The following is a 56,612-nucleotide window of genomic DNA, read 5'->3' as shown; positions in this document are numbered from 1 at the left end:
CTGCAGACCGCGTACTACCGCCTGGTGTGGCGCAAGAAGCCGATCGGCCGGTTGGTCTGACCCCAACTTCGGCGGGGTTCACTCCCCGTCGAAGGCCTTCTTCACCGTGGCGATGTCGAGCTTGATCATCTTCATCATGGCCGCCATCGCACGGGCCGCCTTGGCCGCGTCCTTGTCCTGGAACATGCGAATGAGCGGCATCGGCGTGACCTGCCACGATACGCCGAAGCGGTCGGTGAGCCAGCCGCACTGCACAGGCTGGCCGCCGCCCTCGAGCAGCTTGTCCCAGTAGTAGTCGACCTCCTCCTGCGTCTCGCAGGTCACGATGAGCGAGATGGCCGGCGTGATCTTGTACTCGGGCCCGCCGTTGAGCACCATGAACGACTGCCCGTCGAGCTCGAAGGTCGCCGTGAGCAGCTTGCCCTTCTTGGCTGGATTCACATCGCCCCAGAGCAGCGTGTCGGTGAGGCGCGACTTCGGAAAGATGGCGGTGTAGAAGTTGACCGCCTCCTCGCCGTTGCCGTCGAACCAGAGGCAGGGAATGATCTTCTGCATGGAATCTCCTTGGGTTGAATGATGAACTGAAGGGTTCAGTATCAAAGCCGAAGCGGCGCCCTGTCAACCTGCGCCGCGGCTGTCAGTGAGAAGTTCGCAGGCCGGGCCGCGGGCCACAATGGGCCGGTCCTTCGCTTCGGAACTGCCATGTTCGCCCCTTCCAGAACCCGCCTTGGCGCCCCCGCTTTGCTGAGCGCCGCACTCGCCGCCCTGGCGGTGTCGGCCGGCGCAGCCGATGCCACCTACCCCGACGCGGCCGCCAGCGACCCCGCCCGGCTCGGCTGGATGACCGGCTCGCCGCCGCCGCCCGAGCGCACGCTGCGCTTCGAGGACGGCAGCTATTTCCAGTTTCCGGCGATGCGCTGGAGCGTGTCGAATTTCCGCCAGCTGATGCCGACCGTGAACGTGTCGCGCGGGCTCGGTGCGCCCACCGCCCTGCCCCAGGCCTTGCGCAAGGACATCGACACGCTCAGCTTCACGCCGCTCGGCGCGAAGACGCCCATGACCTGGGACGCATCGCTGGCCGCCACCTACACCGACGGCATCCTCGTGCTGCACCGCGGGCGCGTGGTCTACGAGCGCTACTTCGGCGTGCTGAAGGACGACGGCCAGCACGGCGCCATGTCGGTCACCAAGTCGGTGGTCGGCACGCTGGGCGCGATGCTGGTGGCCGAAGGCACGCTCGATGCCGGCAAGCCGGTGGCCCACTACGTGCCCGAGCTGGCGACATCGGCCTTCGGCAACGCCACCGTGCGCCAGGTGCTCGACATGACCACGGGCCTGAAGTTCAGCGAGGACTACGCCGACCCGAAGGCCGAGGTCTGGGCCCATGCGCAGGCCGGCAACCCGCTGCCCAAGCCGAAGGACTACACCGGCCCGCGCAGCTACTACGAGTTCCTGCAGACCGTGCAGCCCGAAGGCAAGCACGGCGAAGGCTTCGGCTACAAGACCGTCAACTCCGACGTGCTGGGCTGGGTGATCGCGCGCGCCACCGGACGCACCGTGGCGCAGCTGCTGTCGGAACGCATCTGGCGCCACCTGGGCGCCGAGCAGGACGCCTACTTCACCGTCGACTCCATCGGCACGCCCTTCGCGGGCGGCGGCCTGAACACCGGCCTGCGCGACCTCGCGCGCTTCGGCGAGATGCTGCGCAACGACGGCCGCGTGAAAGGCCGGCAGATCGTGCCCAAGGCGGCCGTCGAAGACATCCGCCGCGGCGGCGACAAGGCCGCCTTCGTCAAGGGCGGCTACCCGCTGCTGCAGGGCTGGAGCTACCGCAACATGTGGTGGGTGACGCACAACGACCACGGCGCCTACATGGCGCGCGGCGTGCACGGCCAGCGCATCTACATCGACCCGAAGGCCGAGATGGTGATCGTGCGCTACGCCTCGCACCCGATCGCGGGCAACGCCGCGAACGACCCGGTGACGCTGCCGGCCTTCGAGGCGCTGGGGCGGCACCTGTTGGCACAGCGTCGCTGACCTACCAGCGGTAGGTCGCCGTGGCCGTCGCCGTGCGCGGGTAGCCGTAGTAGCAGTTGCGATAACCGCAGTTCGCGAAGTACGTCTTGTTGGTCAGGTTGCGCAGGTTCAGCGCCAGGCTCCAGCGGTCGATGTCGTAGCCGAGCATGGCGTCGAACACCGTCGACGCAGGCACCTTGCTCGGCCACGCGGCTTCGCCGTCGCCATAGTTCGAGCCCGTGTAGCGCGCGCCCAGGCCCACCTTCACGCCGCCGGCGAAGCGGTAGTCCGCCCACACCGACAGCCGGTGGCGCGGCACGGCCGTGGCCTGCTTGCCGATCTCTTTCGTGTTGGCGCTTGCCGTGACGATGGCCCGCGGCGTGTAGCTGTACGACGCCGTGAGGTTCAGGCGCGAGGCGATCTCGGCCGTGGCCTCGAGCTCAAGCCCGCGCACCGAGATCTCGCCCGTCTGCTTGGGCATGAACTCGCCGTCGTAGCTGATGTAGTTCTTGCGCCGCAGGTCGAAGATGGCGGCGCTGTACATCGCCTTGCTGCCCGTGGGCTGGTAGCGCACGCCGGCCTCGTACTGCTTGCCGCTTTCGGGCTTGAACGGGTCGCCCGACGCCGGGTCGATGGTGGCCGTGGGCGCGAACGACTCCGAGTAGCTCAGGTACGGCGCCCAACCGCTCGGGTGCAAGTAGACCAGGCCGGCCCGGCTGGTGAACTTGTGGTCGCGCATGCGCTGGCGCGAGCCGTCGAGGCGGCTGTCCACGGTGCTGTCGGCGGTGTCGTAGCGACCGCCCAGCGTCAGCGTCCAGCGCTCGCCCCACTTGATCTGGTCCTGCAGGTAGACGCCGGTCTGCGCGAGCCGGGTGATGCCGTCGAAATACGGCGCGGGCCGCTCGATCGGCCCGCCGTACACCGGTGCGTAGATGTTCAGCGGCGAGGCGCTGCCGCCGCTGAAGGTGACCTGGTCGATGCGCGTGCGCTGGTAGTCCAGCCCGACCAGCACCTTGTGCTGCGTCTCGCCCAGGCGGAAGTCGGCCTGCAGCTGGTTGTCGAGTGCCAGGGCGCCGATGTTCTCGCGGCTGCCGAACACGCTGCGCGACATCTGCTGGAAGTTGAGCGGGTCGTTCGGCACCTCGGGGTTCAGCGCCATGAAGCCCTTCAGCTGCGTGCCCGTGTAGTCGAGCTTCTGGTGCGCATAGCGCGCGTTCTGCCGCACCGTGAAAGTGTCGTTGATGCGGTGCTCGAACTGGTAGCCGACCATCTGCTGGTCCTGGTCGAAGCGGTCGAAGCCGGGCTCGCCGACGAAGAGTTTCGAGGGAATGGTGGTGCCGATGGCGGTCGGATCGAGCGAGCCGACCTGCGGCCGCGCGCGCGTGTAGACCCCGCCGCGCGTGCGCGAGAACTGCGACAGCAAGGTCAGCGTGGTGTCGCCCGACGGCTTCCAGGTGAGCGCGGGCGCGATGTACATGCGGTCGTCGGCCTCCTTGCCGGCCGGCAGTTGCGCGTCGCGCACGAGGCCGGTGATGCGGTACAGCAGCTTGCCGTCGGCGTCGAGTGCGCCCGAGAAATCGCCCGCCACCTGCTTGCGGGCGTGGTCGCCCACCTGCAGCTGCAGCTCGCGCACGGGCTCCGCCGTGGGGCGCTTGCTGACCACGTTCACCACCCCGCCGGGGCCGCTCATGCCGTACAGCACCGACGATGGGCCGCGCAGCAGCTCGATGCGCTCGGCGCCGTAGTTCTCGGTGCGCCACACGCCCCAGGTGCTGTTGTTGCGCAGCGGCAGGCCGTCCAGGTAGAAGCCCGGCGAATAGGCGTCGAAGCCGCGCAGCGAAATCCAGTCGTAGCGCGAATCGGCGCCGTAGGTGGTGGTCGACACGCCCGGCGTATAGCCCAGCGCGTCCTTGAGGTTGGTGGCGCCGATGGCCTCGATGCGGTCGGCGGTGATCACCGAGATCGACTGCGGCGTCTCGATGATCGGCGTGTCGGTCTTGGTGGCGGTGGCGCTGCGTTTGGCGACGTAGCCCTGCACCCGGCCCGTGGCGCTTTCCTCGCCGTCGGCCACGACGGTCACGGCCGGCAGCATGGAGGTGCCGCCCGTGGCGGGCGCGGTCTTGATGACCGCCGCATTGCCTTCCATCGTGGCCGCCAGGCCGCTGCCGGCCAGCAAACGGTCGAGCGCCTGCCGGGCCGTCAGGCTGCCCGAGATGGCGGGCGCGGTCTTGCCCGCCACCAGGCTCTGCTGCACGACCAGCTGGATGCGGGTCTGCCGCGCCCAGTCGTTCAGCGCCTCGGCCAGCGGCTGGGCCGCGATGCGGATCGGCTGGGGCGCGCCCTGCGCCCGGGCCATCAGGGGCGCGTTCGCCAGGGCCAATGCAACGGCCAGGGCCAGCGGCGCGGGTGTCATCTTTGTTCTCAAGCGCTTCGTCATCGAACGTCTTCCAGGTAGTGAATGCAAATGGTTCCTATCTGGGTTGACGCACGAGCCGGCGGAATCCCCGTAGTGCCGGCGAGAAATTCTTGATTCTTTTGTTTCAGGGGGCCGGCAGGATTTCCGCGATCGGGCCGGTTTCCTTCAGCCGCACCGGCAAGGCGCTGGCCAGGGCGCGCCGCAGCGTGCGCGCGTCCCGCGGGTCGAAGGTGCCGCTCAGGCGCAGGGCCGCCACGGCCGGGTCGTTCACCACCAGGCCGGTGCTGCCGTAGCGCTCCAGCTCGGCCAGCGCGCGGGCCAGCGGCGTGTCGACGAAGCTCAGGCGGTGCTCGCGCCAGGGCGCAATGCCGTCGCGCGGCACGGCCGAGACGGCGGAGAACCGGCCCTGCGCATCGCTTTCCACCTGGCGGCCGGCGGCGAGGAAGACTTCGCTCGTCGCATCCGACGCCCGGTGCAGCACGCGCACCTTGCCCTCTTCCACCGACACCCGCGTGCCGTCGGCGCCCGGCATGCCGGGGGTGTGGCGCACGGCAAAGCGCGTGCCGACCACCCGCACGCGCAGCGGACCGGCCAGCACGTCGAAGGGGCGTTTCGCATCGGACTGCACCGCGAACACCGCCTGCCCGTCGATCAGCGTCACCTCGCGGCGGTCGCGGAACAGGCGCACTTCGAGGCGGGTGGCGGTGTCCAGCCGCAGCCGGGAGCCGTCGGGCAGCGGCGCTTCGAGCTGCTGCCCGCGCCGGGTGGCGAAGGCCTGCTCGAACACGGGCTGGGCCTGCACATGGCGCCAGCCGAGGTAGCCGGCGCCGACCGCCATGCCGGAAACGCCCAGCACGACCGCCGGTTTCAGGAAGCCGCGGCGCGTGGGTGCGGCGGGCGCGCGGCCTTCGAAGCCGCTGCGCCAGCCCGCGACCGTCTCGGGCGCGATCGCGTCGAAGGCGCGCCAGCGCGACTCCCATTCGCGAAACGCCTCGCCATGGCGCGCATCGGCGCCGAGCCAGGCCTGGAACGCGCGCTCGTCGGACGCGCTCCAGTGCGCGCGCTGGCGGCGGACGAACCAGTCCAGCACGTCCTGTCGCAGGCGCAGGGCTTCTTCGGACGGTGGCGACGTGAGGGTCATGACGTGGGGATCGTTCTTATGGGGGTAGACGCACGAGCGTGGTCAAACCCTGTAATGGGGCGTCTCATCTCACTCTGAACCACGGGTCCGCTCCAGGCACGCCCAGCATGCCTCCATCGCAATGCGCAACTGCATCTCGACCGTCCGCACCGAAATGCCCATGCGCGCAGCCACCTCGGCGTACGAGAGCCCATCGAACTTGTAGAGCACGAAGGCTTCGCGGCAGCGCGGAGGCAGCCGGTCGATGGTCTCGACCATGGCCGCCATGCCCTGGCTGGACGACAGGATGGCGTCGGGCTCGAAGGTGGGCGGGCCGATGCAGTCGTCGGCGTCGGGCGGCGCGTCATCGGGCGCTGCCGTGTCGCCGCCCGCGCGCACGCTGGTGCGGCGGTGGTGGTCGGTGACGAGGTTGCGGGCCGTGCGATACAGCAGCGCACGCGGGTCGCGCACCACGCTGCCCGTGCGCTGCGCCTCGTACACCCGCACGTAGCTCTCCTGCGCCAGGTCGGCCGCGGTGGCGCGGTCGGGGACCTTGCGGGACAGAAAGCTCAGCAGCTCGCGGTAATAGCGTTCGAACACGGGCGCACCACAGCCGGAAAGGGTTGGTCGAAGTCCAGGGGCAGGTTGGCTTCGACACGGCGTGGCTACCTGAGAGATTCAGAACAAAAGAAAACGCGAGATTATGTGCGGGTTCAACCCGCCGATCGCCGAAGGGTAGGCATTTCGCCTGCCGCGCACGGCATGCGCGCGGGCTACCCTCCCCTTCGGCCCCGTCCGGACTCGCTCGCGTCTACCCTCAGTTCCCGCACGCGGGGTGCTTCTGCCCTTCGGTGGTGTTCGGTAGGCCCAGGAAGTCGAGGATGTGCGGCGTCGTGCCGTCCACCTGCGTCAATGCGGTACCCCCGAGGTTGCCCACGCAGTAGCTGGGCTTGAGCGGGTTCTGGTGGTTGTTGTTCAGGATCAGCAGCGTGCTGCGTTCGGCCGCCGTCTGTCCGCCGTGGCTGCTGCCGGTGCCGCCGTGATCGGAGGTGACGACGATCAGCCATTCTTCATTCGCGTAGTTCGGCCGCGACGTGAGCGCCGTGAGCACCTGCTGGATCTGCTGGTCTTCGCCGGCGATCTTGCCCTGGTAGTAGGCATTGAGCGGGTCGTAGCTCGGCGCGTGGACGTCGACGTTGTGCAGGTAGTAGAAGATCGCCGTCGGCGGGTGCTTCCAGCTCAGCCAGCCCTTCACGGCATCGGTGGCCTGCTGCGAATTCTTGGCCGCGTTGGCGACCACGAAGTCGGCCAGCGCCGGGCGCAGGTTGTGGGTGATGTTGAACCAGTCGCCCACCACCGCGGTCGTGGCCGTCGGCCAGGCCGCCTTGATCTGGTCGAACACATGCGTCTTCTTCAGCGGCAAGGTGGTGGTGTTCGAGGTCACGCCGTGCTTGTCGGCCCAGAAGCCGGTGAACACCGACGACCAGCCGGGTCCGCTCACGGTCGCCTGCTTGGTCCCGCCCGCCAGCACGTTGCCGTGGAAGGCGCCGCCGGCGATCAGCGCCGACATCGCGGGCGTCTGCACGCAGCCCGCGCACTGGATGGCGTCGCCCCGCAAGCCGTCGATGCCGATCAGCAGGATGTGCTTGTTGCCGGGCACGGGGTTGGGAACGCCCTCGCCCGCGATCAGCGAATAGTGGTCGTAGGGATTGCCGACGTAGTCGGTCTTCAGGCCTCCGATGTCGCTGGCGCGCTTGTCGCTCAGGTCGCAGCGCTGGTTGGTCTTGTGGTAGTCGAAGGACTTGCACCACGACGAGCGGCTCGCGTCGGTGCAGGCGTTGGCGCAGTCGGCGGGCGTCACGCCCTGCAGGGCCTCGGTGTTGTAGCCGCTGATGGCCGCATTGGGCGTGCGCGCGAAAGGCTTCAGCGGATCGGGCTTGAGGCTGTAGTGGTCGTAGGGGTTACCGGGGTAGTCGGTCTTCAGCCCGCCCACGTCGGCGGCGCGCTTGTCGCTCAGGTCGCAGCTCTGGCCAGCCTTGTTGTAGTCGAACGAGACGCACCAGGCGCCGCGTGGCGCGCCCAGGCAGGCCGACGCGCACATCTCGGGTGTCGACTGCGTCAGGTTCTCGATGTTGTTGCCGGAGATGGCTGCGTTCGGCGTGGCCGCGAAAGCGTCCAGCGAGGCAGCGCTTGCATGTCCTGCCAGCGCTGCGAACAGCAGGCCCGCCAGGGATGCACGGATCGATGACTTCATGAGGTCTCCTCATCACAGGGTCGTGGGGTGATTCCCGGGCACCGCCTCGCCGTTTTTTCAGTGCGAGTGCAACGCCGGGCGGAGTAAATCACCGCCGCCTGCCATCGATCCAATTCAAAAATCTTCGATGTTGTATTGAGCAGAGCTATACATCGACGTGTCACGCAACGCGGTCAGGCCGGGATCAAACCGCGCGGTTCGAGAACGCCATCACCCCGTCGTCCACGCGCCCGAGGCGCAGCAGGAGGATGTCGCGCAGGTAGTTCTGGTGCAGCTTCCACGGCGTGTGCGCGCCCTGCTTGGGAAACTTGTCGAGCGAGCGCTGCACGTAGCCCGAGCTGAAATCGATCCACGGTTCGGGCGACAGGTCGGGGCCCGCGTTGTGCGGCGTGCATTGCCGCCAGCCGTGCTTGTGCATGTGGTTCAGCAGCCGGCAGACGTAGGCGCAGGTCAGGTCGCACTTGAGCGTCCACGAGGCGTTGGTGTAGCCGAAGGACGAGGCCAGGTTGGGCACGTCGCTGTACATCATGCCCTTGTAGTTGAAGGTCACTGCGGGGTCGACGCGGCGGCCGTCCACGCTCAGTTCGATGCCGCCGAGCACCTGCAATTCAAGGCCGGTGGCGGTGACGATGATGTCGGCCTCGAGCACGCGGCCCGACTTCAGCCGCAGGCCTTCGGGCGTGAAGGTGTCGATGTGGTCCGTGACCATCGAGGCGCGCCCCGCGTTCAGCGCCGCGAACAGGTCGCCGTCGGGCACGAGGCACAGGCGCTGGTCCCACGGGTTGTAGCGCGGCGTGAAGTGCGTGGCGACGTCGTAGCCGGGCCCGAGCGCGTGGCGCACGCCGCCCAGCAGCATGCGCCTGACGCGCGCCGGCTTGCGCCGCGCGAGCCGGAAGAACAGCATGCCGAGCGTCACGTTCTTCCAGCGCGTGAGGCGGTACGCGGCCATCGCCGGCAGCAGGTGCCGCAGGCGGTTGGCAATGGGGTCTTCGGCCGGGCGCGCCACCACGTAGGTCGGCGAGCGCTGCAGCAGCGTGACGTGCGCGGCGGTCTGGGCCATCGCGGGCACCAGCGTCATCGCGGTGGCGCCACTGCCGATCACGACCACGCGCTGGCCGCTGTGGTCCAGGTCGGCGGGCCAGTGCTGCGGATGGACGATGCGGCCTTGGAAGTCGGCCATGCCGGCGAAGTCGGGCGTGTAGCCCGCCTCGTAGCGGTAGTAGCCGCTGCACAGGAAGAGGAAGTTGCAGCGCCACTGCACGAGCCGCTTGTCGGCCCCCTGCTCCACATCAACCGTCCAGCAGGCCTGTGCGCTCGACCAGGCGGCGCGCACCACGCGGTGCTGGTAGTGGATCTTGTCGTCGATGCCGTGCTGGCGCGCGGTGTCGCGCACGTACTGCAGGATCGACGGACCGTCGGCGATCGCCTTGGCCTGCGTCCACGGGCGGAACACGTAGCCCAGCGTGTACATGTCGGAGTCGGAGCGCACGCCCGGGTAGCGGAACAGGTCCCAGGTGCCGCCGCTGCGTTCGCGCCCTTCGAGGATCGCGTAACTGCGGCCCGGGCACTGCGCCTGCAGGTGGCAGGCGGCGCCGATGCCGGACAGGCCGGCACCGACGATCAGGACATCGACGTGCGGCGGCGCGTCGGCCGGTTGTGCTGCTTCCATCGGTGGTTTGTCTCCTGTCTCATGGCTTGTCGTTGTCTGGCTTTTCCACGGGCGTGCGCCGGATCATCAGCCAGGCGCTGACCGCACTCAGCACGGCCAGGCCGGCGCTCAGCAGCATCACCCAGCGAAAGCCCGCGACGAAGGATTCCGCCACCGCGCGCTTCACGGCGGCGACGGTGGCCGCATCGGCGCCCGGCGGTGCGCCGGCCGCGGCCAATCGGTCGCGCTCGGCCGCAAGAAAAGCCCGCACCTCGTCCGACGCGCCCATCGCCTGCAGCCGCTCGGCCAGCGCCGCGTCGAAGGCCCAGGCCATGATGGCGCCGAACACCGCGATCGCCAGCACCGCCGCCGCGCGCGATACCGCGTTGTTCACGCCCGAGGCCACGCCCGCGAGGTCGGGGCCCACGGCGTTCATGACCGTGGTGGTGAGCGGCGCCACCGTCACCGTCATGCCGAAGCCCAGCACCACCACGGCGGGCAGAAAGCCGCTCCAGTAGCTCGCGCCCACGCCCGGCAGCGCGAACAGCGCAAAGCCCACGGCCGCGATGGCCGGCCCGATGACCAGCGGCACGCGCGGCCCGAAGCGGTCGACCAACTGTCCGGCCCAGCCCGAGAGCGCGAACATCAGGAAGATGAACGGCAGCAGCGCCGCGCCCGCCACCGTGGCCGAGTAGCCCTGAACCTGGATCAGGTTGAGTGGAAAGAAATACAGCCCGCCGCCCAGCGCCGCGTACAGCAGCAGCGTCAACAGGTTGGCACCGCTGAAGTTGCCGATGCGCAGCAGCGACAGCGGCAGCATCGGCGTGCGCGCCCGGCGTTCGGCGATGACGAAGCCGACGCTGCCCGCGACGCCGATCGCCAACGCCGCGAGCACGGCCGGCGAACGCCAGCTTTGCGTGGGCGCCTCGATGAAGGCGTAGACGATGCCGCCCAGCCCGGCGGTCGCCAGCAGCGCGCCCCACAGGTCGAGCCCGCCGCGCGCCGCGGCGCCTTTGCTCTCGGGCACGTGGCGGTGCACGATCCACAGCACCAGCAGCGCCATCGGCACGTTGATGAGGAAAGCCCAGATCCACGAGAAGTGATCGACCAGGAAGCCGCCCAGCACCGGCCCCACCGCCGCCGTGATGCCACTGAAGCCCGACCAGGTGCCGATGGCCTTGCCGCGTTCCTTCTCGGGAAACGATGCGCTGATGAGCGCCAGGCTGCCCGGCACCAGCAGTGCGCCGCCGATGCCCTGCACCGCGCGCGCCGCGATGAGCTGCTGCACGTCGGCCGCGAGCGCACAGCCCACCGACGACAAAGCGAACACGACGACGCCGATGGCAAAGATGCGCCGCCGCCCGTAGTGGTCGCCGAGCGCGCCGCCTACCAGCAGCAGCGCCGCGAGCAACAAGGCGTACGACTCGACCACCCATTGCGCCTGGAAGGCCGTGGCGTGCAGATCGGCCTGGATCGCCGGCAAGGCAACGTTGACCACGGTGCCGTCGATGAAGGCCATGCTCGAGCCGACGATGGCCGCGGCGAGCACCCAGGGCTTGGAGGCTTCAGGGCAGGCGCCCTCTTCCGTGGGAGATGGAGACCCATGCAGGATCAGCGTGTCGTCGCAGGGCGCCTTGCCGATCTGTGCCATGGGGCCTCCGATCTATCGGATGACGGCGTGGTGCCTTCCCCCGTCGGGGAAAGGTGGAAGCCTCAGGTCGCGCACGCCGTCGCGCCCGGGTTCGTCCGCGCTGCGTTCACGCTGCGCGCCATGGCCGCCGCCGCAGCAGCCGTCACGCGCTGCGCGCCCTGCGCCAACGCATCCATGCCGCCGCCGGTGGCTTCGCCCGCGTCGAGGCGGCACACCAGCGTGCGCGCCTCGTCGGAGCGGCGCAAGGTCCAGGTGAAGCCGGCGTCCACGCGCCCGCCGTCCACCATCTCGAACTGGCGCACCTGCACCGCCACGCGCCACACGGGCTGCGAGGCCTGGCGGCCGCCCTGCGTGACGTCGAGCGCGCCGAGCCGGCTGGCGATGCCGCTGCCGAGCGCGTCGCGCAGCTCGTTCTCGAAGGACGAGGCCCAGCGGTGCTGCTCGAGCACGTCGACCTGCACGCCGCCGGTCGGGCGGCGCACCACCATCTGCGGGCGCGCCAGCCGCTCGGGCACGGCCACGGGCGCGAGCTCGATGTACAGCGGCGCGGCGGCGTCGGGAATGCGCGGCGCGGCGTCGTTGAGCGCGGGCGGGCTGGCCAGCGTGTAGTAGCTGTCGGGCTTGCTCGCGCAGCCTGCCAGCACCAGCAATGCGGCGGCGCCCGCGAGCGCGAAGGTCGTCGTCGTCTTCATTTCTTGTCGTCCGGTTTGCCGCGCAGCAGCGATTCGGGATGGCGTTCGAGGTAGTCGGTCAGCACGCGCACCGAACCGGCGGCGCGCGTCAGCTCGCGCAGAGTCTGGCGCATGTCCTGCTGCAGCGGAGAGTCGTCGGCCAGCGTGCGTTCGGCCGAGTTGACGGTCTTGCGCACGTCCTTCATGGCGGCGGCCAGCTCGGGCGTCACGTCGCTGTTGATGCGGCTGACGGTCTGCTCGGTGCTGGTGAGCGTCTTGTTGAGCGTGGCCAGCGTGGTGCGCAGGTCGGTGGCGATCTGCTCGTAGGGCACCTTGTTGAGCTTGGTGGCGATTTCCTGCACCTGCGACTGGATTTCGTCCAGACCGTTGGCAATGGTGGGCAGCTCGATCGGGCTCTTCGACAGGTCGATCTTCGCGGGCGGCGCCTTCGGGAAGAAGTCGAGCGCCACGTAGACCTGGCCGGTCAGCAGGTTGCCGTTGCGCAGCTGGGCGCGCAGGCCCTTCTCGGCCAGGAAGCGCAGCCGTTCCTGCTGCGTCGCGCGCGACTCCGTGGCCTGCGCACCGGCACCACTTTCGCGGCGGCGCAGGCGGTCGGGGTAGATCTGCACCAGCACCGGCATGCGGAACTCGCGCTCGGCGCGGTCGAACTCGACGCCGATGGATTTCACCTCGCCCAGCACCACGCCGCGGAAATCGACCGGCGCGCCCGGCGTGAGGCCGCGCAGCGACTGGTTGAAGTACATCAGCAGCGTCTGCGAGGGGCCGTCGGGCTCCTTCATGGCGGCGCTTTCGTCCTGCGCCAGCACGAAGGCCGTGTTCTCCTTGGCCAGCGGGCCCATGGCGTCGTCGGGCGCCTGGAAGGCGATGCCGCCGAGCAGGATGGTGGCCAGCGACTGCGTGCGCAGCGTGAAGCCGCTGGCGCTGAGCTGCGCGTCGATGCCGCTGGCCTGCCAGAAGCGCGTGTTCATGCCGACGAACTTGTCGTACGGCGCGTTCACGAACACCCGCAGCGTGACGCCGCGGCCGTCGCCGTCGAGCTCGTAGGCTGCGACCTGCCCGACCTTGATGCGCCGGAAGTACACGGGCGAGCCGACATCGAGCGAGCCCACGTCGCGCGCGCGCAGCAGGAACTGCTGGCCCGAGTCGCCGCGCGTGACGATGGGCGGGGCTTCGAGGCCGGTGAACTCGCCCGCGGTTTCCTTCTCGACACCCGCGTCGGCGCCGATGTAGGCGCCCGACAGCAGCGTGCCCAGGCCCGAGATGCCCGAGGTATCGAGCCGCGGCCGCACCACCCAGAAGCGCGAGTCGGCCGAAGTGAAGCCCTCGGCGTCCTTGTTGAGCTGCACCAGCACGCGCACGTGCGAGCGGTCGCGCGCCAGCCGCAGGCTCTGCACCAAGCCGATCTGCACGTCCTTGTATTTCACGGCGGTCTTGCCGGCTTCGAGGCCTTCGGCCGTCTTGAAGGTCAGCACGATCTCGGGGCCGCGCTCCATGAGGATGCGGGCCACCAGCGTCACGCCGACCAGCGCGGCGACGATGGGAATCAGCCAGATCAGCGAGGGCAGCCATTCGCGGCGGCGCGCCACTTTCGGCTTCGGCAGCGCGGGCGGGGCCGACGCTGCCGGACGGTCTTGCGGTTGCGTGTCTTCTTCACTCATGCGATTTTCTCTTCCCTGCTTTCAATCTGTCGTTCGTCCGTGTCTGCTTGCGGCACCGGGCCGTCCCACGTCAGGCGCGGGTCGAAGCTCAGCGAGGCCAGCATGGTCAGCACCACCACCGCGCCGAAGGCCGCAATGCCCACGCCCGCGGTGATGACCGCGAAGCCCTGGATCTGCACCAGCCCCGTCAGCAGCGACACCACGAACACGTCGAGCATCGACCAGCGTCCGATGATCTCGATGATGTGATACAGCTTGGCCCGCTCGCGCCGGCGCCAGTTGCTGCGCCGCTGCGCCAGCACCACAAGCAAGAGCAGTACCGCCAGCTTGAACAGCGGCACCAGGAAGCTCGCGATGAACACGATGGCCGCCAGCCCCCAGGCGCCCGACACCCAGAAGTAGATGACGCCGCTGAGGATGGTGTCGTACTGCGCGCCGAACAGCGTGCGCGTGATCATCACCGGCAGCAGGTTGGCCGGGATGTACATGATGCAGGCCGCGATCAGGAAGGCCCAGGTGCGGTTCAGGCTCTGCGGCTTGCGCGTGTGCAGGTGCGTGCCGCAGCGGGCGCAGGCGTCGCCATCTTCGGCATCGCGCCAGACGGCGGTGCAGTGCGTGCAGACGTGCAGGCCGAGCGCGGCGGCCGTCGGCACCGGGTTCTCGTGGTCGTGCTCGTCGTCGGCCTGCGCCTCCCAGGGGCGTGCCGAGGCCAGGCGGGCGGGCAGCCCGCGCACGTTCATGCGCGCACCTCCGGCGCGGCTGCATCCTCTTCATCGGCTTTGCGGAAGGTCATCTCCCAGAACGCACCGGGGTTGAACGACAGCACGGCCGTGAGCGTCACGGTGAGCGCCACGAAGGCCCACAGCGCGGGCCCCGGCACCACCGTCGCCATGCTCGACAGCTTGACGATCGCCACCAGCACGCCGAGCAGGAAGACCTCGATCATTCCCCAGGGCCGCAGCGACTGCATCATGCGCACCAGCACCGCGAAGCCCCAGGGCCGGTGCGCGCGGGCCAGCGGCACCAGCAGATAGGCCAGGATGCACAGCTGCAGCAGCGGAAACAGGATGGTCGTGGCCAGCACCAGCAGCGCCACCGGCGACATGCCCTCGGCGCTCAGCACCACCACCGCGCCGGCCAGCGTGGTCTGGCTGCGCAGGCCCTGCAGTTCGATCTCGACGATGGGAAACAGGTTGGCGATGGCGAACATGATCAAGCTCGCGACCGTCAGCGGCAGGATGCGCCGCTGCTGCGCGCCCGGGTGCCGGTCGAGCTCGGTGCCGCAGCGCGGGCACTCGGCCACGTCGCGCGGCGCCAGCGGCGTGCGGGCGTAGACCGCGTCGCAGCCCGGACAGACCACGGTGTCAGGTACTTCCTTCATGAGGCCGTACCCTACCTTATTCAGGCATGCGGACTTGTCGTCTTCAGCCGCAGACTGCTGAAAACCGCCGCCACCGCCGCGCAGCCCGCCGCCAGCACCAGCGCCACCACCGGGCCACGCCCGCCGTGCGGGCTCCAGACGCTGAACACCGCCGCCAGCACCACGGCCCCCAGCGTCTGCCCCGTGAGCCGCGCCGTGCCCAGCATGCCGCTGGCCGCACCACTTCGGTGCGCGGGTGGCGAACTCACGATGGTGTGGTTGTTGGGCGACTGGAACAGACCGAAGCCCAGTCCGCACAGCGCCATGCGCCAGGCGATGTCGGCATTGCCCGGGTGCGCCGGCAGCGCCGCCAGCAGCGCCAGGCCCGTGGCCAGCAGGCCCAGTCCGATGCCGCCCAGCAGCCCGTCGGGGTAGCGGCCGATGAGCCGCCCGGCGACGGGCGCCATCACCACGATGGCCAGCGGCCACGCCGTGATCAGCAGGCCGGCCTCGATGTGGCTGCGGCCGTACACGTCCAGCAGCAGGAACGGCAGCGCGATGTAGGCCAGCATCTGCGCGCAGAACGCCGCCACCGAGGTGCCCATCGACAGCGCGAACACCGGAATGCGCAGCAGGTCGATCGGAAAGAGCGGCACCGCCTGCGTGCGCTGGCGCCGCAGGTAGACGAAGCCCACCGCCAGCCCGGCCGCCAGCGTGGCCCAGGCCGACCACGGCGTGCCCGTAGCCTGCACCCCGCCCTCGCGCACGCCCAGGTGGTCCACGCCAAGGAAGACCAGCGAGAACATCAGCACGTTGAGCGTCACGTCGACCAGCGAGAAGCGCGCGCCCGCGGCCGGTGCCGAGCGGTTGAACGGCAGCGCCCGCATGCCCAGTGCAAAGGTGACGATGCCCAGCGGCACGTTGATGGCGAAGAGCCACGGCCACGACGCCACCGACAAGATCGCCGCCGCCACCGAAGGCCCGGCCACCGACGAGGTGGCGACCACCAGCGAATTGATGGCCATGCCCCGCCCCAGCTGCGCCGAGGGGAACGTGAGCCGCACCAGCGCCGCGTTGACGCTCATGATCCCCGCCGCGCCCAGCCCCTGCAGCGCGCGCGACGCGATCAGCGTGGCGAGCGAATTGGCGAAGGTCGCGGCCAGCGACGACACGGTGAACACCGCCATGCCCACCAGGTACACGCGCCGGTAGCCCACGAGGTCGCCCAGCGAGGCCAGCGGCAGCAGCATCACGAGCGTGGCGATCTGGTAGGCGTTGACCACCCAGATGGCCTGCGCCGGCGTGGCCTGCAGCTCGCGCGCGATGCCGGGCAGCGCCAGGTTGACGATGGTGCCGTCGAGCACCGACACCGTGAGCCCGAGGATGATGACCAGCATCGCCCAGCCGCGCGCGGGCGCGGCCAGGCCGTCGAGCTGGGCCTGCGGGCCGCTGCCTGTCATGGCGACTGTCATGTCAGGCCTCCTGCGCCCTGCCCCCGGTCGGCTCCGAACGCACACCGCCCAGCGTGAGCCAGGTCAGCACCAGCGCGATGAGCGCACCGCCGGCCATGCCCGCAACCATCGGCAGCGGCCGGCCGTTGGAGAACAGGCCCACCACCGCCATCGCGAGCGCGCCGGTCAGCATCTGCAGCGTGCCCAGCAGCGCCGAGGCCGTGCCGGCGATGGCGCCGTGCATCTCGAGTGCGAGCACGCCGGTGGTCGGGATGACGAGGCCCATGAAGCCCGAGGCGATGAAGTACAGGACGATCAGCACCCACAGGTTGTCGCCGCCCATCGCGAAGTACACGAACATGGCGACCATCGCCACGCCGCAACAGGCCACGCCGAACTTGACGAGGTTGACCAGCCCGTAGCGCTCGCCCAGCGAGCCCGTGAACTGCGAGGCCGCGATGAAGGCCGCCGCATTCACGCCGAAGGCCACGCTGTACATCGCGGGCGACAGGCCGTAGTGGTCGATCATCACGAACGACGAATTGGCCAGGTAGGTGAAGAAGCCCGCCATCGCGAAGCTGCCGATGAACACCAGGCCGAGGTAGTGCCAGTCGCGCAGCAGCAGCCAGTAGGCCGACAGCGCGCTGCCCAGGCTGCTTTCGACACGCTCCGAGGCCGGGCGCGTTTCGTCGAGCAGCTTGACCATCATGGCCAGGCCCGCCACCGCGGCGATGGTGACGGCCCAGAACACGCCGCGCCAGCCGGTGAAGGCGATGACCAGGCTGCCCGCGAGCGGCGCCAGGATCGGCGACACGCTGAACACCAGCATCAGCAGCGACATCAGCCGCGCGGCGTCGGTGCCGGTGTGCAGGTCGCGCACCACGGCGCGCGGAATCGCCATGCCGGCGGCCGCACCCAGGCCCTGCACGAAGCGCAGCGCGATCAGGGTCTGGATGTCGGTCGCCAACGCGCAGCCCACGCTGGCCAGCGCGAACAGCACCAGCCCGGCATACAGCGGCGGCTTGCGCCCGACCATGTCGGAGATCGGGCCGTAGAGCAGCTGGCCCGCGCCGAGCGACAGGAAGAAGGCGGTGAGGCTCATCTGCACCGCGCCGATGTCCGCATGCAGGCTTTGCCCGATGGCGGGCAAGGCCGGGAGGTACATGTCGATCGCGAAAGGCCCGATGGCGGAGAGCAGGCCCAACAACAGGGCCATTTTGAAGAACGGAGAAGAACGCATTGGGTCGATTGTGGCGAAGGCTCGCAATCGGTGCAGGCGTGGGGTCGGCGGCTTTCGCCGCTAGTGCATTCGTTCTACCGGGCGGTACGCAGCGCCCCTTCAGTACAGCGTGGCCCGCTGGCGCGCGGGCAGTTCGCGGTCGTAGGTGACGCCGTCGAAGGCCGCATCGGTCAGCGCCGAAAGGATGGCACCTGGCGTCGGCACGGTGCGCGGCGCGTCCTGCGGCACCGGCGCCCAGAGCTTCGAACGCTGGATCGCGCGGGCGCACTGGAAGAACACGGTCTCGACGGCGATCTCGATCACGCACTGCGGCGCGCGCCCTTCCACCGCGAAGCGCGCCAGCAGCTCGGGTGCCGCGCTGATGCGTGCGCGCCCGTTCACGCGCAACGTTTCGCCCACGCCCGGAATCAGGAACAGCAAGGCCACGCGCGGGTCGGCCACGATGTTGCGCAGGCTGTCGATGCGGTTGTTGCCGCGCCGCTCGGGCAGCAGCAAGGTCCTCTCGTCCTGCACCGCGACGAAGCCCGGGGCGTCGCCGCGTGGCGAGGCGTCGAGCCCGCCGGGGCCGGTGGTCGCGAGCACCGCGAACGGCGATGCGGCGATCAGCGCCTGGTAGCTCGGGTGCAAGTACGGCACCTCTTTCTTGAGCGAGGCCTCGCCCGGCTGGCCGAACAGGGCTTCGAGTTGCGCGACGGTGTCGATGGTGGTCATGGGGCGATGTTCTCCTGGATCGGGGTGGGTGGCGATGCGCGCCGGACGCAGGCCAGCGCCGCGATCGCCAGCAACAGCGCGGCACTGCCGTAGATCCACGGCGGCGAGGCAATGGGCAGCAGCACGCCGGCCAGCAAGGGCCCGGCGCCCGCGCCGATGTCGCGCCAGACCGCGCGGGCCGCGAGCGCCCGCACGCGCTCCGGTCCGGGCGTGCGCCGCGCCACGATGGGCGGCAGGAGCGGCAGCTGCAGCGCGCGCAGCACCACGATCAGCGCCGCGCAGCTCCACAGCCAGCCCAGGCCAAAGCCCACGAGCGCGAGCGACGTCACCAGCGACAGGCTCACGAGCAGGCGCTCGGCGCCGAAGTGCTCCGCCATGCGCCCGCCCACCGGTCCGAGAAAGATTTCCGCGAGGTAGCGCAGCGCCATCAGCACGCCCGCCACGATCACCGCACCGCCGGGCAGCAGGTCCTTGCCGAGGTACGACAGGCCCACGATGAACAGACCGTCGAGCGCCAGCCCTTCCATGAAGGACCAGCCGTCGAGCGCGTTCGGCCGCTGGAAGCGCCGTGTCGGCGCGGCGCTGTGGTGCGGCTTCGACGGCAGCCGCCGGGTGACGAACAGCGCGAGCAACGACACCACCGCCAGCACGCCGAAGATCGCGCGCGGCCCGACCGTGTACGCCAGCAGCGCACCGAGCGGCAGCGCGAGCACCGGCCCGGTCGCGATGAAGGCGCGCGAACGCCCGCTGCGCCGCGCGGCACCGATCGGGTCGGCCGTGGCCAGGGCCTGCGTCGACAGGTTGAGCGCCGCGAAGCACAGGCCCCAGGTCAGCCGCAGCGGCAACAGCGCCCAGAACCCCGAGAGCGTGGCGTAGCCCAGCCCGCAGCATGCGGCGGCCACCACGGCCAGCGTGCAACTGGCCCGGTCGCCGTGGCGCGCATAGAAACGCGCCACCCAGCCGTAGCCTGCGATGCGCACCAGCCGGTTGGCCGCCAGCAGCAGGCCGACCTCGGCCAGCGAGACGCCGAACTGCGACGCATACATGGGCAGCAGCAGGTACAGCACCACGTCGGCCGGCAGCGAGAGGCCGAGCGCCATGGCGGCGTGGCGGGAATCCAGGTCGCTGGAACGGGCGGGAGCGGCGGGAGAAAGCGGTGGTGCAGCGGACATCGAGCCCGTATCGTGCCCGCTCGCAACGCCCGCCGACAAACGACATTCCCGCGCGGCATGCGTGAGAAAATCGCACGCATGCCGCTTCGCGAACCGCCCCTCCATGCCGTGCGCGCCTTCGTGGCGGCGGCCCGCCACCTGAGCTTCACGCGTGCCGCGGTCGAACTGCACGTGACGCACAGCGCGGTGAGCCGGCAGATCAAGAGCCTCGAGGCCTGCCTGGGCGTGGCGCTGTTCGAACGCCGCATCCGGCAGGTCACGCTGACGCCCGAGGGCCAGCAGTTCTTCGCGGAGACCGAACCCGCGCTCGCGCAGATCCACGCGGCGGCCCGCGCGCTGCAGCTGCAGGGACCGGCGCGCGCGGTGCGCATCAACGTGCGGCCCTCGTTCGCCGTGCGCTGGCTGATTCCCCGGTTGCCGTCGTTCGTGGAACGTCATCCCGATATCGAGCCGCAGGTCGCCACCAGCACCGTCATGCCCGAGCAGGCGACGGACAGCTTCGACATCGCCGTGCGCCGCGGCCTCGAAGGCTGGCCGTCGTCGATCCAGGTGCGGCCTTTCCTCGAAGACGAAGTGCTGGTGGTCGGCGCGCCCGCGCTGTTCAAGACGCAGCTGCTGCCCGACCTGCGCGCCCTCGCCTCGCACGTGCTGCTGTCGGCGCGCACGCGCAAGGACGACTGGGACGACTGGAAGAAGCAGGTCGGCGCACCGCGCGCGCGACCGGCCGGTCGGCTGCAGTTCGATCACCTGCACTTCGTGCTGCAGGCCGCGGTCGACGGGCTGGGCATCGCGCTGGCGCCGACCTCGCTGGTGGCGCACGACCTGGCCTCGGGGCGGCTGCAATCGCCGCTGCCTGAATTGCGGATGACGCTGGAGCGCTACTACTACGGCCTCGCGCCTGATGCGGCGCCCGAGGCAGTGTGTGTGGCCGAGTGGTTCGAGCAGATGAACGCGGGCTGAGGCTTCCACGTCCGTAAACGGCGAGCGGCAGACGGGCGCGGCCCCGAGGATGCGGTCTTTCTCTTCGTGTGCCGCCCCATGCCCTCACCGCTTCCCCGTTCTTTCTCCCATCTCGCCTGGGCCAATCTCGCAGCCCAATCCGCCGAACAACTGAGCCTCGCGGCCGTGCCGCTCGTCGCTGTGCTCGCGCTCGGCGCCGGGCCGGGTGAGATCGGTTTCCTGGCCGCGGTGCAGACGCTGCCCTTCCTGCTGATCTCGCTGCCGATGGGCCTGCTCGCGGACCGCATGTCGCGCCGTCGCCTGATGGTGTGGGCCGAGGGCCTGCGCGCGGTGTCGCTGCTGGCCTTGCTCGGCATGGTGCTGTCGTCGACGCTGGGCATCGGCGGGCTGGCCGTGCTCGGGTTCCTTGGCGCGGTCGGCACCGTGGGCTTCAGCGTCGCGGCGCCCGCACTGGTGCCTGCCCTCGTGCCGCGTGACGCGCTGGCGCGCGCCAACGGGCGGCTGGAGCTGGCGCGCAGTGCCGCCTTCACGGCCGGGCCTGCGCTCGCGGGCGCGCTGGTCGCGTGGGCCGGTGCGTCGTCGGCTTTCGTGCTGGCGTCGGTGCTGTCGGTGGCGGCAGTGGGCCTGTTGCTGCGCCTGAGCGAGGCGCCCCGCCCCGCGGCGCCGTCGCGCCATCCACTGCGCGAGGTGCACGACGGCGCGCGCTTCGTCTGGCAACACGCGTTCCTGCGGCCGATGCTGATGACCGGTGCGGTCTTCAACATCTCGTGGTTCGTGCTGCAGGCGGGCTATGTGCCTTATGCCGTGCGCGTGCTGGGCCTCGGCGCGCAGGCCGTGGGTTTCACGCTCGCGATGTACGGTGCGGGCATGGTGGTCGGTGCGCTGCTGACCTCGCGCGTGACGGCGCGGCTGCCGTTCGGGCGCGCGATCCAGGTCGGGCCGGCCGTGGCGGTGGCTGCCGCCGCAACGATGGCGGCCACCCTCGTCGTGCCGACCGCCTCGCTGGCCGCGCTCTCGTTCTTCCTGTTCGGCGCGGGGCCGATGGTCTGGGTCATCACCTCGACCACGCTGCGCCAGAGCGTGACAGCCTCGGCGATGCTGGGCCGCGTGTCGGCCGTGTTCCTCACGGTGAATGCGGGTGCGCGCCCCGTGGGCGCGGCGCTCGGCGGCGTGGTCGGCGCCTTGTGGGGCGAGCCGGCCTGCCTGCTGCTGGCGCTCGCGGGCTTCGTGCTGCAGGCCGCGATCATCTTCGGTTCGCGCATCGCAGGACTGCAACAACTGCCCGTGCCGGCGGCCTGACCGTTCAAGCTCAGAACAGCGAGCGCGTCCCGTTCGGCGTGGCGCCTTCGATGTCGAGCATGCGCAGCTTGGTCAACGCACCGCCGCCCGCCGAGAAGCCGCCCGGCTTGTTGCCCGCAGCCAGCACGCGGTGGCAGGGCACAACCGGCGCGAAGGGGTTGTGGCCCATGGCCTGGCCGACCGCGCGCGAGAGGCCCTTGTCGCCCAGCTCTTCGGCCACCTCGCCGTAGGTGCGCGTCTGCCCCGGCGGAATGCGCCGCGCGATCGCATAGACGCGTTGATGGAACTCGGACACGCCGCGCATGTCGAGGTCGATGTCGCACAAGTCGTCGGTCGCGCCTTCGAGCAGCGCCTGCACGCCCGCGATGGCGTGCTGCGCGCGCGGCGACGGCGAGGCTTCCTCCAGATCAGGAAAGCGCCGATGCATGCGCGCACGCGTCGCGGCTTCGCCCCGCTCTTCAGGCAGTTGCACACCGACCAGCCCCTGCGGCCCCCAGGCCAGCGCGCAGACGCCGATGGCGGTCGGGAACAAGGCAAAGCCGGAATCGGAAGGAGATGCGGCAGTCATCGGAGCATTGTGATTCAAGGTTGAAAAACGACGCGCGGACATGGGCGCGAAGACCTCTTCCGCAGAAGAGCAAAAGTACCAGCCAAACACCCCGAAATATCGAACTTTCATTCGGCGCTTCGAGGCATTTCCGCTCATCCTTTCGAACGCACCGAACGTCGGCAAGCCGTTGTCGGACATGTGCATCGCCCCCTAGTCTCGCGCCCAGAAGTTGTCGGCTGAAATTCCAAAACAACAGGGAGACACATGCACATGAGGCCACGCGATTCTTCGCGGCCGGCGCGGCTGCGCGCCCAGCGCGGACTGACCGCCATCGAGCTGATGGTCACGCTGGCGATCCTTGCGATCCTCATCGGCATCGCGGCGCCTTCGATGACGCGCTTCATCGTGCAATGGCGGCTGTCCAACGCCATCAACGCCGTGACCGGCTCGCTGCGCACCGCACGCACCGAAGCCATCGCCCGCGCAAGACCCGTCGTCGTCTGCCAATTGCGCGCAGGCACCGCGGTCGAGTGCGAAACCGGCTCGGGCGGCAACGATTTCGCGGCCGGCTGGATCGTCTTCGCCAAGAACGACCGCGACGGCGACTTCGCCTATTCCGAGTCGACAGACGAAGTGCTGTTGCGACAAGACGCGCTGCCTGGCATCGCGAAGATTGCCCTGGGCAAAGCCGGCCGTTTTGTCTTCCTGCCCAGTGGTCTGGTGAGCTCGGGGAGCAACAGCATCACGGTCGATGCCCCCGGTTTCGAAACGGCCAGCACCACCCCATGGGCACGCAAGACGCTGTGCATCAGCAAGCCCGGGCGCATCCGCTACGCCGCGGAGGGCGAAGACTGTTCGGGCAACGACGAATGAAGCGCCCCACACAACGCGGCGCCACCCTCATCGAGGTGCTGGTCTCCATCGTCATCCTGGCCATCGGCCTGTTCGGCATGGCGGGGCTCACCTCGGCGGCCCTCAAGTACAACCAGTTCTCGCGCATGCGCGCCACCGGCCTGAGCCTGGTGAACGACTACGCGGAACGTGCCCGCGCCAACCTCGCGGGATTTGCCGGCTACACCCACGCCAAGGCCTACAACGCCAGCGCGCGCGAGGCGGCCCCCACGGACCCCACGCCGCCGCCCGCCGCCTGCGAGGTCGACACCTCCGTTCCCGACAAGCCGGTCAACACCTGCGGCGCGGCCATTGCCGCCTACGACCTCGCGCAGTGGCTCACGAATGTCGGGAACCGGCTGCCCGGCGGCACGGCCTACGTCACGACGGAACTGGCCGACGCGGCCTCCGGCGTGAACGGCCTGCCGGCCACGCGCGTGCTGAACATCTGGCTGATCTGGCGTGCCATCGCGGAGGACACGGGCTTCGCGCTGCGCCAGGCCTGCCCCATCGCCGGCGCCAACATCGCGGCCCCGGCAGAGGTGAACTGCATGTACTTCCGGATCACGCTGTGAGCACCGTCTTCACTGCACTCCCACGCACGCGCAACGCGGCCCGCGGCTTCACGCTGATCGAACTGATGATCTCGCTGACGATCGGGCTGGTGATCCTGGTGGCCGCCTTGTCCACGTTCTCGACGTCCAGCCGCAGCAGCCAGCTGTCGCAGGCCGAGACGCAGTTGAACGAGGACGGCATCCTCGCGCTCAACCTGATCCAGCAGCAGCTCAAGCAGGCCGGCTATTCGCAGCAGCTCATCCCGAGCAACGGCGCCACGGTGATGGGCAACTACGCCGGCCCCGCCGTGCGCGGATGCACCGGCGGATTCACCGACGCCGCAGCCGCCTTCGACAAGCTGTCGTGCACGGGCAAAGGCAGCGACGCCATCGCCATCCGCTACGAAGCCACCACCGACAACACCATGCCCACGGGCACCGACGCCAAGCTGGCGACGAACTGCCTGGGCAACGGCATCAACGCGCTCACGCCGTCGCAGGTGAACCCGCCGCCCACGCCGGCACCCGGCGCGCCCCCACCCGGCAACTACTCCCTGGCCGACAACCGCTATCTGGTGACAGACGCGAGCACGGCGCCGATGCTGTCCTGCCGCGGCATGGAAAAGCGCGACGCCGTCAACGCCATCGGCGCCTCGCAACCGCTGCTGGCCAACGTCGAGAGCATGCGCATTCTGTACGGCGTGGCCAGCCGTCCCAGCATCGAGCTGGCGGCCACTTACGACCCGCTGCGGCACCAGATCGTCAAGTACCTGGATGCCGCGGGTGTCGATGCCCTGCCCGGCAGCGGCGTCCTGGCCGATCTTGCCGAAGACCGCTGGAGCCGCGTGCTGAGCGTGCGCGTGTGCCTGCAGATGCGCAGCGACCGGCCGGTGCGCGACGTGCCCGACGGCGGCCTTGCCTACAAGCGATGCGACAACACCGACCGCACCGGCACCGACGGCTACCTGCGCAGGACCTTCACCACCACGGTGCTGCTGCGCAACCGCTTGATCACCCCATGAACACGAAGCCATCCCCTCCTGTGCACCGTATCGCCGGCACGCGCGAACGGGGCGTGGTCCTGATCGTCACGCTGATCCTGGTCGTGATCCTGTCGCTGGTCGGCACCTTCGCGATCCGCAATGCCACGCAGAGCGAGCGCAGCGTGAACGGCATCCGTTCAACCGAGGTCGCGCGCGAGGCCGCCGAGACCGCGCTGCGTTTTTGCGAACAGGTGGCCATCTTCGACGGTGACGACAAGGACTACACCGAGTACGCCTCCGTCGGCATGCGCGCCCGGATCATCACGACCCCCATCGGCTCGGAGTTCGATGAAACCGCGGCATGGCGCAAAAAGGCCAGCTGGGCGGGCAACAGCGCGATCGTCGTTCCGAAGGCCTACGCCAACAAGAAGCCCACTGGCACCACGGTCGATGCGACGCCCCTGGAGATCGAACCGCGCTGCCTCATCCAGAAGATCGCCACCACCTCGACGCCCAGTCTGACCGGCTACCTGATCACCGCCCGGGGCTTTGCCAACAACGCCAGGTTCGAGACGTCGACCGGCGTCGCCACCCAGGGCGCGGAAGCATGGCTGCAGTCTGTGCTGACGCGCGACAAATGACTCCATGACCTTCATCGCCATGACACACCTGTCCCCCGGTTCCTTGCACTCCCGCCGCGGCTTCACTCTGATCGAAGTCATGGTCGTCGTCGCGATCATCGCCATCCTGGCCGCCATCGCGCTGCCGAACTACCAGGAGCACGTGCGACGCTCCAAGCGCGCCGAAGCCCAGGGCCTCCTGATGGAGGCCGCGCAGTTCATGCAGCGCTACTACTCGGCGAACGATCGCTACACCGCAGCCGCGGGTGATGCCGGCGAGGAGACCGAGCAGAAGAAAGGCGCAGAGAGCCTGTTGCCTAAGGCCTTGCAGCAGTCACCGAAATCCGGCGCCGCCAACTACACCATCGCCGTCTTCGCGCGCGACACCCCACCCAGCTTCATCCTCAAGGCCACCCGTACCGGCAGCATGACCGGCGACCGCTGCGGCACGCTGACCTTGAGCGGCCTGGGTGTGAAGGACATGGATGACGAGGTCACGGGACTGCTGACGAAGGAGTGCTGGAGATGAATCTCACACGCCTCATCAGATCCCCACTTTCAACCGCAGGGAAAAACGCATGACCGCCACGCGCCCGTTTCTTGTTCAGGTACCCGCCAGGGCCGCACGCACGCTGCGAACCTTCGTCAGCCTCGCTGCCGCGTGGGGCGCGGCGGTTCTTCCCCTTGGCGACGCGCTGGCCGCCACGACGCCGAGCCAGGCCCCGCTGTACAACGCCGTGCCGGGCGCCAAGCCCAATCTGATGTTCGTGCTGGACAACTCGGGGTCGATGGCGGAGGAGGCTCAGGACGGGTACGCGGTCGAAGACAACTGCCCGAAAAGTGGCCGGAATTGCGACGGAAGGTACGGCTGGTATGCCATGCGGTCCAGCGACGTCAACACGCAGTACTACAACCCGGCCATCACCTACGCCGCCCGAGTGAATTCGAACGGCACGCCGCAGGGCAATTCGACGTTCTTCGTGGACAACCAGTTGTCAGACAACCGAAGACCGGATCACAACGTCGGTACAACGGCCGGGTCGAGGAAGTTCACCTACGTCCAATGCAAGAACGGTGACTGTTCCAGCGCCGCAAACCGGTCCGAGACCACCATCAGCAATCCGTCCACTTCCGACACCGTCAAGTTGCCCCCCGGCCACAAGCGTACCGACTGCGGGCCGAATGCCACCCAGTGCACCACGGAACAGGAACGCCAGAACATCGCGAACTGGTATGAGTGGTACCGCTCCCGCGCGCTGGCGGTCAGCACGGCCCTGGGCCTGGCGATGCAAAGCTACGACAACAAGTTCAGGGTGGGCTACGTCCAGTACAACAACAACGGAGACGATGCGCTGGGCATCGTGAGTGGCGTCAACTACTTCAGCGACGAAGCGGCCGCGAACGGAAAGAAGTGGAAGACCAGCTTCTACGACTGGATCTACGGCATCAACCCCAAGGGAGGAACACCAAGCCACAACGCCCTGGTGCTCGCGGCCAACTACTACGCCGGCAGCGTAACGAAGTCCATCACCTCCTCCCTCCTGAGCAGCCCCTGGAAGAACGATCCCAACGACCTGAAGAGCGGTGAGCTGAGTTGCCGGCGTGCCTACAGCATCGTGCTGTCCGACGGCGCCTGGAACGCGAAGACCGCGCAAGGCATCGACACGCGCTACACCGCCAACAGCGCAAGCATCAATTTCGACGGCAAGCCGTCTGCAAGTGCCACCGCATTCAGCTACGACCCGAAGGGTGCGCCCGGCTACGACAGCACGGATGCGCTGAAGAAGCTGAATGCCAGAAACACGTACATCCCCTACGGCGACGGCGGCACCAGCAGCAACGGGTTCGCCGACCTCACGGCCCGCTACTTCTGGCATACGGACTTCTCCAAGACGCTCCCCAACGACGTTCCCCCGATGGGCGGCCAGCACAACCCCACGTTCTGGCAGAACATGACCACCTTCACCATCGGCTGGGGCCTGACGCCTTCGGGCGACGCAGACAAGACCGGCGGGCTGACCTGGGCGCAGATCGAGAGCTACAACAACGATTGGCTCGCCGGCAACGCGGCGAAGAAACCCAACTGGCCCACCGGCGACCTGAACGACGGCAACGATACGACCGATGCACAGCGCGTGGACGATTTCATCCACGCCGGCTTCACCGGTGGCGGCCGTGCCTACAGCGTGTACTCGGGCGACGACGTGCGCCGGGCGCTCGACAACGCACTGAGCAGCATGGTCGGGTCCGGCAACGACGCCGGCGTGGCCGTGTCGGGCAACAGCAACGAGTTCCAGACGCTGCAAGGCCAGTACAAGTACACGACCGAGTACCAGACCGCGGACAACAGCGGCGACATCAAGGCCTTCGAACTGAATGCCGACGGTGACTACAACGCGGTCGACAAAGCAGGCAAGCCGATCCCGGCCTGGTCCGCCAATGTCAGGATGCCCTCCGCGAACAAGCGGTCGATCTTCGCCTTGTCGAACTACGACCCCAACGCCCCCGCATCGGCCCTGCGCACGGTGCTGACCAACGACACGCGACTGGACAAACTGCCGGCCGATTTCCAATCCCTGCTCAATGCGGACAAGCAACAGGCCGCAGACGAGAGCTTTGTCCGCTACCTGCTGGGCAGCGACCCGCAGAAGGACGCCGACGGCACGGTCTACCGGTTGCGCAAGCAGCCCATCGGCGCCTCGGTCAACTCGCCGCCGGTGTTCGTGGGCGGGCGTTTCGACATGGGCTATGGTCCCTTGAGCGCGGTGGACGGCAGGGGCCCCCCCTATGCCGACTACAAGGCGCTCAAGAGCTCAGCCCCTCCCACTATCTTTGCCGCCACCAACAACGGCAAGGTCCACGTGCTGAACGCCGCCAGGAACGACGCAGGGGGCATCGAGCTGGCCGCCTTCATGCCCAAGGGCGCCATGGCGTCGCAGGTCGACCTGGCCAATCCGAACTTCCGCTTCCGCTACACGCTCGACGGCCCGCTGGTCGAGCAGGACGTGTACGACAAGAACGGCGTGGCGCCGGCAGGCGGAAAGAACACATGGCGCCAGGTGGTGCTGGGCACCGGGGGGCGCGCGGGCCCGTTCATGTACGGCCTGGAATCGCCTTTGGGTGCCACCGGCCGCACGCCGACCCAGAACCACTTTCTCTGGGAGGTGAACAACAAGCACAAGGACTACGCCGACCTGGCCCACGTGACCAACAACCCCGCCGCGGGCCAGCTGGACGACGGCACTTGGGTCATGCTGACGGGCAGCGGTCACTACCCCGAAGCCGGCAAACAGGTCGGGCTGTACATGGTGGAGACGCTCACCGGCAAGCTCAAGAAATTCATCGGGCTCCCCACGGAATATGGCAACACCGCCACTGGCGGCAACCGCGGCCTGGGCGGCGTGGTCGCCGTGCGGGACACCACCCGCCGCATCGTCGCCGCCTACGCCGGCGACGCGAACGGCAACCTGTGGCGTTTCGACTTGCGCAGCGCAAAGCTCGGGCCTTCCGCCAAGGGCCAGCTGCTGTTCACCACACCGGGCGGCAAGACGCAGCCGATCTACGCCGCACCGGCATGGCAGGTCCACCCCGGCGACGGAAGCACCTGCACGTACAGCACGTCCGCGCAGTGCGGCGCCATCGTGGTCGTGGGCACGGGCATCCTGCTCGACGAGGAAGACCTCGCGACGCCCGCCAGGAAGCAGGCGATCTACGGCATCTGGGACCCGACGCCCATCGGCGGCGACGCCAAGGCCGACGCACGCAAGGTCGAACTCGCCGACCTCGTGGAGCAAACCATCGACAAGGCCTCGGCAAAGGTCGGCTTGCTCAACGAGCGCGACAAGAACTTCTACCAGGTCAGCAACAACGCCGTGGACTGGAAAGCCAAGAGGGGATGGCTGCTGAACCTCGGCATGATTCCCTACCCCGGGGCGATGGAGAACGGCGAGCGCGTGGTGGGCGACCTGGCCAACCTGGGCAGCAGCGTGATCGTCACGTCCTTCCTGCCGGAGGACAAGAACCTGGGCATCGAGTCCTGCACGGCCACCGGCAGCCTGCCGAACAACACCTACGTGCTGGACGCGTTGACGGGCAAGAACAAGTATTCGTTCGACGTCGATGGCAACGGCAGCTTCGATTTCTATTCGATCGTCTCGAACCCTGCCGGCGGTTTCACGCGCGGCAACGTGACCTCGCGCAACATGGTCGGCCAGCCCAACGAAGGTCGCCCCGACGGCAAGCCCGAAGTCAATTGCACCAATGAAACGGGCTTCCTGACCGGCGTGGGCGACACGCAGAAGATCGGCGACGGCTGCGGGGTGTCGCGCACCTGGCGCCGCAGCTGGCGCCAGGTGGTCTCGCCACCCTTCTGATTTCCGAAAGAGAAAGCCGCAGCCGCCTCAGAGCATCATGTGCCGCGCCAGCAGCACCGCCACATGCACCGCTTCGCGCTGCGCGCCGTCGCCGATCTGGTGCCTGCAGCTCGTGCCGTCCGCCACCACGACCGCATCGGGCCTGGCGCGAATCGCGGGCAGCAGGCTCGCCTCGGCCATCTGCATCGACACCTCGAAGTGGCTGGCTTCGTAGCCGAAGCTGCCGGCCATGCCGCAGCATGAGCTTTCGATCAGCTCGGGCTCGGCGCCCGGAATCAGCTTCAGCACCTCCATGATCGGGCTCACCGCGCCGAAGGCCTTCTGGTGGCAGTGGCCGTGCAGCAGGATGGGCGCCGTGGCCGGCTTCAGCGCGAGTTCGAAGCGGCCGGCCTTGCGTTCGCGGGCGATGAACTCCTCGAACAGCAATGCCTGCTTCGCGACGGCCTGCGCCTTGTCGCCGAAGCCCATCACCAGCGTTTCGTCGCGCAGCGTGAGCAGGCACGAGGGCTCGAGCCCGACGATGGGAACACCCGCCTGCGCCAGCGGCAGCAGCGCGTCGATCAGCGCCCCCGCGCGCACCTTGGCTTCGTCCACCATGCCGCTGGCCAGGAAGGTCCGGCCGCAGCAGTGGTGCCCGCCGCCCTTCTCCACCGTGTGCAGCGCATAGCCTGCGGCGTGCAGCACGCGCGCCGCCGCAAAGACGTTCTCGCTTTCGAAGGTGCCGTTGAAGGTGTCGACGAACAGCACGGCGACCTTCTCGCCGCGCGCTGCAGCAGCCAGCACCGACGCTTGATCAGAAAACAGACCCGACGCCACCGTGTCCTTGCCGCGCCAGAAAGTGTCGCTGCGCCATTCGGGCAGCGAGCGCTTCGCTGAAAAGCCCAGCATCTTCTCGCCCAGCCACGCCGCACCCGGCACGCGGTTGCGCAGGTTCAGCAGCCACGGCATGCGGCTGGCGCGGTGCGCGTAGTCGGGCATGTAGGCGACCAGCTTGTCTTTCAGCGTGTGGCCGTGGCGTTTCTTGTAATGGTCGAGAAACTCGATCTTCATCTTCGCCATGTCCACGCCGGTCGGGCAGTCGCGCTTGCAGCCCTTGCAGCCGACGCACAGGTCCATGGTCTCGTGCATGGCCTCGCTGGTGAAGGCGTCGGCGCCGAGCTGGCCCGACAGCGCCAGGCGCAGCGTGTTGGCGCGCCCGCGCGTCAGGTGCTGCTCGTCGCGCGTCACGCGGTAGCTGGGGCACATGGTGCCGGCGTCGAACTTGCGGCAGTGGCCGTTGTTGTTGCACATCTCCACGGCCTTGGCGAGGCCGCCGGTGCTGTCGCCGCCGGTGCCGGGCGCGGTGGTGACCTCGGTCACGGGGTCGGCATTGACGTTCCAGCCCGACCAGTCGAGCACGGGCTTCAATTCGATGCGGCGGTACGGCTTTGGCGCGGTGGGCGGCGCGAAGCGGAACAGCGCGCCATCGTCCATGCGCGGCGGGTCGATGATCTTGCCGGGGTTGAACAGCCCGATCGGGTCGAGCTGCTGCTTGATCGCGCGAAAAGCCTCGTTGATTGCCGGCCCGAACTGCCATTCGATCCACTCGCCGCGGCACAGCCCGTCGCCGTGCTCGCCGCTGAAGGCGCCCTTGTACTTGCGCACCAGCGCGCTGGCCTCTTCGGCAATGGCGCGCATCTTGGCCGCACCGTCGGCGCGCATGTCGAGAATGGGCCGCACATGCAGCGTGCCGACCGAGGCATGCGCGTACCAGGTGCCACGGCTGCCGTACTTGGCGAACACCTCGGTCAGCGCGTCGGTGTATTCAGCCAGGTGCTCGAGCGGCACCGCGCAGTCTTCGATGAAGCTCACGGGTTTGCCGTCGCCCTTGAGGCTCATCATGATGTTGAGACCGGCCTTGCGCACCTCCCACAGGTTCTTCTGCCGGCCGTCGTCGGGCATCTCGACCACGCTGCCGGGCAGGCCGAGGTCGCCCATCAGCTCGACCAGCTGCTTCAGCTGCGGCAGCAGCGCGGCCTTGTCGGCGCCCGAGAACTCGACCAGCAGGATGGCGGCGGGCTTGCCGATCAGCGCCGTTTCCACGGTCGGCTTGAACGCGGGATTGGCCAGGCTCAGCTCGATCATCGTGCGGTCGACCAGCTCCACCGCCGTCGGTCCCAGCTTCACGATGTGCTGCGCAGCATCCATGGCCGCATGGAAGGTCGGGAAGTTCACGATGCCCAGCACCTTGGCGCGCGGCAGCGGCGCCAGCTTGAGCTTCAGGCTGCGCGTGTAGGCCAGCGTGCCTTCGGCGCCGATCAGCAGATGCGCGAGGTTCACGCTGCCGTCGGCCGTGTACGGCTTCTCGCTCTGGTTGTCGAAGATGTCGAGGTTGTAGCCCGCCACGCGGCGCATCACCTTGGGCCAGTGCTGCGCCATGGCGTCACGGTGCTCTTGCGCCAGCCCGTGCACGAACTGCGCGATGCCCGCCGCGCGCGCACCGAGCGTGCCCACCGGACCAAATTCGACCAGTTCGCCACTCGACAGCCACGCGCTCGCGCCCAGCACGTTGTGCACCATGTTGCCGTAGGCGATGGAGCGCGAGCCGCAGGAGTTGTTGCCCGCCATGCCGCCCAGCGTGGCCTGCGCGCTGGTCGACACGTCGACCGGGTACCAGAGCCCGTGCGGCTTGAGCTGCGCGTTCAGGTGGTCGAGCACCAGGCCCGGTTCGACCGTGGCGGTGCCCTCTTCCACGTTCACATCGAGCACCTTGCGAAAGTGCTTGCTGTTGTCGATCACCAGCGCCGCGCCTGTGGTCTGGCCGCACTGGCTGGTGCCGCCGCCGCGCGCGAGCACCGGCACCTTCAGGTCGCGGGCGATGTCGATGGCGGTGGCGATGTCGCGCTCGTTCGTGGGCACGAAGGCGCCGACCGGCGTGATCTGGTAGATCGAGGCGTCGGTGGCATAGCGCCCGCGCGAGCCGTCGTCGAACAGCACCTCGCCCTGCGTGTCGGTGCGCAGCCGGCGCGCCAGCAGTTCGCAGGTGTCGTTGGGCGGAAGAACGGTTCCGGCTGGCTGCATGTGGCTGGCGGGATCGATGCGCATGGTGGGGTGTCAGCTCGCTTTGTTGGTTGTGCTCTTGGCTTGCGGATAGATCTGCCCGGCGCGCAGCAGCTCCAGCACGGTGTCGCGCTTGCGCAGCACGTGCGCCGTGAGCACCTTGCGCATGGCCTGCGCGTCGCGCGCGGCCAGCGCCTGCACCATCTGCTCGTGCTCCTCGACCGCGTGCTTCCACTTGGTCTCGTCCTGGTTGGTGCGAAAGCGCAGCGACTGCACGCGGGCGTTGATCGAGCGGTAGGTGTTCGACAGCACCGGGTTCGCCGCCGCGTCGTTGATGGCGGTGTGGATGCGCGCATTCAGGCGGTAGTAGCCCGACAGGTCGCGCCGCGCGAAGCAGGCCATCATTTCGTAGTGCAGCGCGCGCACCTCGGCCAGTTCCTCGTCGGTGATGCGCTTGGCCGCCAGCTCGCCCGACATGCCCTCGAGCATCGCCAGCACCTCGAAGGTGTTGAGCACGTCGGCCTCGGTGAGCTTCACCGCCACCGCGCCGCGGTTGGGCAGCAGGTCGACCAGCCCTTCGGCCGCGAGCAACTTGATGGCTTCGCGCAGCGGCGTGCGCGACACGTTCAGCTGCAGGCACAGCTCGCGTTCGTTGAGCTTGGCGCCGGGCGCGATGCGCCCCTCCACCAGCATGGTGCGCAGGCGCGACGCCACCTGGTCATGCAAGGCCAGCCTGGAGATTTCGATGATTTCAGCGGTCATATGGGGTTCCCTTGTCTGCATTTTGAATGCAAAAAATAGCCGATACAACCAAGGCTGATAGGTATAAACCAGCATACATAAATGCATTTTGAATGCAAAACTGAGCGCACAAGGAGAGCCCATGCTGCAACTCGACATCCACCCCACCGGCCGTCACTTCCTCCAGATTCCCGGCCCCAGCCCGGTGCCCGACCGCATCCTGCGGGCCATGAGCCTGCCCACCATCGACCACCGCGGGCCCGAGTTCGGCACGCTGGGCCTGAAGGTGCTCGGCGGCATCAAGGAGATCTTCAAGACGAAGCACCCGGTCGCCATCTATCCCGCGTCGGGCACTGGTGCATGGGAAGCCGCACTCGCCAACACGCTCAGCCCCGGCGACCACGTGCTCATGTACGAGACCGGCCACTTCGCGTCGCTGTGGCAGAAGATGGCCACGCGCCTGGGCCTGTCGACCGAGTTCCTGGCCTATGCCGGCACCGACGCCCACCTGCCGAATGCGCCCAGCTGGCGCCGCGGCGTGCAGGCCGAGCTCATCGAGGCGCGCCTGCGCAAGGACACCGAGAAGAAGATCAAGGCCGTGTGCGTGGTGCACAACGAAACCTCCACCGGCGTCACCTCCGACATCGCCTCCGTGCGCAAGGCCATCGACGCAGCAGGCCACCCCGCCCTGCTCATGGTCGACAGCATCTCGGGCCTGGCCAGCGCCGACTACCGCCATGATGAATGGGGTGTCGACGTCTGCGTGAGCGGCTCGCAGAAGGGCCTGATGCTGCCGCCCGGCATCAGCTTCAACGCCCTGTCGCCCCGTGCACTCGAAGTCTCGAAGACCGCCAAGCTGCCCAAGGCCTTCTGGGCCTGGGACGAGATCGTCGAGATGAACAAGGACGGCTACTGGCCCTACACGCCCAACACCAACCTGCTGTACGGCCTCTCGGAATCGCTGGACATGATCCTCGGCGAAGGCCTGGACAACGTGTTCGCGCGCCACCAGCGCTGGGCCGCCGGCGTGCGTGCCGCAGTCAACACCTGGGGCCTGCCGATCCAGTGCGCCGACCCGTCCGTGTACTCGCCCGTGCTCACCGGCGTGATCACGCCCGAGGGCGTCGATGCCGACGCCGTGCGCCGCCTGATCCACCAGCGCTTCGACCTCTCGCTGGGCACGGGCCTGGGCAAGCTCAAGGGCCGCATGTTCCGCATGGGCCACCTGGGCGACAGCAACGACCTCACGCTCGTGGCCATGGTCGCGGGTGTCGAGATGGGCATGAAGCTCAGCGGCATCAAGCTGGCGGGCAGCGGCGTGCAGGCGGCGATGGACTATTTCGCGAGTCACCAGGCTGCACCGGTCGGCCTGCAAAAAGCAGCCTGAACCCGGCGCACGCCAACCCACACGGGCCGCAGCGCATCGCTCGAACGATGCGGCGGCCCACCACCACCCTGCCGGGCCCGCGCAAGCGGCTCCCGGCACGCATCGGATTCCCCAACCGACGGAGACAAAGAAGATGCAACGACGTTCCCTGATCCAGGCCGCCGCCGGCGCGGCCGCCACGCTGGGCGTGCCCCGGCTGTTCGCGCAGGAGTGGCCCACGGGCCCCGTGCGCATCGTGGTGGGCTTTCCACCCGGCGGCGGCACCGATGCGCTCGCGCGCGTGGTCGCGCAGAAGCTCACGACGATGTGGGGCCAGCAGGTCATCGTCGAGAACAAGGCCGGCGTCGCCGGCGTGCTCGCGGCCGACTACGTGGCGCAGCAGCCCAGCGACGGCAGCACCCTGCTCATGGCCCACATCAACAGCCACGCGCTCGCCCCCAGCCTGCAGCCCAAGCTGCGCTACAACGTCGAGCGCGACTTCGTGCCGATCGTGCTCGTGGGCGTCACGCCCAACCTGCTCATCGCCAACCCGGGCCAGAAGGCCCTCAGCGTGAAAGACATCGTCGCCGCCTGCAAGGCCGCGCCCGGCACCGTGAGCTTCGGCTCCGCCGGCGCGGGCTCGGCCCAGCACCTGGCGCTGGAGATGTTCAAGCTGCAGGGCGGCGTCGATGCGCTGCACGTGCCCTACAAGGGCAGCGGCCCGCTGCTGGCCGACCTGATGGGCGGGCAAATTCAATACAGCTTCGAGACCATGACCGCCGCCACCCCGCACGTGAAGAACGGCCGGGTGCTCGCCGTGGCCCAGACGCGCACCAAGCGCGCCAAGGGCCATCCGAACGTGCCGACGATGCAGGAGCAAGGCTTTGCCGGTTTCGAAGCGACCACCTGGTACGGCCTGGCCGGCCCCGGCAAGCTGCCCCCGGCCATCGCGCAGAAGGTGAACCGCGACGTCAACACCGTGCTCGCGATGCCCGATGTGCAGGAACGGCTCGACACCTACGGCGCGGAAGACGGCGGCGGTTCACAGGACAAGTTCAAGCAGTTCATCAGCACCGAGATCGCCAAGTGGGCGAAAGTCGTCAAGGACGGCAAGGTGCAGGTCGAGACTTGAGGCTTTTGTTCAGGGCGACGCTCACGCCGACGGGGCACCTTGCTCCGCGAATGTCCCCCGGGGCTGCGCCCCTCCTCCTTGATTTCGCTGCGCAAGGCACCCCGTCGGCGTGAGCGAGTTCAGAGCGGTTGTTGATCGGCCGCACACCAACAGCGCGTCCATGTGCCCAGGACACTGGGTGCTTCCCCGCAGCGAAATCAAGGAGGAGCCGAAGGCGGGGGACATTCGCGGAGGGAAGTACCCGGTGGCCTGGGCACGCGCCCTGAACAAACGACCCCCAAAAGAAACTGAGAAGATCCAAAAATGACGCCCGACCAAAAAGCCCTCACCGAAGCCCTCATCGCCGCACGCCAAGCCAACCGCACGCTCGACGCAACCCCGTGGACCGACGCCCTGCCAGACGCACCTCAAGCGTATGAAGTGCAAGACGCCGTAGCCGCGGCCCTCGGCTGGTTCGACGGTGTCCCGAAGACATGGAAGTCCGGTGGCGGCTCCCGCAGCGCCACGCTCACGCACGCTCCGCTGCCCCCGCACGGCGTGCGCCAGAGCCCGGCCAACTTCAGCGACCTCACATTCCACACCCCCGGCATCGAGGCAGAAATTGCATTGCGACTCGGCCAGGACGTCACCCCCGCCCAAGCTGCCGCACTCGACCACGACAACTCGGCAGCGCTCATCGACGCCATGGCCGTCTCCGTCGAAATCGTCGATGCCCGCTGGCAAGACCTGGCCGCCACGCCCGCCCTGCTGCGCCTGGCCGACTCGCAGGTCCACGGCGCACTCGTGCTCGGCGAGTGGCAACCGTACGCCGCCGTCGACTGGGCCTCGCAACGCTGCGAAACGAAGATCGGCGACGCAGAAACGGTGGTGCGCGAAGGCACGCATCCGCTGGCCGATCCGGCCTGGCTGCTGCCCATCTGGCTGCGCCACCTCACGCGCCACGGCCAGACCGTGCCCGCCGGCACCGTCGTCACCACCGGCTCGTGGGTCGGCGTGCTGCCCTGCCGCCGCGGCGATCAGGTGACGGCCGAATTCCCCGGCATCGGCGCCGTGCGCTTGAGCGTGTAACGCCCACCGCCCACGCCCGAGCACGCCACCAGAAAGTCGAGCACCGCCCGCACGCGCGCGGGCAGCGTGCCGGCCTTGCCGATGTACACCGCGTGGATCGGCTCGATCTCGCCCGGGTTGAACTCTTCGAGCAGCGGCACCAGCCGGCCGGCATCGATGTCGTGCTGGATGTGATACAGCGACAACCGCGCCACGCCCGCTCCCGCAATCGCCAGCTGCCGCAAGGTTTCGCCGTCGCCCGCGCGCACCGGCCCCGCCACCGGCAGCATCACCATGCGGCCATCGACACGCAACGGCCAGTCCGGCGTGTTGCGCCGGTAGCTCCAGCCCAGCCGGTTGTGCGCCTCCAGCTCCTGCGGCGTGCGCGGCGTGCCGTATTTCGCCAGGTAGTCCGGCGCGGCCACGATGGCCTGGCTGGTTTCGCCCAGGCGCCGCGCCACCAGGTCGGATGACGGCAACTGGCCCCAACGGATCGCGATGTCGGCGCGCTCGTCCATCAGATCGACGATGCGGTCGGTCAGCGCAATGTCGAGCGTGATCTGCGGATGCATCTCGAGCAGGCGCGGCACCAGCGGCACCAGCTTGTGGTGCCCGAAAGACACGCTGGCGTTGATGCTCACCCGCCCGCGCGGCGCCGCACCGGCCGCGGCGCACCGCTCGGCCTCGTCCATGTCGGCCAGCACGCGCGTGCTGCGCTCGTAGAAATGCAGCCCCTCGGGCGTGAGCTGCAGCTTGCGCGTGGAACGGTGCACCAGCTGGATGCCCAGGCGCAGCTCGAGCCGCGCCACCAGCTTGCTGACGGCCGAGGGCGTCATGTCCAGCAGCCGCGCCGCCGCCGAGAAACCGCCCGCCTCCACCACCTGCACGAAAGCCTCCATTTCGCCGGAGCGGTTGACGTCGATGCGCGGCATGGGCTTCCTTTGCTGTGACTTGAATTCACAAGTGCATGTACTGGCGGCATTCTAGTCATCGAGGCCGATCGTCCGCACAGTACAGGCATCATGCCCATCGCTCTTCTTGCCCTCACCGCCGGTGCCTTCGGAATAGGCACCACCGAATTCGTCATCATGGGCCTGCTCCTGCAGGTGTCGACGGATCTTCAGGTTTCCATCACGGCCGCCGGCCTGCTGATCTCGGGCTACGCGCTCGGGGTCGCGGTCGGCGCGCCCGTGCTCACCATCGCCACCCGCAAGCTGCCGCGCAAGACCGTGCTGCTCGCGCTGATGGCGATCTTCACGCTCGGCAACCTCGCCTGTGCGCTCGCGCCCAACTACGAAATGCTCATGGCCGCGCGCGTCATCACCTCGCTGGCGCACGGCACCTTCTTCGGCGTCGGCTCGGTGGTCGCCACCGGCCTCGTGGCGCCCGAGCGCCGCGCCTCGGCCATCGCGATCATGTTCACCGGCCTCACCGCCGCCACGCTGCTGGGCGTGCCCGCCGGCGCATGGCTGGGCCTGCAACTGGGCTGGCGCTCGACCTTCTGGGCGGTGACGCTGATCGGCGTGCTGGCCTTCGTGGTGCTCGCGGCCTTCGTGCCCCGCATGAAGGGCGAAGCCAAGCCGGCACCGCTGCGCGAAGAGATCGCCGTGCTCGCTCGCCCGCAGGTGCTGCTGGGCCTGGCGATGACGGTGCTCGGCTTTGCTGGCGTGTTCGTGGTCTACACCTACATCCAGCCGCTGCTGACGCAGGTCACCGGCCTGTCGGAATCGGCCGTGTCGCCGATCCTGCTGGTGTTCGGCGGCGGCCTGGCCGTCGGCAACATCCTGGGCGGCAAGCTGGCCGACCGCGCGCCGATGGCCGCCGTGCTCGGCACGCTGGTGGCGCTGGCCGTGGTGCTCGGCGCGATGCAGTTCACCATCGGCACGCCGTTCACCGCCGTGGTCTTCGTCGGCCTGCTCGGCGTGGCCTCGTTCGCCACCGTGGCGCCGATGCAGCTGCGCGTGCTCGAGAAGGCTTCGGGCGCGGGCCAGAACCTCGCCTCGAGCCTGAACATCGCGGCCTTCAACCTCGGCAACGCGTTGGGTGCCTGGGTCGGCGGCGTGACCATCGACCACGGCCCGGGGCTGCGCGCGCTGGGCTGGGTGGCCGCGCTGCTCACGCTCGTGGGCCTGGCGATCGCGCTGTGGAGCCGCGCGCTCGACCGTCGCGCACAGAAGACCGGTCAGCTGCCGGCCGACGGCGCCGCTTCTTCCGCACGGGCCTGATCCGCAACCCCCAGGCGGCGCGCGAAGAACGAAAGAATCTCGTCGCGCGCCGCAATGGTCGGCTGGCCGGCCTCGTCGATCAGGTGTGCCGTCACCACGCTGTGCGGGCTCGCGACCACCTGCGAAAAGAACGACGGCAGGTCGCGTGTGTTGGCCGCGCTGTCGGGCAGCACGCGGGCCACGAAGCGGTCGCCCAGCGCATCGGCATAGGCCGCGAAACGCTGGGCCCGGCAGAAGCGGTCGCCCTCGAAGCGGTAGGCCATCACGGTCAAGTCCTCGCGCTCCAGGCGCTGGCGCACCTGGGCAATCTCTTCCTGCGAGATCTCGATGCCGCCGGGGTTGTCCAGCGGCAGCGACGGCTGCGACAGCACGGGCGCCAGCACCGCCGGCTCCAGCATCATGGTGAGCGCGAAGTTGCCGGTGAAGCACATGCCGATCGCGCCCACGCCCGGCCCGCCGCACTCCGCATGCGCCAGCCGCGCCAGCGCGCGCAGCCACTGCGTCACCGGGCTCGAGGCATTGCCCGCGAAGGCGCGGAACTCGGCGCTCACGCAGGCGCGCTGGAACACGGCCTTGCCCTCTTCCGCATCCGGCACCGCGCCGTCGCGGCCGAACATCGAGGGCATGTAGACCGTGAAGCCGGCGTCGCGCACCCAGCGGGCGAAACGCGCCACGTGCGGGCTGATGCCCGGCATCTCGGTCATCACGATCACGGCCGGGCCGGTGCCGGCCACGTAGACCGCCTTGGTGGCGCCGTCGAGCGTGATCTCGCGGCGGGTGAAGTCGTCGAGCGGGTCGGTCATGGCAAGGCCTCCCGGGCGTGCAGATGGGCGTCGTGAGGAACAAGGGCAAGGATGTGGGACACGAAAGCACTTTCGGTGTTGCGACGATGCCCATTGCACCCGAGCACGCACTAGACTGCCAGTGTCCATTCAGACGCCTATCGGGCGTTTTCTGCCATGCACGACTTCACCGTTCTCGTCCTTCCGGGCAGCTTCGCCACCAGCACCGCCGTCACGCTCGACGTGCTGGCGGCCGCCGCCACGCTCGCGCCGCGCCACCAGATGCCCCGCCCCACCTGGCGCGTGGTGTCGCCCGATGGCGGCAGCGTGCCGCTGAGCAACGGCCTGCAGATCGACACCCTCGCCATGCCCCGTCGCGCGCGCACCGACGGCTCGACGTGGATCGTGCCCGGCCTCGGTGTCGACAAGCCGGCCGACCTCGCACTGCGCCTGACCGACGACCACGCCCGCGCCGCCATCGATGCGGTGCGGCGCCATGCCGCACGCGGCGGCGCGGTCGCGGCCTCGTGCTCGGCCGTGTTCCTGCTGCAGGCGGCCGGCCTGCTGGCGCAGCGCCGCGTCACCACCTCGTGGTGGCTGGCGCCCGAGCTGCGCCGGCTCGAACCGGCCTGCCATGTCGATGCCGACCGCATGGTCTGCGCCGACGGGCCGGTGAGCACCGCGGGCGCGGCCTTTGCGCAGTCGGACCTCATGCTGCACCTGCTGCGCACGCGCTTCGGCCCCGCGCTGGCCGAGGCCGTGAGCAAGGTGCTGCTGATCGACGGCCGCCAGGCGCAGGCCCCGTTCGTCGTGCCCTCGATGCTGTCCAACGGCAACGAGCTGGTCGCGCAGCTCACGCGGCGCATCGAGGCCGCGCTGCCCACGCCGCCCAGCGTGGCCGCGCTGGCCGAAGAGTTCGCGATGTCGCAGCGCACGCTGGCCCGGCGCGTGCGCGCCGCCACCGGCCTGGGGGCGCTGGCGCTGGTGCAGAGCGTGCGGCTGAACCGCGCGCGCCTGCTCATCGAAAGCAGCCGCATGACCATCGAGCAGGTCGCGGCGCAGGTCGGCTACGAGGACGCCACGGCGCTGCGGCGGCTGATGCGCAAGTCGGCCGGCGCGCCGCCGAGCCGGTTCCGGTCGGCGCTGCAGGCGGCGTGAGGCGTTTGTCGCAGAATGCGCCGCACCATGAACCGTCCGCCTGTCACCCTTCGCCCCGCCACCGCAGCCGACGCGCACACGCTTGCCGCGCTCGCGATCCAGGTCTGGCTCGACACCTACGCCACCGACGGCGTGAACGACGTGCTCGGGCGCTACGTGCTCTCGACCTTCACGCCGGCCGCGTTCGCCGCGTGGTCGGAATCGCCCCAGGTCGCGTTGCGCGTGGCGCAGGTCGGCGACCAGCTCGTGGGCTATGCGCTGCTGCAGTTCGGTGCCGCGCAGCCGCTGGTGCCGGGCTGCGACACCGAGCTGCGCACGCTCTACGTGCAGTCACCGTTCCAGCGCAGCGGTGTCGGGTCGATGCTGCTGCGCGAAGCCCGCGACGCCGCCCACGCACGCACGGGCAGCGACGGCCTGTGGCTCGCGGTGTACGCGAAGAACCCGCGCGCCGTCGCGTTCTACGAAAAGCAAGGCTTGGTCGCGATGGGGCTCACGCAGTTCATGCTCGGCGGGAAGCCGCACGACAACCACGTGATGGCGACACCGCGCCGCTGATCAACCCAGCGGCAGCTCGATACACGCGGCCAGCGGCACCTCCGTGACGCGCTCGCTGCTCGCCACGACCACCGCCCGCCCCGGCTGCGCAACGCGCCGTTCGATCGCCTGCCACAGGCCGTGGATCGAACGCGCGTCGAGCGCACCCACCGGGTCGTCCAGCAGCACCACGGGCCGCCCCGACGCGAGCGCGGCGGCCAGCCCGACCTTGCGGCGCGAACCGGTCGACAGCATGAACATCTGCTTTTCCAGATGCGGCACGAGCGAGAAGGCCTCGACGAGACGCTGCCATTCGGCCGCATCGAACCCCGCATCGCCCTCGCCCAGCAAGGCCGTGCAGGCCTGCACGCTGAGCGCGTCGAAGGCTTCCGACGCCGGTTCGCAGAAGAAGACCTGGCGCCGGTAGGCCGCGGGTTCGGCGTCGAGCGCCACGCCGGCCGCGCGCAGTTGCCCGGCCGAAGCAGGCTGCTGCCCCGCCAGCACGCGCAGCAAGGTCGACTTGCCACTGCCGGTGTCGCCGTACAGCAGCGTGACGCCCTCGCCGATGGCGGCGGACCAGCCATCGGCCAGCGCGGGCTGGTCGGGGTACGCGAAGCGCAGGTTCTGGATCTCGAGGAGAGAGGGAGCTATGGAAAGCCTCATGCGGAATATGTATCTGTAACGCTAGACTGAACGCCATTTGTAACCGCGCCCGCCGCGAGTCGGGCAGGACAGGACACAACGCCGTGAGTCTCTCCGATCTTCTGGGCAGCGCCTGGCAGGGCCTGCACGCCGCATCGAACCCCGACGAAACGGCCGCCGCCGAAGGCCTCGAGGACTGCCTTGTCTTCTTCGCCTGGAGCGACGGCACGACGCAGGCGCGGGTGCTGTCCGGACGCGGCAAGGACCTCGAGACCGCCTGGGCACAAGGCACGCGTGCGCTCGAAGCGCAGGCCACGGGCGTGCCGCGCGACCTGCGCGTCGACTGGGTTCGCCGCCTGCGTCCGCTGCGCTGGGCCGCGTTCAAGGACGGCCTGGGCGTCCCCGCCGCCGAAGGCCTGGCCTTCGACGCGCGATGCGAATCCGCCCTGCTCGCCCCGCAGGTCGACAGCCAGCGCCACCGCCTCCTCAACGCCCCCACCGACGACGACACCACCGTGTGGGCCTTCCAGACCCGCGCGGTGCATGTGGACGCCAGCGGCGTGCACGTCCTCGCCGCCGATGGCCATCGCGAACTGCAGCCCATCGACGCGCCCTTGCTGCGCCGCCTCGTCGCGGCCGGCGCCGACCATCTCGCCGCCCGCGTGCAAGCGGACGGCACGCTCGCACCGAGCACGCCCGATGCCGACGCCCCCCGCGCCGCCGACCACGCGCACGCCGTGCGCGCGCTGCTGGAGGCCTGGGACCCGGCGCAGGCCGAAACCCGGCAGGCCGCGATCCACCGCGCGCTCGCGCGGCTGACGCGCACACTGATCCGGCCGGCCGCGCTGCCCAACGGCACGCACGTCGCCTGCCTCGTGGAGCCCGGCAGCAGCGACACCTCGCTGGGCGCCAATGCCGCCTGCATCGGCGCGCTGGTGCGCTACACCGAGCTCAGCCGCGACCGGCGCTACCTGCCCCTGCTCGACCAGCTCGCGCGCACCGTGCTGCACATGCAGGACCCGATCTCCGGGCGCTTCGCCCACACGCTGCACCACCCGTCGATGGCCGAGAAGGCCGAAGCGCCGGGCGACGCACGCGAGGACGATCAGGCCATCGTCGCGTTGCTGCGTCTGTACGCGCTGACCGGCAACCGACGCTGGTTCGGCGCCGTCGAAAAAGCCTTCGAGCACTTCGTCGCCGTCGGCTACGCCAACGCGCAAGACCACGCGCTGTGCCGCGCCACCAGCGCGTTCGCGCGCTACCGGCCCGAGCCGCGCCACTTCCAGTTCGGCCTGCAGAACCTCCACGCGTCGCTCGACTTCGCGCTCGCACAGACCACCGCCGTGGCGGCCCTGCCAGCCCAGCTGGCGGCCGGTGCCGAACTGGTCGCGCGGCTCGACGCCAACCCCGCCCAGCAGCCGCTGCTCGACGGGCTCGATCGCGCCGCGCTGCACCGCGCGCTGCTGCACAGCATGCAGCGCCTCGCCGACAGCCACACGGGGCCCGAGCGCGCGATGTTCCTCGCGCAGCCGGCGGCCGTCGAAGGCAGCTTCTTCGGCGACACGGCGCAGGCGCTTGCCGACGCCATGGCCTGCCTGAAGCTGCTGCAGTCGCCGGCCGGCGCGCCGTTGCGCGACGAGGCCCTGGCCGAGGCCGTGCGCACCGCCGCGCGGCAGCCGCTGGTCGACGCGGTGCTCGATGCCGTGCCGCGCGACGTCCGCTTCACCCACCCGCTCACGCTCGGCCCGCTGCGCCTGCTCGGTGCGCGCGTGCGCCCGCGCGAGATGACCGGCCCGGGCCCGCTCACCGTCGAGACCTGGTGGCAGGCCGACGCGCCCGTCGACACCGACTGGCGCCTGGACATCGGCACGCGCCCCGCCACCTGCGTCACCGCGCCGGCCTGGGGCCTGTCGAGCGGCCACGCGCCCTGCCAAGGCCGTCACCCCGTCAGCCGGTGGACGCCGGGCAAGGTCTACCGCGACGTCCACGTGCTGCGCCCGCCGCTGGCCACGCGGCTGTACGACGTCGACATGCAGATGGAAGCCGGGCTGATCGGTCCTGACGGTCGTCGTGTGGAGCGCCTGCGCATGCCGCGCTTCTTCGACTTCGTCGTGCAGGAAGGCAAGGCATCGCCCGCGCCGATGTGGCGCTACCCGGCGGTGCCGCGCTACCGCGTCGTCGCGCCCGCGTCGCTGCCGCCCGACCCGCCGGGCGAGCCGCGCCAGACCTGGAACGCCGCGCAGATCGAAGCCGTGACGGGCGGCACATGGCACGTGCCCCCGCCGCCGGGCTGGTTCATTCGCTCGCTCACGCGCGGCGAAGGCCACACGCCGCTGGTGCCGCCGCCCACGATGTTCGTCGCCTCCGACTACTGGACCCTCGCGACCCACGAGCGCTTCGGCGACAACGAGGGCGAGCGCAACTGGGACTGGTCGGAGTCGGTCGCGCGCATGCAGCCCACACTGGCCGGCGCGGTGCTGCGCAAGCCCGTGCCGGGCCTGGCGCCCGACTTCCCGGTGCTGCTGGTCGACGACCCGATCCAGGCGCTGGTCGAGCTGGGCATTGCCGCGCGCGAGCGGCTGCAGGGCAAGGTCATCGGCATCACGGGCAGCGCGGGCAAGACCTCGGTGTGCCACATGCTCGACCACGCCTTCGCGCCCACGCACACCCGCTTCGCGACCATCGACAACTACAACTCGCGCGTGGGCATGCTGTCGATGCTGGCCAATGCGCCCGCGCAGACCGACCTGGTGATCCTGGAGGTGGCCGTCAGCGCGATCAACGCGGTCGACTACCAGAACATCAAGCGCGTGCGGCCCGACCTGGCCGTGCTCACGAACATCACGGCCTCGCACCTGGGCGAAGGCGAGACCGTGATGGACGTCGCGCGCCGCAAGGCCAACATCTTCGAAGGCATGCAGCCCGGCGCCTGGGCCGTGATCTGCACCGACACCGACCACTTCGACTACCTCGTGGAGCGTGCGCGGGCGCGCGAGCTGCGCGTGCTGACCTACGGCAGCGCCGCATCGGCCGACTTCCGGCTCGACGCGCACGACCCGGCCACCGGCCACGTCCGCGCCAGCCGCCCCCACAGCGACGGCCAGCGCTTCGAATACACGCTCGGCGCCAAGGGCCGCCACATGGCTGTCAACAGCCTCGTGTGCTTCGCCGTGGCGCATGCGCTGTCGCTCGACAGCGGGCGCGTGCCCGAGCAGCTGGCCTCGTTCGCCGCCGTGAAGGGGCGCGGCCAGGAGCTGTCGTTCACGCTCGACCACCGGCGCTTTCGCGTCATCGACGAGTCGTACAACGCGAACCCGCTGTCGATGACGGCGGCGCTGGCGTCGCTGGCCGAGCAGCCCGACGAACAAGGCCGCAAGCTGCTCGTGCTCGGCGACATGAAGGAGCTGGGCGACGACACGCAGCGCCACCACGATGCGCTCGTCGAGCCCATCGTCCAGTGCCATCCGGCGCGCGTGTTCCTGCTGGGTGAGTGCATGACGCGGCTGCACGAGCGCCTCGCCGCCGCCCTGCCGCAGGGCGCCACCGTGCAGGCCTTCGGCACGCTGGAGGCGCTGGAGCGCGCACTGCTCGAACAGGTCGCCACCGACGACACCGTGCTCTTCAAGAGCTCCAACGGCACGGGGCTGTGGCAGATCGTGCGCACCATGACCGAACTGCAGGAAGAAGAAAGGGAAAAGGAGCAGCAACGACAGGCACGCCTCGCGCGCGAACGCGCGGCCGCGGCGGCTGCTGCTGCAATGCCGAAACCGCCCGTGCTTCCCCCCATGCCCCAGCCGCCCGCCGTCGTGATCCGGCGCACCGGTTCGCCGGCGGAGAGCGCGCAGCCCACGCCGAGCTGGGTGCTGTACGACCTCACGCACGACCGGCTGCTGACGCATCAGCCTTCAGAACACAGCTTTGTGCCCGCCTCGCTGTCGAAGCTGGTCACCGCCGCGCTGGTCGAGCAGAAGCTGCGCGACGACCGGCTCGACCGCCATGCCGAAGCCGTGCAGGTGCCCGTCGACCCCGTGCCCGCGCGCGACGATCCGTCGGCCGCGCTGTATGCGGCCGGTGCGCCGCGGCTGCCCGTGCATCGCCTGCTCGAAGCGGCGCTGGTCGTGTCGTCCAACAAGGCGGCGCTCACGCTGGCGTCGTGGCACAGCGGCGACTTCGACAGCTTCGTCGCGGCGATGAACCGCCAGGCACAGGCCTGGGGCATGCACGACACGCACTTCGCCTGCCCCGCCGGCCTGGTGCGCACGGCGTGCACCACCGCGGTCGACATGCTCACGATGGCGCGCCACGTGCTGCGCGACTTTCCGTCGGTGCTCGAGATGGCCGGCAAGGACCGGCTCGACGGCGTGTCCGCCGAAGCCCCGAGCACCAACCTGCTGCTGGGCTGCGTGCCCGGCGTGGACGGCCTGAAGACCGGCTCGCTGCCGGGCCTGGGCGCGCACCTGATCGCCACCGCGCAGCGCGACCAGCGCCGGCTGGTGTCGGTCGTGCTCGGTGCGCCGGATCGCCAGACCTGTGCGCGGTTGTCGGCGTTGCTGTTGCAGCGGGGGTTCGAGACGCCGGCGGCGCCGGGGCTGCAATAGCGGGGTCAGCGCCCGGCGGCGGCTGCGTCCAACGGCGACAGCCCCTTCACCCACTCGAACACCGCCGCCACGTTCGGATCGTCGCGCCGCGCCTGCGGGCACACCAGGTAGAACGGCGAGCCCTGCAGCACCGGCCCGAAGGGCTGCACGAGGTTGCCCGCGCGCAGCTCGTCGGCGATGAGCGCCAGGCCCATCAGCGCCACGCCCTGCCCCTGCAGCGCGGCCGAGACGGTGTGGGTCTCGTCGGAGAACACGGGGCCGGCCGTCACGTCCAGGCCGGGCACCTGCGCCACGTGCTGCCATGCGGCCCAGGTGCCGGGCTGGGTCTTGCTGTTCGGCACGGCGAAATGCAGCAGCGTGTGCTTCACGAGGTCAGCCGGGCGGCGCAGCTTGAGCGCTGGGCTGCAGGCCGGCGCGAAGACGGTGTCGAACAGCTTCTCGGCCACCAGGCCCGGCCACTGGCCCTTGCCGTAGCGGATGGCGACGTCGGCCGTGAGGCCGTCCAGCGGCACCGCGTCGTGCGAGGCGTGGATGCGCAGGTCGAGCCGGGGGTGCGCCGCGCGCAGCGCTCCCACGCGCGGCAACAGCCAGCGCGCGGCCACGGCGGGCGTGGTCGACAGCGTGATGGCACTGCGCTCCGGCGGCGCCCGCAGGCGCGCCACGGCCTGCGCCATGGCAGCGAACGAATCGCTCAGCACCGCCTGCAGCTCGCGGCCCTGCGGCGTCAGCACGAGCTGGCGCGGCTGGCGCACGAACAGCGCCACGCCCAGCGACTCTTCGAGCTGGCGCACCTGGTGGCTGATGGCGGTGGGCGTGACCGACAGCTCGTTCGCCGCGAGCTTGGCGCTGCAATGGCGCGCGGCGGCCTCGAAGGCGCGCAGCGAGGCCAGCGGAGGCAGGGAATGCAGAAGGGCCATGGCGTGCTGATAGATGAATTTAATTTTCTGCAGCGAGAAAAATTCGTCGTTTGTCCGGCCACGGATGCTTCGATAGATTGGGAACCGTGTCAAGCAGACAGCTGAATTCCCTTCATCCAACCGAGGACCACGCCATGACCACAACCACCCTGCTCCACATCGATGCCAGCCCCCGTTCCGGCCGTTCGGGCGCCGTCGTCCACGGCTCGCATTCGCGTCGCCTGAGCCACCACTTCGTCAGCACCTGGCAGGCGGCCCGCCCGCAGGACGAGGTGATCTACCGCGACTTCGGCATCGCGCCGCCGCAGGCGGTCACCGGCGACTGGATCCACAGCGCCTACACGCCCGCCGAAGCGCGCGAGCCCTGGATGCACGAGGTGCTGGCCGAGAGCGACACCTTCATTGCCGAACTGCGCCGCGCCGACGTGATCGTGATGGGCACGCCCATGTACAACTACAGCGCCCCGGCCACCGTGAAGGCGTGGATCGACAACATCGTGCGCGTCGGCGAGACCTTCGACATGGACCCGAGCCTGGACGACCCCTATGTGCCGCTGCTGGCCGAGCGCCCGCGCCGCACGGTGCTGCTCACCGCGCACGGCAGCAGCGGCTTCGGGCCCGGCGGCATGCAGGCGCATCTGAATTTCCTGGTGCCGGGCGTGAAGGCCGCGCTGGGCCTGGTCGGGCTGCGCGAGGTGCACGACATCGCGGTCGAGCATGCGGAAGACCGCGGCGACCTGCTGGAACGTTCGATGGCCGAGGCGCTGTCGGGCATCGAGCAATTGGTGCGCGACCTGCAGGCGAAGGTGCAGGCCGGCTGAAGGCGACCCGCGAGGGGCCGCCTCAGGAAGGGATCAGGCGGAACGCAGCTGCTCGCGCAGCTTTTGCCCGATCTCGGGGCGCTCCAGGAACGGGTCGGCCGGGTTGGTGATCGACACGATGTTCTCCATGCGGCTCTTCACGTTGCCCAGCGCCTTGGGGTGGCTGAACACGTAGAACTGGTTGTCGCTGATGGCCTCGAACACCTTGTGCGCGACCTCGGCAGCGGTGATCTTGCCGCTGCTCACCGCCTTGTTGCTCATGGCCTGGCCGATGAGCTGGCTCTTGGTGAGCTCGGTGTCCTTCGGTGCGTTCGGGCGGTTGCGCTCGCTGCTCGTGATGCCGGTGGGCACGAAGTACGGGCACAGCAGGCTGGCGCCGATCTGGTCGGTGACCAGGTTCAGGTCCTGGTACATGGTTTCGGTCAGGCTCACGACGGCGGCCTTGGCCGCGTTGTAGATGCCCATGTTGGGCGGCGTGAGCAGGCCGGCCATGCTGGCGGTGTTGGTGATGTGGCCGCGGTAGCTCGGGTCCTTGGCGGCGGCCTCGAGCATCATCGGCGTGAACAGGCGCACGCCGTGGATCACGCCCCACAGGTCGACGCCCAGCACCCATTCCCAGTCGGCCACGGTGTTTTCCCACACCAGGCCACCGGCGCCGACTCCGGCGTTGTTGAACACGAAGTGCGGTGCACCGAAGCGCTCCTTGACGGCAGCGGCCAGCGCTTCCATCTGGGCCGCGTCGGACACGTCGACCTTGCGCGCCAGCACCTGGACACCCAGGGCTTCCATTTCTGCCTTGGCCTTGTCGAGTGCGTCCTGCTGCACGTCGACCAGCACGAGGTTCATGCCGCGGGCGGCGCCGATGCGCGCGCATTCGAGGCCGAAGCCCGAGCCTGCGCCGGTGAGTACGGCGGTCTTGCCCTTGAAGTCCTGGATCATTTGCCGGTGTCCTTCTTGCTGAATGTGTCTGACGTTGAAGCGGAAGCCCCTATTGAAATACGGAACGCGCGCCGGCGCAGTCACGAAGGTGCCCGTCGCACGCCGATCTTTCGCTCATCAGGCCTCTGCTTTCTTCAACACATACCCGATGCGCGGAAAGTGCACATGCACCGTGCCCGTGCGCTCGCTGCTGCGCTCCAGCGTGTAGTGGGTGCGCGTGGCGGCCACCAGCGTGCCCGCCGTCTCCTCGAGGCCGAAGCTCTCGGCGCGGATGGTGACGGCGCTGCCCAGCGCAATGCCGTGGTCGTCCTGGAAGGTGCTGTCGGTCAGCAGCGTGTGCGGCGTGGCGGCCTTGGCGACAGCGATGGCCTCGTCGCTGGAGAACTTCGACGAGGTGCCGTGGCCGATGGCCGCCATGCGGTCCATCCAGTCGAGCACCGCGGGCGTCAGGTCGAGGATGCCCTTCACCGCCTCGATGCGGCGCGTGTACCAGAGCGGGTGGTAAGCCGAGAAGTCGGCGATGCACGGCACTTCACCCAGCAGGAAAGGCTTGTCGTCGAGCATGTCCGACAGGCGGCGCAGGTACGACTTGTAGGCGCCGGTGGCGTCGGCCGGGCGCAGGCGCGTCATGTTGCCGGCGCTCATCTTGCCGCGGTCTTCGCCGAAGGCCTTGATGGCTTCGGGCGGCGCCTTGGCGAACACCTCGGCGGCGCCTTTGGGCTGCAGGCTCCAGGCCATCGCGGCCCAGAACAGCGAGGTGTCGGCCCATTGCGCGAGGATGCGCGACATGCCCTTCTCGGGCTGCGGGTAGAGCGTGGGCTCGGGCTGCAGGTGCTCCAGCACGTCGGCGATGAGCGCGCTGTCGCAGTACATGTCGGCGCCGATCTGCAGGAACGGCGTCTTGCGGTAGCCGCCCGTGAGCACCTCCACGTCGGGCTTGGGCATGATCGGCGGAATGAAGACCGACTTCCACGGCAGCTTCTTCGCGCCGAGGATCGTGCGCACCTTTTCCGAGAACGGCGAGGTGGTGTAGTGGTGAAGGATGAGGTCGGCCATGGTGTCTTTCGTGGAGGTGTTCTTGTCGGGGCTCAGCGCGGCTGCGCCCGCTGGATGATCGAATCGAAATCGGTGCCCGCGCCCAGCGTGCCGAAGGCCTGGCCCCAGTCGCCGCCCAGGCGCGAGGCGCAGAAGGCATCGGCCACGGCGGCGGGCGCGGTCTGTACCAGCAAGGCGGCCTGCACGGCCAGCGCCACGTCCTGCGCGAGGCGGCGCGCCTCGGTCTCGGAGGCCATGGCCTCGATGCGTGCGGGCAAGGCGTCGGCCAGGCGGTCGAGGGCGGCCTGCTGGCCGCGCGCGGGGGCCAGCTCGTGCGCCAGCGCGGCCACGGCGTCGCCCTTGCGCAGGCCGCGCAGCAGGTCGAGCGCCATGATGTTGCCGGCGCCCTCCCAGATGGAGTTGAGCGGCATCTCGCGGTAGATCCGCGCGAGGATGCCCTCGCCGCCCTCTTCCACGTAGCCATTGCCGCCCAGGCACTCCATGGCCTCCTGCGCGAAGTGGCTGCCGCGCTTGCAGATCCAGAACTTGGCGACCGGCGTGAGCAGGCGCGCCATCAGGTTCTCGTGCGCGTCGGCTTGGCGGTCGAAGGCCCGCGCGAGGCGGATGGCCAGGGCGGTGGCGGCCTCGCTTTCGAGCGCGAGGTCGGCCAGCACGTTCTTCATGAGCGGCTGTTCGACCAGTGGTTTGCCGAAGGCCTGGCGCTGCGCCGTGTGGTTCAGCGCGATGCCCAGCGCCTGGCGCATGAGGCCGCTGGTGCCGAGCGAGCAGTCGAGCCGCGTCATCGTGCCCATCTCGAGGATCTGCGGAATGCCGCGGCCCTCCTCGCCCACCAGCCAGGCGCTGGCGCCATGGAACTCGACCTCGGAGCTGGCATTGGCCTTGTTGCCGAGCTTGTCCTTCAGCCGCTGGATGTGGATGGCGTTGCGCGTGCCATCGGGCAACACGCGCGGCAGGAAGAAGCACGACAGCCCGGCCGGCGCCTGCGCGAGGATGAGGAAGGCGTCGCACATCGGCGCCGAGAAGAACCACTTGTGGCCGGTGATCGCGTAGCGCTCGCCCCAGGCGTCGCTGCCGTCGCGCACGGCCTGCGTGGTGTTGGCCCGCACGTCGGAGCCGCCCTGCTTCTCGGTCATGCCCATGCCCATGGTCACGCCGGGCTTGTCGTGCAGCGGCTTGAGCGCGGGGTCGTACCAGAGGCTGGCGAGCTTCGGGCCCCACTCGGCATGCACGCCCGCGTTGCCGCGCAAGGCGGGCGTGACCGCGTAGGTCATCGAGATCGGGCACAGGATGGACGGCTCCAGCTCGGTGAAGAGCATGAAGCCCGCCGCGCGCAGCACGTGCGGCGAGGCGGACGTGCCGGTCCACGGCGTGCCGTGCAGGCCCGCGCCCACCGCGGCAGTCATCAGCGCGTGGTAGCTCGGATGGAACTCCACCTCGTCGATGCGACGGCCGAAGCGGTCGTGCGTGTGCAGCTGCGGTGCGTGGATGTTGGCCAGCCGCGCATGCGCCTGCATGGCGGCCGAGCCGAGGGTGGCGCCCAGTTCGTGCAGCTGCGTGGTCTGCAGCGCGGGCGCGTTGAACTTCAGCGCATCGCGCAGGGGGCGGTGGGTGTCGAAGAGGTTGTAGTCGACCAGCGGCGTGGGCTGGTTGAAGACCTCGTGCGTCATGTCCATGTCCGGCCTCCTTGCCGTGCGTTTCAAGCCATCAGATGAGCTTGACCAGTTGCTTGCCGAAATTCTTGCCCTTGAGCAAACCCAGGAAGGCTTCAGGGGCGGATTCGATGCCCTGCGCCACCGATTCGCGCGGCTTGAGCTTGCCCGTGCCCACCAGCGTGCCGAGTTCGGTCAGCGCCTCGGGCCACACTTCCATGTGCTCGCTGACGATGAAGCCCTCGATCTTCAGGCGGTTGATGAGGATCAGCGCCGGGTTCGCCAGCGGCAGCGGCTGGCCGTCGTAGCCCGCGATCATTCCGCACAGCGCCACGCGCGCGAAGGCGTTGGTGCGCAGCAGCACGGCGTCGAAGATGTAGCCGCCGACGTTCTCGAAGTAGCCGTCGATGCCGTTCGGGCAGGCTTCCTTGAGCGCGGCGCTCATGGTCTTCACGTCGGGGTGCTGACGGTAGTCGATGCAGGCGTCGAAGCCGAGCTCGTCGGTCACGTACTTGCACTTGTCGGGGCCGCCCGCGATGCCGACCACGCGGCAGCCGCGCGCCTTGGCCAGCGCACCGAAGGCACTGCCCACGGCGCCGCTGGCGGCGGTGATGACCACGGTTTCACCGGCCTTGGGCGCGATGATCTTCACGAGGCCATACCAGGCCGTCACGCCAGGCATGCCCACGGCGCCGAGGTAGTGCGACAGCGGCACGTGCGTGGTGTCGACCTTCTTCAGCGCGCCGGGCTGCGAGCCATCGACCACGCTGTATTCCTGCCAGCCGCCGAAGCCGACGACCTTGTCGCCCACGGCGTACTTGGGGTGCTTGCTCTCGACCACTTCGCCCACCGTGCCACCCTGCATCACCTGGCCCAGCGGCTGGGGTTGCGCGTAGCTCTTCGCGTCGTTCATGCGCCCACGCATGTACGGATCGAGGCTCATGTAGTGGTGGCGCACCAGCACCTGGTTGTCGGCGAGCGCGGGCGTCTCGACAGTCACCAGCTTGAAGTTGCTGGCCGTGGCTTCGCCCTCGGGGCGGTTGTCGAGGTGGATCTGCTTGTTGGTGGGCATGAAAGTCTCCGGGGGAATGGGATGTCAGTCGGTGGATGGCGGGCGCATCGCGTTGGCGCTCGCAGGGCCGGTCGGCAGCCGGCGCTTCACGTACTTGAAGGTGCCGGTGGCATGGGCGCACACGCGCTCCTGCTCGTCGTAGATCTTGGCTTCGGTGAAAGCCAGCGTCGCGGTGCGGTGCAGCAGCGTGCCGCGCGCGTGCAGCGGGCCGACCGAGGGCTGCATGAAGCTGGTCTTCATCTCGATGGTGACCACGCCGGTCTCGGGCGCCACGCTGCGCGCGGCGGCCGCCATGGCGATGTCGAGCAGCGTCATGCAGGCGCCGCCGTGCGTCACGTCGAAGGTGTTCAGGTGCTCGGGCTTGGCGGTGTAGATGATCTCGGACTGGCCGTCCTCGAACTTCGTGAGCTCGAAGCCGAGGTGGCGCGCGAACGGAATCTGGCTCGTGTACGAGCGGATGTTGATGTCGCTGGACTTTTCAGGCGAATCGGACATGTCAGGCCGCACCCAGCACCACGCTCACGCCGCCGTCGACCGCCACCCACTGGCCGGTGATGTGCTTGCCGGCATCGCTCGCATACAGCAGCGTCAGGCCCTTCAGGTCTTCGTCGTCGCCCAGGCGGCCCAGCGGTGCCGAGGCGGCCATGTGCTCTTCGCCCAGGGTCTTGATCAGGCCGGCCGCCATCTTCGTCATGAAGAAGCCCGGGCAGATCGCGTTCACGTTGATGTTGTACTTGCCCCATTCGGCGGCCAGCGTCTTCGTGAAGCCGATCACCGCGGTCTTCGAGGTGTTGTAGGCCAGCGTCTGCATGCCGGGCGGGTTGCCGTTCAGGCCCGCGATCGAGGCGATGTTGATGATGCGCCCGCGCTTCTTCGGGATCATGTAGCCGTTGGCAACCTGCTGCGCCAGGATGAAGTAGCCGCGCACGTTGAGGTTCATCACCTTGTCCCAGGCCTCGACCGGGTGGCTCTCGGCCGGCGAACCCCAGCTGGCGCCGGCGTTGTTGATGAGGATGTCGACGCCGCCCATGCGCTGCAGGGTCTCGTCGGCCAGGCGGCGGGTGTCTTCTTCTTTCGAGCAGTCGGCGGCGATCCAGCGCGCGTCGATGCCGGCGGCCTGCAGCTCGGCGGCGGCCTGTTCCAGGTCGTCGGCCTTGCGCGAGCTCAGCATGATCTTCGCGCCGGCTTCGCCCAGCGCATGGGCCATCTGCAGGCCCAGGCCGCGCGAGCCGCCGGTGATGAGCGCCGTCTGACCCGTGAGGTCGAACAGCTGTTGGGTGGTGCGGGGCTTCGTCATGTCGGTGTCTCCGGTGTGGATGATGAAAGAAGAGGGTTGCGTTGGCGCTGGAGGCGATGGCTTCGGGCCGTCAGGACGCGGTGTCGTCGGCCTCGACGGCGGCGGCCTTGCCGGCGGCCACGGCTTTTTTCAGCCGGCGCCAGTCGGCCTGGTTCACGTCGGCATAGCCTTCGGCGAAATCGGCGAGCGCCGTGTTGAAGCTCCTGGCGCGCCCCAGGTAGCCGTCGATGGCCCAGGCGTCGCCGCCCTTGGCATGCGCGCGGGCCAGGCTGTAGCCGCAGGCCTCGGCGAACTCGAGCAGGTCGACCGGCTTGAAGTCCTCGAGCTTGTAGGAGGCCTTCATGTCGCGCAGCTGCCGCACGTAGAAGCCGCGCCCGCCCGGTCCCTGGGCCCAGCCCAGGAAGACGTCGCTGGCGGCCTGGGCCAGCCGCTGGCCCTGCACCACGCGCTGGCCCGGCGACGCCGTGCCAGGTGCCGCGCCCAGCGGGGCTTCGAGCACCGACTCGCCGGCCTCCTTGCACTGCAGGAACAACGGGTGCGCGCGGTCGGCCACGAGCAGCAGCAGGAAGCAGCGCCGGCCGACCGAGCCGACGCCGGGCGTGAGCACCGCGACGTCGTGCAGCTCGTAGCGGTCGAACAGCCGCTGGCGCTCGGGCGGCAGGCTGGCGCGGTACTGCGCCAGGAAGGCCGGCAGCCCGGCGCGGAAGCGCTTGATTTCACGCGCCGTCGCGCGGGCGTCGTGGTACACGAACGGCGGCTGGTCGCGGATCATGAGGCGGCCGTCGACCGTCTCGGTCGCGCTGTCGGCGAACACGCGCGAGGTGCTGCGGCGCGCCTTCTTGATGACCGCGAGTTCGGTCGCGTCTTCGGCGCCGAGCTTCAGCAGGGTTTGCGAGGTGAGCCGCGCGTACCAGGCCTCCAGCGTGTCCATGCGCGCGAAGGCCCGCATGCGGTCGCGGTAGGCCTCGGCCAGCTGCTGCACGGCCTCGCGCCCGATGCGCGGCTTGAAACCCCGGTCGCGCGCGGCCACCACGAACGAGGTGGCCAGCCGGCGCACGTCCCAGTCGAAGGGGCCCTGCAGGGTTTCGTCGAAATCGTTGATGTCGAAAACCAGCGCGCGCTCGGGGCTGGCAAAGAAGCCGAAATTCGCGAGGTGCGCATCGCCGCACAGCTGCGTCGCGATGCCGCTGTGCGGCAGCCTGGCGAGGTCGTTCGCCATCAGGCTGGCGGCGCCGCGGTAGAACGCGAAGGGGCTGGCCAGCATGCGGCCGTGACGCACCGGCACCAGCTCGGGCACGCGGCCGCGGTTGGACGCCTTCAGCCAGCCGAGTGGATCGCGGTCGGTGGCGTCGGGCCGGGGCACCTGCGCCCACTGGCCGAGCGCACAGCGCTGGCGCTGCGCACGGCCGAACGCCCGCCGCTCGGCCGGTGAGGCCGTGGCGTCGGGCGCGAGGGGTTCAGAGCTCATAGTCCATGCACTGGCGGGCTTCGCGCACGGCGCCGATGAAGGGCTTGAGCGCCACGTGCTGCGGGTGGTCCGCATAGGCCGCCAGCGCGGCGGCGTCGGTGAATTCCGAATTGAGGATCAGGTCGTAGGTGGCCTCGAGCCCGGGCTGGGCAATGACCACCTCGAAACGGTGCGTGCCGGGCGAGAGCGTCGCGCAGGCATCGAGCAGCGCCTTGGCCTTGAGCAGGTTGGTCGCCTTGTCGGCGCCCTCGGCGTGCTCCTTGAACTTCCACATCACGATGTGCTTGAGCATGGTCGGTCCTTGCCTTGTTTCTTACTTGAGCCGCGAACGCACGTAGATGAGCACGACGCCCACCGCGGCGACCACGGCGCCGGGCACGGCCATCGACCAGCCCAGCGCGGGCTCGGTGCGGCCCGTGGCGATGCCCAGGATCACGAGGAACAGGCCGCCGTAGATCAGGATCCAGATCCACTTCTCGAGCCGCGCATGCGGCTTGGGTGGTTTCGGCG

Annotated in this window: 50 protein-coding genes (1 of these 50 running past the window's edge); 19 read left to right on the top strand and 31 right to left on the bottom strand. The window is 69.3% G+C overall.

Translation table 11 applies throughout. From position 1 onward, the window contains the following. Positions 1-60, top strand: partial view of an MATE family efflux transporter gene (locus AC07YS_RS00250; protein ID WP_070060636.1) — the 3' end only. Its footprint begins 1,380 nt before the window's first position; the window shows 60 of its 1,440 coding nt (coding positions 1,381-1,440); the start codon falls outside the window, past its left edge; its stop codon occupies positions 58-60. An 18-nt stretch (positions 61-78) separates the two neighbouring features. Here AC07YS_RS00250 and AC07YS_RS00245 read toward each other — a convergent pair whose 3' ends face one another. After that, positions 79-555, bottom strand: coding sequence for a VOC family protein (locus tag AC07YS_RS00245; protein ID WP_062480220.1), 477 nt, complete (start codon positions 553-555; stop codon positions 79-81). 285 nt (positions 556-840) lie between these two features. Between AC07YS_RS00245 and AC07YS_RS00240 the strand changes: the two genes are divergently transcribed. After that, entirely contained in the window at positions 841-2,037 is a 1,197-nt protein-coding gene (locus tag AC07YS_RS00240) for a serine hydrolase domain-containing protein (RefSeq protein WP_495267262.1), read from the top strand. Position 2,038: 1 nt separating this feature from the next. Here AC07YS_RS00240 and AC07YS_RS00235 read toward each other — a convergent pair whose 3' ends face one another. The 14 genes from AC07YS_RS00235 to AC07YS_RS00170 all read right to left on the bottom strand — a co-directional run bounded on the left by AC07YS_RS00235 (position 2,039) and on the right by AC07YS_RS00170 (position 19,389). Further along, complete coding sequence (locus tag AC07YS_RS00235) at positions 2,039-4,453, bottom strand: TonB-dependent siderophore receptor (protein ID WP_495267139.1); 2,415 nt, start codon at positions 4,451-4,453, stop codon at positions 2,039-2,041. A 103-nt stretch (positions 4,454-4,556) separates the two neighbouring features. Further along, positions 4,557-5,573: a FecR family protein gene (locus AC07YS_RS00230; RefSeq protein WP_495267138.1), complete on the bottom strand. Its 1,017-nt coding sequence runs from the start codon at positions 5,571-5,573 to the stop codon at positions 4,557-4,559. A gap of 69 nt (positions 5,574-5,642) precedes the next feature. Further along, positions 5,643-6,152: an RNA polymerase sigma factor gene (locus tag AC07YS_RS00225; protein WP_062480225.1), complete on the bottom strand. Its 510-nt coding sequence runs from the start codon at positions 6,150-6,152 to the stop codon at positions 5,643-5,645. A gap of 217 nt (positions 6,153-6,369) precedes the next feature. Beyond that, positions 6,370-7,806, bottom strand: coding sequence for a PAN domain-containing protein (locus AC07YS_RS00220; protein ID WP_495267137.1), 1,437 nt, complete (start codon positions 7,804-7,806; stop codon positions 6,370-6,372). A gap of 184 nt (positions 7,807-7,990) precedes the next feature. Beyond that, entirely contained in the window at positions 7,991-9,475 is a 1,485-nt protein-coding gene (locus tag AC07YS_RS00215) for a flavin-containing monooxygenase (protein WP_495267136.1), read from the bottom strand. 19 nt (positions 9,476-9,494) lie between these two features. Continuing rightward, complete coding sequence (locus AC07YS_RS00210; RefSeq protein WP_495267135.1) at positions 9,495-11,105, bottom strand: MFS transporter; 1,611 nt, start codon at positions 11,103-11,105, stop codon at positions 9,495-9,497. A 62-nt stretch (positions 11,106-11,167) separates the two neighbouring features. Next, complete coding sequence (locus AC07YS_RS00205) at positions 11,168-11,797, bottom strand: PqiC family protein (RefSeq protein ID WP_495267134.1); 630 nt, start codon at positions 11,795-11,797, stop codon at positions 11,168-11,170. Continuing rightward, positions 11,794-13,455 carry a PqiB family protein gene (locus AC07YS_RS00200; RefSeq protein ID WP_070060642.1) on the bottom strand — a complete coding sequence of 554 codons (1,662 nt, stop codon included), beginning with the start codon at positions 13,453-13,455 and terminating at the stop codon, positions 11,794-11,796. Before AC07YS_RS00200 ends, AC07YS_RS00205 begins: the two co-directional genes overlap by 4 nt. Then, complete coding sequence (locus tag AC07YS_RS00195; RefSeq protein WP_495267133.1) at positions 13,452-14,195, bottom strand: paraquat-inducible protein A; 744 nt, start codon at positions 14,193-14,195, stop codon at positions 13,452-13,454. Before AC07YS_RS00195 ends, AC07YS_RS00200 begins: the two co-directional genes overlap by 4 nt. Then, entirely contained in the window at positions 14,192-14,836 is a 645-nt protein-coding gene (locus AC07YS_RS00190) for a paraquat-inducible protein A (RefSeq protein ID WP_062480238.1), read from the bottom strand. The genes AC07YS_RS00195 and AC07YS_RS00190 overlap by 4 nt, the downstream gene beginning before the upstream one ends. Before the next feature lie 20 nt (positions 14,837-14,856). Continuing rightward, positions 14,857-16,287 (bottom strand): MFS transporter, encoded by a 1,431-nt coding sequence (locus AC07YS_RS00185; RefSeq protein ID WP_495267132.1) that lies wholly within the window; start codon positions 16,285-16,287, stop codon positions 14,857-14,859. Position 16,288: 1 nt separating this feature from the next. Then, positions 16,289-17,506: a multidrug effflux MFS transporter gene (locus AC07YS_RS00180; protein ID WP_185993570.1), complete on the bottom strand. Its 1,218-nt coding sequence runs from the start codon at positions 17,504-17,506 to the stop codon at positions 16,289-16,291. 99 nt (positions 17,507-17,605) lie between these two features. After that, positions 17,606-18,217 carry a pyridoxamine 5'-phosphate oxidase family protein gene (locus AC07YS_RS00175; RefSeq protein WP_495267131.1) on the bottom strand — a complete coding sequence of 204 codons (612 nt, stop codon included), beginning with the start codon at positions 18,215-18,217 and terminating at the stop codon, positions 17,606-17,608. Further along, positions 18,214-19,389, bottom strand: coding sequence for an MFS transporter (locus AC07YS_RS00170; RefSeq protein WP_495267130.1), 1,176 nt, complete (start codon positions 19,387-19,389; stop codon positions 18,214-18,216). Before AC07YS_RS00170 ends, AC07YS_RS00175 begins: the two co-directional genes overlap by 4 nt. Before the next feature lie 78 nt (positions 19,390-19,467). On the opposite strand from AC07YS_RS00170, the gene AC07YS_RS00165 reads away from it, so the two are divergent. After that, on the top strand, positions 19,468-20,349 hold the full coding sequence (locus tag AC07YS_RS00165) for a LysR substrate-binding domain-containing protein (RefSeq protein ID WP_495267129.1): 882 nt from the start codon (positions 19,468-19,470) through the stop codon (positions 20,347-20,349). 78 nt (positions 20,350-20,427) lie between these two features. Continuing rightward, positions 20,428-21,648, top strand: a complete 1,221-nt coding sequence (locus AC07YS_RS00160) for an MFS transporter (RefSeq protein WP_495267128.1) — start codon at positions 20,428-20,430, stop codon at positions 21,646-21,648. Between the two features lie 10 nt (positions 21,649-21,658). On the opposite strand, the gene AC07YS_RS00155 is transcribed toward AC07YS_RS00160, so the two are convergent. After that, positions 21,659-22,216, bottom strand: coding sequence for a methylated-DNA--[protein]-cysteine S-methyltransferase (locus AC07YS_RS00155; RefSeq protein WP_495267127.1), 558 nt, complete (start codon positions 22,214-22,216; stop codon positions 21,659-21,661). Between the two features lie 40 nt (positions 22,217-22,256). Here AC07YS_RS00155 and AC07YS_RS00150 point away from each other — a divergent pair, with 40 nt between their 5' ends. Genes AC07YS_RS00150 through AC07YS_RS00120 form a run of 7 tightly spaced genes read left to right on the top strand, consistent with a single transcriptional unit; the run spans position 22,257 to position 29,619 of the window. Continuing rightward, positions 22,257-22,412 carry a hypothetical protein gene (locus AC07YS_RS00150; protein ID WP_495273678.1) on the top strand — a complete coding sequence of 52 codons (156 nt, stop codon included), beginning with the start codon at positions 22,257-22,259 and terminating at the stop codon, positions 22,410-22,412. A gap of 56 nt (positions 22,413-22,468) precedes the next feature. Continuing rightward, positions 22,469-23,071, top strand: coding sequence for a GspH/FimT family pseudopilin (locus AC07YS_RS00145; protein ID WP_495267126.1), 603 nt, complete (start codon positions 22,469-22,471; stop codon positions 23,069-23,071). Next, positions 23,068-23,664: a type IV pilus modification protein PilV gene (pilV, locus tag AC07YS_RS00140; protein WP_495267125.1), complete on the top strand. Its 597-nt coding sequence runs from the start codon at positions 23,068-23,070 to the stop codon at positions 23,662-23,664. The genes AC07YS_RS00145 and pilV overlap by 4 nt, the downstream gene beginning before the upstream one ends. Beyond that, positions 23,661-24,665, top strand: coding sequence for a PilW family protein (locus AC07YS_RS00135; RefSeq protein ID WP_495267124.1), 1,005 nt, complete (start codon positions 23,661-23,663; stop codon positions 24,663-24,665). The genes pilV and AC07YS_RS00135 overlap by 4 nt, the downstream gene beginning before the upstream one ends. Then, complete coding sequence (locus AC07YS_RS00130) at positions 24,662-25,267, top strand: pilus assembly PilX family protein (protein WP_495267123.1); 606 nt, start codon at positions 24,662-24,664, stop codon at positions 25,265-25,267. The genes AC07YS_RS00135 and AC07YS_RS00130 overlap by 4 nt, the downstream gene beginning before the upstream one ends. A 4-nt stretch (positions 25,268-25,271) precedes the next feature. Then, positions 25,272-25,775: a type IV pilin protein gene (locus AC07YS_RS00125; RefSeq protein WP_495267122.1), complete on the top strand. Its 504-nt coding sequence runs from the start codon at positions 25,272-25,274 to the stop codon at positions 25,773-25,775. Positions 25,776-25,824: 49 nt separating this feature from the next. Next, the gene (locus tag AC07YS_RS00120) at positions 25,825-29,619 is read left to right on the top strand and encodes a pilus assembly protein (RefSeq protein WP_495267121.1); all 3,795 of its coding nucleotides are present in this window, start codon (positions 25,825-25,827) and stop codon (positions 29,617-29,619) included. 27 nt (positions 29,620-29,646) lie between these two features. Here AC07YS_RS00120 and AC07YS_RS00115 read toward each other — a convergent pair whose 3' ends face one another. Both AC07YS_RS00115 and AC07YS_RS00110 read right to left on the bottom strand, forming a co-directional pair. Further along, positions 29,647-32,703, bottom strand: coding sequence for an FAD-binding and (Fe-S)-binding domain-containing protein (locus AC07YS_RS00115; RefSeq protein WP_495267120.1), 3,057 nt, complete (start codon positions 32,701-32,703; stop codon positions 29,647-29,649). 9 nt (positions 32,704-32,712) lie between these two features. Continuing rightward, entirely contained in the window at positions 32,713-33,420 is a 708-nt protein-coding gene (locus tag AC07YS_RS00110; RefSeq protein ID WP_095948543.1) for a GntR family transcriptional regulator, read from the bottom strand. Between the two features lie 121 nt (positions 33,421-33,541). On the opposite strand from AC07YS_RS00110, the gene AC07YS_RS00105 reads away from it, so the two are divergent. From AC07YS_RS00105 to AC07YS_RS00095, 3 genes are all read left to right on the top strand, one after another. Beyond that, positions 33,542-34,786: a pyridoxal-phosphate-dependent aminotransferase family protein gene (locus tag AC07YS_RS00105; protein WP_495267119.1), complete on the top strand. Its 1,245-nt coding sequence runs from the start codon at positions 33,542-33,544 to the stop codon at positions 34,784-34,786. A gap of 133 nt (positions 34,787-34,919) precedes the next feature. After that, positions 34,920-35,897, top strand: coding sequence for a Bug family tripartite tricarboxylate transporter substrate binding protein (locus AC07YS_RS00100; RefSeq protein ID WP_070060655.1), 978 nt, complete (start codon positions 34,920-34,922; stop codon positions 35,895-35,897). 303 nt (positions 35,898-36,200) lie between these two features. After that, a complete protein-coding gene (locus tag AC07YS_RS00095) occupies positions 36,201-36,965 on the top strand; it encodes a fumarylacetoacetate hydrolase family protein (RefSeq protein WP_159271803.1) in 765 nt (254 codons plus the stop codon). Here the strand turns inward: AC07YS_RS00095 and AC07YS_RS00090 are convergent. Further along, a complete protein-coding gene (locus AC07YS_RS00090; RefSeq protein WP_095948546.1) occupies positions 36,914-37,876 on the bottom strand; it encodes a LysR family transcriptional regulator in 963 nt (320 codons plus the stop codon). The genes AC07YS_RS00095 and AC07YS_RS00090 overlap by 52 nt on opposite strands. 90 nt (positions 37,877-37,966) lie before the next feature. Between AC07YS_RS00090 and AC07YS_RS00085 the strand changes: the two genes are divergently transcribed. Continuing rightward, the gene (locus tag AC07YS_RS00085; protein WP_495267118.1) at positions 37,967-39,169 is read left to right on the top strand and encodes an MFS transporter; all 1,203 of its coding nucleotides are present in this window, start codon (positions 37,967-37,969) and stop codon (positions 39,167-39,169) included. Here AC07YS_RS00085 and AC07YS_RS00080 read toward each other — a convergent pair. Next, complete coding sequence (locus AC07YS_RS00080; protein ID WP_495267117.1) at positions 39,127-39,972, bottom strand: dienelactone hydrolase family protein; 846 nt, start codon at positions 39,970-39,972, stop codon at positions 39,127-39,129. The genes AC07YS_RS00085 and AC07YS_RS00080 overlap by 43 nt on opposite strands. Positions 39,973-40,128: 156 nt before the next feature. Here AC07YS_RS00080 and AC07YS_RS00075 point away from each other — a divergent pair, with 156 nt between their 5' ends. Both AC07YS_RS00075 and AC07YS_RS00070 read left to right on the top strand, forming a co-directional pair. Further along, positions 40,129-41,109, top strand: coding sequence for a GlxA family transcriptional regulator (locus AC07YS_RS00075; RefSeq protein ID WP_495267116.1), 981 nt, complete (start codon positions 40,129-40,131; stop codon positions 41,107-41,109). 27 nt (positions 41,110-41,136) lie between these two features. After that, complete coding sequence (locus AC07YS_RS00070; protein WP_495267115.1) at positions 41,137-41,664, top strand: GNAT family N-acetyltransferase; 528 nt, start codon at positions 41,137-41,139, stop codon at positions 41,662-41,664. Here the strand turns inward: AC07YS_RS00070 and AC07YS_RS00065 are convergent, their stop codons facing one another. Beyond that, positions 41,665-42,306: an ABC transporter ATP-binding protein gene (locus AC07YS_RS00065; RefSeq protein ID WP_495267114.1), complete on the bottom strand. Its 642-nt coding sequence runs from the start codon at positions 42,304-42,306 to the stop codon at positions 41,665-41,667. Between the two features lie 83 nt (positions 42,307-42,389). Between AC07YS_RS00065 and AC07YS_RS00060 the strand changes: the two genes are divergently transcribed. Next, a complete protein-coding gene (locus AC07YS_RS00060; RefSeq protein WP_495267113.1) occupies positions 42,390-46,883 on the top strand; it encodes a Mur ligase family protein in 4,494 nt (1,497 codons plus the stop codon). A gap of 5 nt (positions 46,884-46,888) precedes the next feature. Here the strand turns inward: AC07YS_RS00060 and gcvA are convergent, their stop codons facing one another. Beyond that, positions 46,889-47,800 carry a transcriptional regulator GcvA gene (gene gcvA, locus AC07YS_RS00055; RefSeq protein ID WP_495267112.1) on the bottom strand — a complete coding sequence of 304 codons (912 nt, stop codon included), beginning with the start codon at positions 47,798-47,800 and terminating at the stop codon, positions 46,889-46,891. A gap of 134 nt (positions 47,801-47,934) precedes the next feature. On the opposite strand from gcvA, the gene AC07YS_RS00050 reads away from it, so the two are divergent. After that, complete coding sequence (locus tag AC07YS_RS00050; protein ID WP_307638159.1) at positions 47,935-48,621, top strand: FMN-dependent NADH-azoreductase; 687 nt, start codon at positions 47,935-47,937, stop codon at positions 48,619-48,621. A 33-nt stretch (positions 48,622-48,654) separates the two neighbouring features. Here the strand turns inward: AC07YS_RS00050 and AC07YS_RS00045 are convergent, their stop codons facing one another. The 9 genes from AC07YS_RS00045 to AC07YS_RS00005 form a co-directional block, all read right to left on the bottom strand. Then, complete coding sequence (locus AC07YS_RS00045; RefSeq protein ID WP_062471360.1) at positions 48,655-49,560, bottom strand: SDR family oxidoreductase; 906 nt, start codon at positions 49,558-49,560, stop codon at positions 48,655-48,657. A gap of 117 nt (positions 49,561-49,677) precedes the next feature. Next, complete coding sequence (locus AC07YS_RS00040) at positions 49,678-50,616, bottom strand: glutathione S-transferase family protein (protein WP_070060664.1); 939 nt, start codon at positions 50,614-50,616, stop codon at positions 49,678-49,680. Positions 50,617-50,648: 32 nt separating this feature from the next. Continuing rightward, a complete protein-coding gene (locus tag AC07YS_RS00035) occupies positions 50,649-52,289 on the bottom strand; it encodes an isovaleryl-CoA dehydrogenase (protein ID WP_495267111.1) in 1,641 nt (546 codons plus the stop codon). Positions 52,290-52,320: 31 nt separating this feature from the next. Further along, positions 52,321-53,337: an NADP-dependent oxidoreductase gene (locus AC07YS_RS00030; RefSeq protein ID WP_495267110.1), complete on the bottom strand. Its 1,017-nt coding sequence runs from the start codon at positions 53,335-53,337 to the stop codon at positions 52,321-52,323. Positions 53,338-53,361: 24 nt separating this feature from the next. Next, positions 53,362-53,832 (bottom strand): PaaI family thioesterase, encoded by a 471-nt coding sequence (locus AC07YS_RS00025; RefSeq protein ID WP_082817985.1) that lies wholly within the window; start codon positions 53,830-53,832, stop codon positions 53,362-53,364. A 1-nt stretch (position 53,833) separates the two neighbouring features. Further along, positions 53,834-54,634, bottom strand: a complete 801-nt coding sequence (locus AC07YS_RS00020; RefSeq protein WP_095745325.1) for an SDR family oxidoreductase — start codon at positions 54,632-54,634, stop codon at positions 53,834-53,836. Positions 54,635-54,704: 70 nt separating this feature from the next. Continuing rightward, on the bottom strand, positions 54,705-56,102 hold the full coding sequence (locus tag AC07YS_RS00015; protein WP_495267109.1) for a DUF2252 domain-containing protein: 1,398 nt from the start codon (positions 56,100-56,102) through the stop codon (positions 54,705-54,707). Continuing rightward, complete coding sequence (locus tag AC07YS_RS00010; RefSeq protein ID WP_062471343.1) at positions 56,092-56,394, bottom strand: Dabb family protein; 303 nt, start codon at positions 56,392-56,394, stop codon at positions 56,092-56,094. Before AC07YS_RS00010 ends, AC07YS_RS00015 begins: the two co-directional genes overlap by 11 nt. Positions 56,395-56,415: 21 nt before the next feature. After that, a partial coding sequence (locus AC07YS_RS00005; RefSeq protein WP_495275698.1) for a hypothetical protein occupies positions 56,416-56,612 on the bottom strand: 197 nt, incomplete at its 5' end.

It is taken from the genome of Variovorax sp. GW458-11-26-14-LB1, assembly GCF_059423965.1.
This window is presented reverse-complemented; position numbering and strand designations above follow the sequence as displayed.

Bases quoted from the DNA above. Each gene is read 5' to 3' on its own strand.
- AC07YS_RS00020 (WP_095745325.1), bottom strand. From the start codon at position 54,634: ATGACGAAGCCCCGCACCACCCAACAGCTGTTCGACCTCACGGGTCAG.
- gcvA (WP_495267112.1), bottom strand. From the start codon at position 47,800: ATGGCCCTTCTGCATTCCCTGCCTCCGCTGGCCTCGCTGCGCGCCTTC.
- AC07YS_RS00080 (WP_495267117.1), bottom strand. From the start codon at position 39,972: ATGACCGACCCGCTCGACGACTTCACCCGCCGCGAGATCACGCTCGAC.
- AC07YS_RS00105 (WP_495267119.1), top strand. From the start codon at position 33,542: ATGCTGCAACTCGACATCCACCCCACCGGCCGTCACTTCCTCCAGATT.
- AC07YS_RS00170 (WP_495267130.1), bottom strand. From the start codon at position 19,389: ATGTCCGCTGCACCACCGCTTTCTCCCGCCGCTCCCGCCCGTTCCAGC.
- AC07YS_RS00045 (WP_062471360.1), bottom strand. From the start codon at position 49,560: ATGATCCAGGACTTCAAGGGCAAGACCGCCGTACTCACCGGCGCAGGC.
- AC07YS_RS00120 (WP_495267121.1), top strand. From the start codon at position 25,825: ATGACCGCCACGCGCCCGTTTCTTGTTCAGGTACCCGCCAGGGCCGCA.
- AC07YS_RS00070 (WP_495267115.1), top strand. From the start codon at position 41,137: ATGAACCGTCCGCCTGTCACCCTTCGCCCCGCCACCGCAGCCGACGCG.
- AC07YS_RS00185 (WP_495267132.1), bottom strand. From the start codon at position 16,287: ATGACAGTCGCCATGACAGGCAGCGGCCCGCAGGCCCAGCTCGACGGC.
- AC07YS_RS00150 (WP_495273678.1), top strand. From the start codon at position 22,257: ATGGGCGCGAAGACCTCTTCCGCAGAAGAGCAAAAGTACCAGCCAAAC.
- AC07YS_RS00065 (WP_495267114.1), bottom strand. From the start codon at position 42,306: ATGAGGCTTTCCATAGCTCCCTCTCTCCTCGAGATCCAGAACCTGCGC.
- AC07YS_RS00245 (WP_062480220.1), bottom strand. From the start codon at position 555: ATGCAGAAGATCATTCCCTGCCTCTGGTTCGACGGCAACGGCGAGGAG.
- AC07YS_RS00160 (WP_495267128.1), top strand. From the start codon at position 20,428: ATGCCCTCACCGCTTCCCCGTTCTTTCTCCCATCTCGCCTGGGCCAAT.
- AC07YS_RS00110 (WP_095948543.1), bottom strand. From the start codon at position 33,420: ATGACCGCTGAAATCATCGAAATCTCCAGGCTGGCCTTGCATGACCAG.
- AC07YS_RS00220 (WP_495267137.1), bottom strand. From the start codon at position 7,806: ATGAAGTCATCGATCCGTGCATCCCTGGCGGGCCTGCTGTTCGCAGCG.
- AC07YS_RS00240 (WP_495267262.1), top strand. From the start codon at position 841: ATGACCGGCTCGCCGCCGCCGCCCGAGCGCACGCTGCGCTTCGAGGAC.
- AC07YS_RS00175 (WP_495267131.1), bottom strand. From the start codon at position 18,217: ATGACCACCATCGACACCGTCGCGCAACTCGAAGCCCTGTTCGGCCAG.
- AC07YS_RS00085 (WP_495267118.1), top strand. From the start codon at position 37,967: ATGCCCATCGCTCTTCTTGCCCTCACCGCCGGTGCCTTCGGAATAGGC.
- AC07YS_RS00100 (WP_070060655.1), top strand. From the start codon at position 34,920: ATGCAACGACGTTCCCTGATCCAGGCCGCCGCCGGCGCGGCCGCCACG.
- AC07YS_RS00200 (WP_070060642.1), bottom strand. From the start codon at position 13,455: ATGAGTGAAGAAGACACGCAACCGCAAGACCGTCCGGCAGCGTCGGCC.
- AC07YS_RS00205 (WP_495267134.1), bottom strand. From the start codon at position 11,797: ATGAAGACGACGACGACCTTCGCGCTCGCGGGCGCCGCCGCATTGCTG.
- AC07YS_RS00015 (WP_495267109.1), bottom strand. From the start codon at position 56,102: ATGAGCTCTGAACCCCTCGCGCCCGACGCCACGGCCTCACCGGCCGAG.
- AC07YS_RS00190 (WP_062480238.1), bottom strand. From the start codon at position 14,836: ATGAAGGAAGTACCTGACACCGTGGTCTGTCCGGGCTGCGACGCGGTC.
- AC07YS_RS00230 (WP_495267138.1), bottom strand. From the start codon at position 5,573: ATGACCCTCACGTCGCCACCGTCCGAAGAAGCCCTGCGCCTGCGACAG.
- AC07YS_RS00215 (WP_495267136.1), bottom strand. From the start codon at position 9,475: ATGGAAGCAGCACAACCGGCCGACGCGCCGCCGCACGTCGATGTCCTG.
- AC07YS_RS00125 (WP_495267122.1), top strand. From the start codon at position 25,272: ATGACCTTCATCGCCATGACACACCTGTCCCCCGGTTCCTTGCACTCC.
- AC07YS_RS00075 (WP_495267116.1), top strand. From the start codon at position 40,129: ATGCACGACTTCACCGTTCTCGTCCTTCCGGGCAGCTTCGCCACCAGC.
- AC07YS_RS00235 (WP_495267139.1), bottom strand. From the start codon at position 4,453: ATGACGAAGCGCTTGAGAACAAAGATGACACCCGCGCCGCTGGCCCTG.
- AC07YS_RS00010 (WP_062471343.1), bottom strand. From the start codon at position 56,394: ATGCTCAAGCACATCGTGATGTGGAAGTTCAAGGAGCACGCCGAGGGC.
- AC07YS_RS00145 (WP_495267126.1), top strand. From the start codon at position 22,469: ATGAGGCCACGCGATTCTTCGCGGCCGGCGCGGCTGCGCGCCCAGCGC.
- AC07YS_RS00195 (WP_495267133.1), bottom strand. From the start codon at position 14,195: ATGAACGTGCGCGGGCTGCCCGCCCGCCTGGCCTCGGCACGCCCCTGG.
- AC07YS_RS00180 (WP_185993570.1), bottom strand. From the start codon at position 17,506: ATGCGTTCTTCTCCGTTCTTCAAAATGGCCCTGTTGTTGGGCCTGCTC.
- AC07YS_RS00130 (WP_495267123.1), top strand. From the start codon at position 24,662: ATGAACACGAAGCCATCCCCTCCTGTGCACCGTATCGCCGGCACGCGC.
- AC07YS_RS00210 (WP_495267135.1), bottom strand. From the start codon at position 11,105: ATGGCACAGATCGGCAAGGCGCCCTGCGACGACACGCTGATCCTGCAT.
- AC07YS_RS00090 (WP_095948546.1), bottom strand. From the start codon at position 37,876: ATGCCGCGCATCGACGTCAACCGCTCCGGCGAAATGGAGGCTTTCGTG.
- AC07YS_RS00040 (WP_070060664.1), bottom strand. From the start codon at position 50,616: ATGGCCGACCTCATCCTTCACCACTACACCACCTCGCCGTTCTCGGAA.
- AC07YS_RS00025 (WP_082817985.1), bottom strand. From the start codon at position 53,832: ATGTCCGATTCGCCTGAAAAGTCCAGCGACATCAACATCCGCTCGTAC.
- AC07YS_RS00115 (WP_495267120.1), bottom strand. From the start codon at position 32,703: ATGCGCATCGATCCCGCCAGCCACATGCAGCCAGCCGGAACCGTTCTT.
- AC07YS_RS00165 (WP_495267129.1), top strand. From the start codon at position 19,468: ATGCCGCTTCGCGAACCGCCCCTCCATGCCGTGCGCGCCTTCGTGGCG.
- AC07YS_RS00050 (WP_307638159.1), top strand. From the start codon at position 47,935: ATGACCACAACCACCCTGCTCCACATCGATGCCAGCCCCCGTTCCGGC.
- AC07YS_RS00095 (WP_159271803.1), top strand. From the start codon at position 36,201: ATGACGCCCGACCAAAAAGCCCTCACCGAAGCCCTCATCGCCGCACGC.
- AC07YS_RS00030 (WP_495267110.1), bottom strand. From the start codon at position 53,337: ATGCCCACCAACAAGCAGATCCACCTCGACAACCGCCCCGAGGGCGAA.
- AC07YS_RS00035 (WP_495267111.1), bottom strand. From the start codon at position 52,289: ATGGACATGACGCACGAGGTCTTCAACCAGCCCACGCCGCTGGTCGAC.
- AC07YS_RS00155 (WP_495267127.1), bottom strand. From the start codon at position 22,216: ATGACTGCCGCATCTCCTTCCGATTCCGGCTTTGCCTTGTTCCCGACC.
- pilV (WP_495267125.1), top strand. From the start codon at position 23,068: ATGAAGCGCCCCACACAACGCGGCGCCACCCTCATCGAGGTGCTGGTC.